General features: G+C 60.3%; 48 protein-coding genes and 1 tRNA gene (2 of these 49 cut by a window edge). 23 read left to right on the top strand and 26 right to left on the bottom strand.

The features are described 5' to 3' along the window. On the top strand, positions 1-227 hold the end of the coding sequence (locus QP909_RS06655; RefSeq protein ID WP_005325435.1) for an ABC transporter ATP-binding protein. Its footprint begins 427 nt before the window's first position; only the last 227 of its 654 coding nucleotides appear in the window; its start codon lies off the left edge, out of view; the stop codon is at positions 225-227. Here QP909_RS06655 and QP909_RS06660 read toward each other — a convergent pair. Further along, on the bottom strand, positions 208-975 hold the full coding sequence (locus tag QP909_RS06660; protein ID WP_284766634.1) for a class I SAM-dependent methyltransferase: 768 nt from the start codon (positions 973-975) through the stop codon (positions 208-210). The two genes, QP909_RS06655 and QP909_RS06660, sit on opposite strands and share 20 nt — an antisense overlap. 24 nt (positions 976-999) lie before the next feature. On the opposite strand from QP909_RS06660, the gene QP909_RS06665 reads away from it, so the two are divergent. Next, a complete protein-coding gene (locus QP909_RS06665) occupies positions 1000-2109 on the top strand; it encodes a glycosyltransferase family 4 protein (RefSeq protein WP_284766635.1) in 1110 nt (369 codons plus the stop codon). On the opposite strand, the gene QP909_RS06670 is transcribed toward QP909_RS06665, so the two are convergent. Both QP909_RS06670 and QP909_RS06675 read right to left on the bottom strand, forming a co-directional pair. Further along, entirely contained in the window at positions 2024-3442 is a 1419-nt protein-coding gene (locus tag QP909_RS06670; protein WP_284766636.1) for an MmpA family trehalose lipid delivery protein, read from the bottom strand. The two genes, QP909_RS06665 and QP909_RS06670, sit on opposite strands and share 86 nt — an antisense overlap. Then, positions 3432-4586 carry a PorA family protein gene (locus QP909_RS06675; protein WP_284766637.1) on the bottom strand — a complete coding sequence of 385 codons (1155 nt, stop codon included), beginning with the start codon at positions 4584-4586 and terminating at the stop codon, positions 3432-3434. The genes QP909_RS06670 and QP909_RS06675 overlap by 11 nt, the downstream gene beginning before the upstream one ends. 9 nt (positions 4587-4595) lie before the next feature. Between QP909_RS06675 and QP909_RS06680 the strand changes: the two genes are divergently transcribed. Continuing rightward, positions 4596-5756, top strand: coding sequence for an acyltransferase family protein (locus tag QP909_RS06680; RefSeq protein ID WP_284766638.1), 1161 nt, complete (start codon positions 4596-4598; stop codon positions 5754-5756). On the opposite strand, the gene QP909_RS06685 is transcribed toward QP909_RS06680, so the two are convergent. From QP909_RS06685 to QP909_RS06695, 3 genes are read right to left on the bottom strand one after another with little or no spacing between them, the layout of a single operon-like run. Beyond that, positions 5677-8745 (bottom strand): alpha-(1->3)-arabinofuranosyltransferase domain-containing protein, encoded by a 3069-nt coding sequence (locus tag QP909_RS06685; protein ID WP_284766639.1) that lies wholly within the window; start codon positions 8743-8745, stop codon positions 5677-5679. The genes QP909_RS06680 and QP909_RS06685 overlap by 80 nt on opposite strands. Before the next feature lie 2 nt (positions 8746-8747). Further along, the gene (locus QP909_RS06690) at positions 8748-8945 is read right to left on the bottom strand and encodes a DUF2613 domain-containing protein (protein WP_005325448.1); all 198 of its coding nucleotides are present in this window, start codon (positions 8943-8945) and stop codon (positions 8748-8750) included. Between the two features lie 22 nt (positions 8946-8967). After that, complete coding sequence (locus tag QP909_RS06695; protein ID WP_005329423.1) at positions 8968-9474, bottom strand: universal stress protein; 507 nt, start codon at positions 9472-9474, stop codon at positions 8968-8970. A 58-nt stretch (positions 9475-9532) separates the two neighbouring features. Between QP909_RS06695 and QP909_RS06700 the strand changes: the two genes are divergently transcribed. From QP909_RS06700 to QP909_RS06730, 7 genes are all read left to right on the top strand, one after another. Continuing rightward, positions 9533-10693 carry a glycoside hydrolase family 3 N-terminal domain-containing protein gene (locus QP909_RS06700; protein ID WP_284766640.1) on the top strand — a complete coding sequence of 387 codons (1161 nt, stop codon included), beginning with the start codon at positions 9533-9535 and terminating at the stop codon, positions 10691-10693. Positions 10694-10727: 34 nt separating this feature from the next. Beyond that, a complete protein-coding gene (locus QP909_RS06705) occupies positions 10728-12413 on the top strand; it encodes a VanW family protein (RefSeq protein WP_179387074.1) in 1686 nt (561 codons plus the stop codon). A gap of 3 nt (positions 12414-12416) precedes the next feature. Beyond that, positions 12417-14198: an ABC transporter ATP-binding protein gene (locus QP909_RS06710; protein WP_284766641.1), complete on the top strand. Its 1782-nt coding sequence runs from the start codon at positions 12417-12419 to the stop codon at positions 14196-14198. Between the two features lie 645 nt (positions 14199-14843). Beyond that, the gene (locus tag QP909_RS06715; protein ID WP_284766642.1) at positions 14844-16328 is read left to right on the top strand and encodes a SpaH/EbpB family LPXTG-anchored major pilin; all 1485 of its coding nucleotides are present in this window, start codon (positions 14844-14846) and stop codon (positions 16326-16328) included. Between the two features lie 193 nt (positions 16329-16521). Further along, positions 16522-17430, top strand: a complete 909-nt coding sequence (locus QP909_RS06720) for a class C sortase (protein WP_049378962.1) — start codon at positions 16522-16524, stop codon at positions 17428-17430. 4 nt (positions 17431-17434) lie between these two features. Continuing rightward, complete coding sequence (locus QP909_RS06725) at positions 17435-18286, top strand: SpaA isopeptide-forming pilin-related protein (protein WP_083312490.1); 852 nt, start codon at positions 17435-17437, stop codon at positions 18284-18286. Positions 18287-18321: 35 nt separating this feature from the next. After that, the gene (locus QP909_RS06730) at positions 18322-21795 is read left to right on the top strand and encodes a DUF6923 family protein (RefSeq protein ID WP_284766643.1); all 3474 of its coding nucleotides are present in this window, start codon (positions 18322-18324) and stop codon (positions 21793-21795) included. Between the two features lie 63 nt (positions 21796-21858). Here the strand turns inward: QP909_RS06730 and QP909_RS06735 are convergent, their stop codons facing one another. The 3 genes from QP909_RS06735 to QP909_RS06745 all read right to left on the bottom strand — a co-directional run bounded on the left by QP909_RS06735 (position 21859) and on the right by QP909_RS06745 (position 23226). Then, entirely contained in the window at positions 21859-22809 is a 951-nt protein-coding gene (locus tag QP909_RS06735; protein WP_284766644.1) for a class C sortase, read from the bottom strand. 107 nt (positions 22810-22916) lie between these two features. Then, positions 22917-23105 (bottom strand): hypothetical protein, encoded by a 189-nt coding sequence (locus QP909_RS06740; RefSeq protein ID WP_005325457.1) that lies wholly within the window; start codon positions 23103-23105, stop codon positions 22917-22919. Positions 23106-23152: 47 nt separating this feature from the next. Continuing rightward, positions 23153-23226: transfer RNA gene (locus QP909_RS06745), tRNA-Gly, on the bottom strand. A 65-nt stretch (positions 23227-23291) separates the two neighbouring features. On the opposite strand from QP909_RS06745, the gene dcd reads away from it, so the two are divergent. Together dcd and QP909_RS06755 are read left to right on the top strand one after the other, a co-directional pair. Further along, positions 23292-23855 (top strand): dCTP deaminase, encoded by a 564-nt coding sequence (gene dcd / locus QP909_RS06750; RefSeq protein ID WP_239282919.1) that lies wholly within the window; start codon positions 23292-23294, stop codon positions 23853-23855. A gap of 42 nt (positions 23856-23897) precedes the next feature. Beyond that, positions 23898-25220, top strand: a complete 1323-nt coding sequence (locus QP909_RS06755; protein WP_284766645.1) for a UDP-glucose dehydrogenase family protein — start codon at positions 23898-23900, stop codon at positions 25218-25220. Positions 25221-25291: 71 nt separating this feature from the next. Here the strand turns inward: QP909_RS06755 and QP909_RS06760 are convergent, their stop codons facing one another. The 5 genes from QP909_RS06760 to QP909_RS06780 form a co-directional block, all read right to left on the bottom strand. Further along, the gene (locus QP909_RS06760; RefSeq protein WP_284766646.1) at positions 25292-26455 is read right to left on the bottom strand and encodes a YibE/F family protein; all 1164 of its coding nucleotides are present in this window, start codon (positions 26453-26455) and stop codon (positions 25292-25294) included. 144 nt (positions 26456-26599) lie between these two features. Further along, on the bottom strand, positions 26600-27829 hold the full coding sequence (locus tag QP909_RS06765) for a pyridoxal phosphate-dependent aminotransferase (RefSeq protein WP_179387070.1): 1230 nt from the start codon (positions 27827-27829) through the stop codon (positions 26600-26602). 54 nt (positions 27830-27883) lie between these two features. Further along, a complete protein-coding gene (locus QP909_RS06770; protein WP_239278568.1) occupies positions 27884-28525 on the bottom strand; it encodes a DUF1707 SHOCT-like domain-containing protein in 642 nt (213 codons plus the stop codon). A 57-nt stretch (positions 28526-28582) separates the two neighbouring features. Next, complete coding sequence (locus QP909_RS06775; RefSeq protein ID WP_284766647.1) at positions 28583-29860, bottom strand: cation:proton antiporter; 1278 nt, start codon at positions 29858-29860, stop codon at positions 28583-28585. A gap of 34 nt (positions 29861-29894) precedes the next feature. Next, a complete protein-coding gene (locus tag QP909_RS06780) occupies positions 29895-32399 on the bottom strand; it encodes a (Fe-S)-binding protein (protein WP_284766648.1) in 2505 nt (834 codons plus the stop codon). A 244-nt stretch (positions 32400-32643) separates the two neighbouring features. Between QP909_RS06780 and QP909_RS06785 the strand changes: the two genes are divergently transcribed. From QP909_RS06785 to QP909_RS06795, 3 genes are read left to right on the top strand one after another with little or no spacing between them, the layout of a single operon-like run. Continuing rightward, complete coding sequence (locus QP909_RS06785; RefSeq protein WP_005325466.1) at positions 32644-33222, top strand: DUF6230 family protein; 579 nt, start codon at positions 32644-32646, stop codon at positions 33220-33222. Continuing rightward, the gene (locus QP909_RS06790) at positions 33212-33679 is read left to right on the top strand and encodes a DUF6114 domain-containing protein (protein WP_239278565.1); all 468 of its coding nucleotides are present in this window, start codon (positions 33212-33214) and stop codon (positions 33677-33679) included. The genes QP909_RS06785 and QP909_RS06790 overlap by 11 nt, the downstream gene beginning before the upstream one ends. Continuing rightward, positions 33676-34269: a hypothetical protein gene (locus QP909_RS06795; RefSeq protein WP_239278564.1), complete on the top strand. Its 594-nt coding sequence runs from the start codon at positions 33676-33678 to the stop codon at positions 34267-34269. The genes QP909_RS06790 and QP909_RS06795 overlap by 4 nt, the downstream gene beginning before the upstream one ends. Positions 34270-34287: 18 nt before the next feature. Here the strand turns inward: QP909_RS06795 and QP909_RS06800 are convergent, their stop codons facing one another. The 4 genes from QP909_RS06800 to QP909_RS06815 form a co-directional block, all read right to left on the bottom strand. Beyond that, the gene (locus QP909_RS06800; RefSeq protein ID WP_284766649.1) at positions 34288-36225 is read right to left on the bottom strand and encodes an ABC transporter ATP-binding protein; all 1938 of its coding nucleotides are present in this window, start codon (positions 36223-36225) and stop codon (positions 34288-34290) included. Further along, on the bottom strand, positions 36225-37967 hold the full coding sequence (locus QP909_RS06805) for an ABC transporter ATP-binding protein (protein ID WP_284766650.1): 1743 nt from the start codon (positions 37965-37967) through the stop codon (positions 36225-36227). The genes QP909_RS06800 and QP909_RS06805 overlap by 1 nt, the downstream gene beginning before the upstream one ends. A gap of 85 nt (positions 37968-38052) precedes the next feature. After that, complete coding sequence (locus QP909_RS06810; protein ID WP_284766651.1) at positions 38053-38256, bottom strand: hypothetical protein; 204 nt, start codon at positions 38254-38256, stop codon at positions 38053-38055. Further along, positions 38222-38473, bottom strand: a complete 252-nt coding sequence (locus QP909_RS06815; RefSeq protein ID WP_284766652.1) for a hypothetical protein — start codon at positions 38471-38473, stop codon at positions 38222-38224. The genes QP909_RS06810 and QP909_RS06815 overlap by 35 nt, the downstream gene beginning before the upstream one ends. Positions 38474-38645: 172 nt before the next feature. Here QP909_RS06815 and QP909_RS06820 point away from each other — a divergent pair, with 172 nt between their 5' ends. The 3 genes from QP909_RS06820 to QP909_RS06830 are packed head-to-tail and all read left to right on the top strand — an operon-like array spanning position 38646 to position 41613. Then, positions 38646-39431 (top strand): phosphoadenylyl-sulfate reductase, encoded by a 786-nt coding sequence (locus QP909_RS06820; RefSeq protein ID WP_284766653.1) that lies wholly within the window; start codon positions 38646-38648, stop codon positions 39429-39431. Continuing rightward, positions 39431-40330 (top strand): sulfate adenylyltransferase subunit CysD, encoded by a 900-nt coding sequence (cysD, locus tag QP909_RS06825; protein WP_005329380.1) that lies wholly within the window; start codon positions 39431-39433, stop codon positions 40328-40330. Before QP909_RS06820 ends, cysD begins: the two co-directional genes overlap by 1 nt. Further along, entirely contained in the window at positions 40330-41613 is a 1284-nt protein-coding gene (locus tag QP909_RS06830) for a sulfate adenylyltransferase subunit 1 (protein WP_284766655.1), read from the top strand. Before cysD ends, QP909_RS06830 begins: the two co-directional genes overlap by 1 nt. Here QP909_RS06830 and QP909_RS06835 read toward each other — a convergent pair. The 3 genes from QP909_RS06835 to QP909_RS06845 all read right to left on the bottom strand — a co-directional run bounded on the left by QP909_RS06835 (position 41610) and on the right by QP909_RS06845 (position 43725). Next, on the bottom strand, positions 41610-41798 hold the full coding sequence (locus QP909_RS06835) for a hypothetical protein (protein WP_284766656.1): 189 nt from the start codon (positions 41796-41798) through the stop codon (positions 41610-41612). The two genes, QP909_RS06830 and QP909_RS06835, sit on opposite strands and share 4 nt — an antisense overlap. A gap of 198 nt (positions 41799-41996) precedes the next feature. After that, the gene (locus QP909_RS06840; RefSeq protein WP_284766657.1) at positions 41997-42542 is read right to left on the bottom strand and encodes an LppP/LprE family lipoprotein; all 546 of its coding nucleotides are present in this window, start codon (positions 42540-42542) and stop codon (positions 41997-41999) included. A gap of 268 nt (positions 42543-42810) precedes the next feature. Further along, positions 42811-43725, bottom strand: a complete 915-nt coding sequence (locus QP909_RS06845) for a hypothetical protein (RefSeq protein WP_284766658.1) — start codon at positions 43723-43725, stop codon at positions 42811-42813. A gap of 434 nt (positions 43726-44159) precedes the next feature. Between QP909_RS06845 and QP909_RS06850 the strand changes: the two genes are divergently transcribed. Together QP909_RS06850 and QP909_RS06855 are read left to right on the top strand one after the other, a co-directional pair. Beyond that, positions 44160-45143: a hypothetical protein gene (locus QP909_RS06850; RefSeq protein ID WP_284766659.1), complete on the top strand. Its 984-nt coding sequence runs from the start codon at positions 44160-44162 to the stop codon at positions 45141-45143. 23 nt (positions 45144-45166) lie between these two features. Further along, on the top strand, positions 45167-45757 hold the full coding sequence (locus QP909_RS06855) for a nucleosidase (protein WP_284766660.1): 591 nt from the start codon (positions 45167-45169) through the stop codon (positions 45755-45757). A gap of 53 nt (positions 45758-45810) precedes the next feature. On the opposite strand, the gene QP909_RS06860 is transcribed toward QP909_RS06855, so the two are convergent. The 5 genes from QP909_RS06860 to QP909_RS06880 form a co-directional block, all read right to left on the bottom strand. After that, the gene (locus tag QP909_RS06860; protein WP_284766661.1) at positions 45811-47184 is read right to left on the bottom strand and encodes an AI-2E family transporter; all 1374 of its coding nucleotides are present in this window, start codon (positions 47182-47184) and stop codon (positions 45811-45813) included. Between the two features lie 107 nt (positions 47185-47291). Continuing rightward, positions 47292-50735: a bifunctional proline dehydrogenase/L-glutamate gamma-semialdehyde dehydrogenase gene (locus tag QP909_RS06865; protein ID WP_284766662.1), complete on the bottom strand. Its 3444-nt coding sequence runs from the start codon at positions 50733-50735 to the stop codon at positions 47292-47294. Positions 50736-51317: 582 nt separating this feature from the next. Beyond that, positions 51318-52022 (bottom strand): response regulator, encoded by a 705-nt coding sequence (locus QP909_RS06870; protein WP_284766663.1) that lies wholly within the window; start codon positions 52020-52022, stop codon positions 51318-51320. A 215-nt stretch (positions 52023-52237) separates the two neighbouring features. Continuing rightward, complete coding sequence (locus QP909_RS06875; protein WP_284766664.1) at positions 52238-53428, bottom strand: sensor histidine kinase; 1191 nt, start codon at positions 53426-53428, stop codon at positions 52238-52240. 183 nt (positions 53429-53611) lie between these two features. Continuing rightward, entirely contained in the window at positions 53612-53788 is a 177-nt protein-coding gene (locus tag QP909_RS06880; RefSeq protein WP_204610859.1) for a hypothetical protein, read from the bottom strand. Positions 53789-54224: 436 nt separating this feature from the next. On the opposite strand from QP909_RS06880, the gene dnaK reads away from it, so the two are divergent. The 3 genes from dnaK to dnaJ all read left to right on the top strand — a co-directional run. Beyond that, positions 54225-56075, top strand: coding sequence for a molecular chaperone DnaK (gene dnaK, locus QP909_RS06885; RefSeq protein ID WP_005325523.1), 1851 nt, complete (start codon positions 54225-54227; stop codon positions 56073-56075). Continuing rightward, on the top strand, positions 56075-56782 hold the full coding sequence (gene grpE, locus QP909_RS06890; RefSeq protein WP_284766666.1) for a nucleotide exchange factor GrpE: 708 nt from the start codon (positions 56075-56077) through the stop codon (positions 56780-56782). The genes dnaK and grpE overlap by 1 nt, the downstream gene beginning before the upstream one ends. Before the next feature lie 97 nt (positions 56783-56879). Beyond that, on the top strand, positions 56880-57671 hold the 5' portion of the coding sequence (gene dnaJ, locus QP909_RS06895; protein WP_284766667.1) for a molecular chaperone DnaJ. 414 nt of this gene lie beyond the right edge of the window; only the first 792 of its 1206 coding nucleotides appear in the window; the start codon lies at positions 56880-56882; the stop codon falls past the right edge of the window.

The following is a 57671-nucleotide window of genomic DNA, read 5'->3' on the forward strand; positions in this document are numbered from 1 at the left end:
GTGGCGAACAGCAGCGAGCTTCTTTTGCCCGTATCTTGGTACGCACCCCGAGCCTCATCTTGGCGGATGAGCCAACTGCGGCTCTCGACAGTAAGAACAGCGACCGCGTGCTGTCCCTACTGCAGGAGCAAGCCGCTGCTGGTGCTGCTGTCATCGTGGTTACCCACGATGATCGAGTCCGGGATCAATGTAGCGAGGTATTCGAGCTCAGCGCGTATTGCCATTGAAACTTTTAGGTTGCAATACCAACGTCAGGTTAGACACCGCAAACTCCCGCACCCCTGGTACGCGGGTGAGCCACCAAGCCCAGCTGGGGTGGTAGCGGGGGAAGGCGAGTTTGAGCGCGCCGGTGCGCTGTGCCCAGGCAAGGCCGGCGGAGCAGGGGACGTCGAAAAGCGAAGTGCCAAAGACGTTCTTAGGTGGATGTCCGTGGCGGCGGGTATAGCGATCGCGGGCAAACTCGCCGCCAATGTAGTGCTCCCACAGGCCGGTCTCGTGGCCGCCAAAGGGGCCGAGCCACACCGTGTAGCTCAGGATGGTGAGGCCACCGGGGCGGGTCACGCGCAGCATCTCCTCGCCCATATCCCAGGGATTGGGGATGTGCTCGGCCACGTTGGAGGAATAGACCACGTCAAAGGAATTATCGGCAAAGGGCAGGTTGGTGCCATCGCCGCGCACGGAATTACTCAAGTGGATGCCGGCCGCAGACATCTCGCCGGCATCCGGCTCCAATCCCACGTAGCGGGCGCCGCGCCGGGCAAAGGCATCCGCAAAATAGCCCGGGCCACCGCCGACATCGAGCACCCGTGCCCCAGGAAGCTGCACGTCCAGGTCGCGGCCGAGGTTATCCACCAGCGCGGCTGTATCCTCCGCGAGCCCGCCGTAAAAAATCTCCGGGCGCGTCTGCTCAAAGCGGAAGGAACGCAGCAGCTGAATGGAGCGGCGGAGCGTGGCCATCTCACGGGTATGTCTCATAACCCACTAGGCTAATACCTCACGATGAAGATTCTTTTACTATGCTGGCGCGATTCCACCCACCCGCAAGGTGGTGGCTCGGAGCGCTACTTGGAGCGCGTGGGCGAGTACCTGGCGTCCCAGGGCCACGAGGTGGTCTTTCGCACCTCCAAGCACATGAATGCCGCGCGCCGGGAGGTGCGCGACGGCGTGCGCTATAGCCGCGGCGGCGCCAAATTTGGCGTGTATCCGCGTGCCTGGGCGGCGATGCTGGCCGGCCGCCTGGGGCTGGGAGATCTGCGCGGCGTGGATGCGGTGATTGATACACAAAATGGCATCCCCTTCTTCGCTCGGCTGGTGTCCGGAGTGCCGACGGTGCTGCTTACTCACCATTGCCACCGTGAACAGTGGCCGGTGGCGGGTCCCCTCTTGGGCCGGCTCGGTTGGTTCCTTGAGTCCCGGGTGGCCCCGCGCGTGTATTGCGGCGCTCCCTATGTCACTGTGTCTGAGGCCTCCCGCGAGGATTTGGAGGCGCTGGGTATTAAGGGCGCGCACATCATCGCCAATGGCCTGGACCCGGTTCCGGATCACGTTCCTTCCTTGGAACGAGAGGCCGAGGTGCATCTAGTCACGCTCTCGCGCCTAGTGCCACATAAGCAGATCGAGCATGCCATGGATACGGTGGCGCAGACCCCGGGCGCGGTCCTGGACGTCATCGGTTCCGGTTGGTGGGAGGCTAACCTGCGCGCCTATGCCGAGGAGCATGGGGTAAGCGATCGCGTGCGCTTCCGCGGCCAGGTGACCGAGGACTATAAGCACGCCCTGCTGGCCCGCGCCGATGCCTTGCTTATGCCCTCGCGCAAAGAGGGGTGGGGTTTGGCAGTAATGGAGGCGGCCCAACATGGGGTGCCGGCCGTAGGATATACGTTTGGCCTGCGTGACAGCGTTATTAACGGCAAGACCGGCATCCTGGTAGAGCGCGAAGAGGACTTCGTGGCGGCCACCAAGCAGCTGCTTGCCGACGCCCCTCTTCGCCGCACCCTCGGCTCCAACGCGCGGGATTTTGCCGCTAGCTTCTCGTGGGAGAAGACCGGCGAGCAGTTCGCGGAATTGCTGCAAGGGCTAGTAGCGGACACGCCATCCACAAAGCGGTAAGCGCCCACGGAACCTGCGGCCGCGGCGCATTAGTCTCCGCGGCTATGGCACCGTCCACCACGACTACACCGACGCCGATCTCGGCCAACCGGTCCATATCGTGCTCTTCCCACGCGCGCAGTGCCGCCCGGTACTGCGGCGAGGCTTGGTCCACCACGGTCCCGTCTACGCTTAATTCCCCCGATTCCACCATGGCCACCGCCTTGGAGTAGGGGTCGACGGCCACGCCGCCGGGAACCTCCACGAGGTTGGCGCGTTCTGGGAAGAAGGCCACGCGGCCGTCAATCGCGCGCACCAATTGCTCATCTATCCCCGTATCCCGCGGCGCGAGTACCGCGAGGCGTCCCGGAACGGGCAGCAGCTGCACGGTCGCAGCCACGGTGGCCAGTGCCGCTGGCAGATTCGGCAGCGCCCCCAGCGAGGCCACATAGAGCGGCAACGCCAACATGGTCAGTTTCCCGCTATCGCGCAGCAGCGCCGCCCCCGGTACGTGATCGATGGACCACACCAGAGCGCCGGGAACCAGCCAGAAGAACATCGCCCCGCCGAGCCCTATCGCCGCGAGGACGCTTAACCGCGCGGGAACCCGCCACGCCCCGAGCAAGGCGATGACTGCCATGATGACACCGCACACAGCGAACCCGATGGCCGCTTCCGCATTCCAGATGCCGCCGAGCCGCAGCAGTGCGCCCGCGGTGCCGACGTAGTCTTCTGCCCGCGGGCCAAACGCGGCCACCGCCGCCGCGGTATCGCCGGGCGCGGCGGGGTTGAACATGCCCGGAATGGCCCACGGCAAGCACAGAATCACGCCGCCGAGCGCTACCCGCTTGCGGCAGGTCGCCGCCGCGGTCACCACGGCAAAGAGACCACCCGTAGGGGTAAGCGATGCTCCCCACATGGCTAGCCACGCCACCCAGCTGTGCTTTCTTCCTGCCCACGCGATGACCGGCAACAGCCACGCAGCCACCGCAAGCGACCACTGGCCCTGCAAGAGACGCTCGATGACGAAGGGATTGGCCACCGCCACCGCCATCGCGCTCACCGCGGCGACCGTAGAGCGCGCCCAGCGCGCCGCGGTGAGCGCGGAGGACGCGGCGGCGGCAACAATGAGCACCCGTGCCGCCCACGCGCCGCCTACGAGAGCAAGGAAACCGTCTTGCGGTGCGTTGCGGGCAGGCAGACTGCCGCCGCCAAAGGCAGAAGGGGAAAGCGCCGGATGGTCAAGCAATGCCATATCGCGCCACAAGAACTCGCCGGGCAAAGCAAAGGGCCAGCACACCGCGGCCACGAGGAGGGTGCCCCAGATAAGGAGTAAAAGCCGCCTAGCCTTCACGATGGTGGCGCATGTACATATAGGCGGCACAGAGCAATAGGCCAACGCCGATGGCCTTGCCGGCCCAGCCGACCACCATCAAGGCGCGAATAGTACGAATGACGGGGCGCACCTCATCAAGGCGCTCCGCGCGGGTGTCATCGGACCAGCGCAAATCGGCGGCAAAGATGGAACGGTCCTCTGTATCATCATTCGCCACCATGGTGCCGGCCTGCTTTTCGTCCGCGGCGAAGAAGATTTTGATGTTCTCCCGCAGGTCCACCATGGTGCCGGTGGTGGGCTCGACGGAGATATCGCGGCCGATAGTGTAGAAGGGCTCCACCGTGACGCGGTCAGTGGCATCTAAGCCGAGGAGTTCGCGCGACTCGGCGTCGTAGAACCGCTTCGCTGGCCCGGAGATGCGGAAATCCTTGGCCGCTAGTTGCTTATCGCCGGTGCCGGTATCGACCTCAGTGGTAATGCTTTTGCGCATATCAGCCAAGGAAATGGGCTGGATATCGTGGTGGAAAGAATAGGTAGGGATACCGTCGAGCTTTTCCGTCGTGGTGAAGTCCACCGCTGTGGAGGATTGCGTCGCTAGATCGAAAAACGGATAGGAGCGCTGCTCGGTACCGGAGGGAAAGAAGTAGTTGATTCCATCGCGCTCGAAGTCGGTACGGGCCATGCCGATATCCAGCGCCGGTAGGACAAAGTCCCATTTATCCTTTGGCGCAGCGACTGGGTAGGTGGACTCGCGGTTCAACACGGAATGCTCCGTGATTTGGGCAAGGGGAGTATTGCCGGCGAGCAGGCGAGAGAGCGAATCGGAATTAGCGAGCGCATCATCTTCTGCCACCTCAGAGGTGGTGGTATTGCGCTCGATAGTGAGCAGATCGTGGTGCAGATAGCACCACATGGGTGCCTGCTTTTCTTGGCACTGCGGGTCCTTGCTATCGCTAGAGGCTTTGGCCCCGGCGATGAACTCGGGCGCTTCCATCCACACCCCGGCCGACGGCGCGGTGACGGTGTTGATGTTTTGGTCGAAGGCCAGCGGCCGAGTCTGATTGTTATACAGCGGCGGCACCACGGTGCCCAGCACCAAGAAAATGACGGCGGCAATGACAACCCACGCCAGTGGCGAGCGTGGCCAAAGGTAGCGTTTCATTGCAGTAATATGTCCAATCAGTTTCAGGTCGATCCGGGGTTAGGAGCAAGCGTGCAGCCGCAGGCATCTGTGAAAAGCGTACCCCAGCATCTGCCGGAGCTAGACGGTCTACGCGCGGTCGCTTCCCTTGGAATCATTGTCACCCACGTGTCTTTTCAGACCGGAACCGGGTGGGGCTTTGCGGGGCGCTTCGACTTTTTTGTCGCCGTTTTCTTTGCCCTCAGTGCCTTCCTGCTGTGGCGCCGCCGCGGCTTGCACACCTTATCCGGCTATGCGCGCTCGCGCGTGGCCCGCCTGTTACCGGCATATTATGCCTGCGTGGTGGCGGTGATGCTCCTGCTTCCCGACGCTCACTCGCTCACCCTCACCCAACTGCTGAGCAACCTCACCTCTACCCAGATCTATGTGGTGGACGGGCTAGCACCGGGGCTTACCCACCTGTGGTCGCTATGCGTGGAGTTCTTCTTCTACCTTGCCCTGCCTGTGTTGGTGTGGCTTCTTGGAACGCTGCCGCGGCGCTGGCGGGTAGCGGCCATCGCGCTGGGCGCTGTGATTAGTTGGACTTGGGGCTTCGTTCCCTTTGTGGCCGATTACGCCAAGGACCAGGTCAATTCGCAGATTTGGCCACCGGCGTATGCTTCGTGGTTTGCCGTGGGAATGCTGGCCGCGGAATGCGAAGAGGCCGGTGTTAGCCGGCGCGTGCAACGCGTGCTGCGGCCGCGCTGGGCATGGTGGCTCGTGGCAGCGGTGGTGCTGTGGATTTCCAGCCGTGAGTGGTTCGGGCCGCAGGGGCTTATCCATCCAGAACCCGCGGAATTTTCCCGCCGGATCATTGCGGGAGCGGCCTTTGCCGCAGTCGTGGTGATCCCGGTAGCGCTCGCCCCACGGGATAAGTCCTGGCTGACCAGCCCGCTCATGCAGGCACTGGGCGCGTGGTCCTATTCCATCTTCTTATGGCATGTGGCCATTCTGGGACTGGCGTTTCCGCTTACCGGGGTGCCGCTGTTTAGCGGGAAGCCCCTGGACTTTTGGGTGATTTTGGCTGTAACGGTGGTGGCCACCGTGGTGGTCTCGGCCGCGAGCTATACGCTCATCGAGCGTCCCGGCCGGGATCTTCTCCTCGGTCGGAGGCGAAAAGACAGGCCACGCCCGCGGCACACAAGCAGCTAAGCAGGAGCGAATCGCCCGCATAGGATCCTGATGTCCACGGCGCGCGGGCGAGGATCGCCCCGGCCGCCGCCACGACACCGGGCGCGAGGTAGGCGCGCGGGATGGTGGTCCAGCGCAGCACCAACCAAGCGGCAACGGCCGCGACCGCGGCCGGCCAGCCGGTGAGGGCCAGCGCGCCGAGCGCGACCACGGCCGAGGCAGCGCCGCCTTGCGGCGCGCGCCAAGTGGGCTGGGACGGGCGCCGCATGGCCGCCAGGATGCTTAGGCCGAGGGCAAGTAACCCCAGCGCACCGCCGAAGAGGAGGGTGGCGCGGTAAACCGGTTGGGCGCTAAAGGTGATGCGGAAGTCACCGGAGCGGCCGGCCGGAATGACAAAAGCTTGGGTGGCCGCATCGATCTCGCGCGGGGTGAGCTCTTCCTCGCCTAGGTAGCCGCGCAGGCCCTTATTGAAGGCGCGACCAGTGACCAAGAGGCGATCCTCATCAGCGGCTGCAATCGAGTACCCGGTGGGCTCGGAAGAGCCTGCTGGTTGCCAGCCCTCCTCGCGCAGGCTCACCCACGGCCCCGTGGTGCGCACGCGGTGCGTGCCAGGGCTGAGGGTGAGGGAATCGCCGGGGGAGTAGCGGTGGGCGTCGATAAGCACGGGCTTGGTGGAATCCACCGTCACGCGCATGGGGCGCGGCGCCGTGAAATCGCGGATGAGCACGCCGGTATCCTGCAGCATGCGCTGGAAGAAGAATTGGTGCACATTGGGGGAGGTATCCGGGACGGTCACCACGCGCTCGACCGGCTGGCCTTCCACCCCTAACTCCGCGATGCCGGTGCGGTGGGATAACTCCACGCGGATGGACTCGGTATCGCCGCCGGGAACGCGGACTTCCTGCGAGCGGAAGGGCTGTAAGTCCACGTCTACGGCCGCGCTGCCAGAGCGCACGGTTACCGTGGTGGCGCTGGTGGCCATGAGATTGAGGCGCGGCTGGGTGAAAGATCCGCGCAGCTCAATCCACCCGGAGTCATCGCCCGGCGCGGGCCACCAGGCGGTGGAGTTCTCCCCGTCCACGGCGGCCGTGGCGGACTTTTTCGGTTGGGCCCCGCCAAAGGCCGTGGCATCGGCGGCCGAGGAAGAGACTGCTACCGAACCGCCGTGGGTTTCCACCTGGGTAAGCGGCCCAGCGGAGGGATAATCGCGCAGGCGGTTATTCACGTGGCTGGGGTCGTCCGCGGCCATGGGCGCGGAGATGGGGCCATCGAGGGTGCCGTAGTTGCGGTCCGTGAGCGTCGGGGTATCGGTGACGATATCGGCGTCGTGATCGACGAGCTGGCGGGTGGTGGGGGTGGAGTGGGCGTCGAGAAGCGCCAAGGCTTCCCCGCCGCCGGCCACGCGGACTGGCTCTGTCGGCCCTAAGGACATGCCGGCGTGGTTGAGTAGGACGACGTCGACGTCGCCGAAGCGATGGACCTCGCCGCCAAACTTGCTGGCCAGGGCCTCGTCCTCGCCGGTGAAGAGATCATGGCGCACCATGACCGCGCCGATGCCCAGGCGCTGCAGGGAGCGAACGCCCGTGGCTGGGTCCTCCTTGAGCGCGGCCATGACGCCGTCGAGCCCGCGGATGGCTTCTGGCGGCACGAGCGGAATGGCATCGCGCACGGCCCAGGGGACATCGAGCAGCGGCTGGGCCGGCTCGTCGCGCGTCCACCCCCAGGTTTGCCGGGCAAAGGACGCCTCAGGGTAGATAAGCGTGCGGGTATCGGCGGCATGGGTATTGATAAAGTCCGTGGCCTCGTGCCAATAGGAGGGCACCTCTTTATAGGCACCCAGCGGCAGCAAGCGCTGTGACCATGCCGGGGAGACCACCGCGATGCACAACAGCAGCGTCAGTGCACCCACCGTCTGCCTCTTGGTGGGGCGCAAACTCCTCGGTAGTGGAAGATGGGCGCAGGCGCGCGCCACGCCTAACAGCAGCGGGATGCGCACCAGCGGATCGAATTTATGCAGGTTGCGCAGCGCGGCCAGCGGTCCATCGAGCGCATCGAGGTACCACGCCATCTGGCAGCCCAGCACCGCGATGCCCACCACCAGCATGACGGACCACACGCGCGGCAGCTTGCTAAGACCGTAGATGCCCACGGCCGCGATGCCCATGGTGACCAGCACAAAGAAGGACTCGGTGGCTAGCTCATAGCCGGCTACGCGCTCGGTATCGACAAACGGCGTCCAGCTCGTGGTGCCGCGCAGAATCTCTGGCAAGTTGAGCCAGCGCGTGGTCACGCGCGCGGATTCGATGAACTCCGTAAACGGCGGGGCATAGCGGCCAAGCACGACGAGCGGGCCGATCCACCACGCCGATACCGCCAGGCAGCCTAAGAGCCAGGCCGCGCCGGGCGTGAAGGCGCGGCGGTAGAGCAGGATTACAGCGGCCGGGATACACGCCGCGATGGTCGCGGTGGCATTGACCGCACCCATCAGCGCCACCGGGATGGTGGCCGCGGCGGCATCGCGCCAGGTGAGCTTGGCGTTGAGGAAGGGCAGGATAACCCAGGGAGCGAGCATGACCGGCCAGGTCTCAGAAGAAATGGCGGTCAGGGTAGAAAGCGCGCGAGGAGAGAGCGCGTAGAGCATTGCTGCCACCCAGACCCACCAGCCACGCAGGCCCACCTTGCAAGCGAGCTTATGGAAGCCGATGAAGCCGACGCTCAAGACCAGCAACCACCACAGGCGCTGGGCCACCCAATCGGGCAGTGGCTGGGTTAAAACGAAGAATGGGCCCTGGGGAAAGAGGTAGCCATAGGCCTGATTCTGCAGCTGCCCCAGGGTAAAGGTATCCGTATAGGCGCTGAGCGCCCCGCGGAGAAAGTGCAGCGGATCGGCCGCCAGATCATGCTTGGTATCGGCCGCCGTCAACCCCCACGGCTGCACGAGAAGGATGAGCGCTAGGGCAAAAATCCCGAGCGGGTAGGGGCGGGCAAGCCGCCCGCGGAGGGTACGCACACCTAGTTGCGGGATCCGTACTCAGGGCCGCCCAAAACCGCATCGGAAGCAGAAACCGCATTGCCTTCTGGCACGGTATCGGTGCCGGAGAATTGTGCGATGCCGATGATGGTGATGACGCCGAGCGCGATGCCCACAACAGCGCTACCGATGGCAGGGCCAAGGGTGCGCTTGTTCAAAGAATCGGTTTCCAGAGCCATGGCTAAAGATATTAGCAGCTATTTAGAAGTATTCTGCCTCATCATCGTCCGCGTCATCCTCGTTTTCCTGCGGCACGATGAAGACGGGAAGGCCGGCATTGCGCACAATCTGGTCGGCGGTGGAGTTGGTCCACCACGCGCGGAACCCGGTCAGGGCGCGGGTACCGGTCACGATGACGTCCACGTCCAGCTCATGCGCGGCATCAATGATGGCGGAGGAGATGGTGGTGGCGGATTCCACCAAGTGGGCGCGGCCGGCTAGGCCCAGGCTTTCGGCCAGCTCGATGCCCTGGCGGCAAATCTTTAGTGCCTCTTCATAGGCCGGATCCTCCTCGACGCCATCCGGGGAGACGGTGGACTGGTGTATTCCGGTGCGGCTGACGGCGCGGGCGGTTTGCCGGGCTACCGGCTCCCAGGCGGTGAGGATTTCTACCGTGGTGGGCCGCAGCAGCTGGGCCGCGTACTCGAGGGCGCGGCCGGCTCGTTCGGTGCCATCGTAGGCAATTAGCATTGTCTCGCCGTTACTCATGTCACTAGTCTACCCACCGCTTGCGACAGAACGCGAGGAATATTGCACACTAGAAGGCATGAAAACTCCGCGCATCCTTGCCAGCCTCGCCCTCGTGACGGCCCTGGGAGCCTGCTCTACCTCCACCCCGGAGGATAACGAGAGCCAGGACTCCACCACTCCGGCTGCGTCGAGCTCACCTGCTGCAACGAATGAAACGCACGAAGAGACCTCGCAGGAAGAGGCCCCGCAGCAGGACATCCGCGCCATGGCTGCCTCTGTGCTGATGCCGCCGGTCACCAACTACGACGACGCTAAGGCCAAGCTGGAGGCCGGTGTGGGCGGAATCTTTATCCCTAGCTGGGCGGATCCAAACCTGCTGCAGGAAGAGGGTCGCGATATTAATGCCCTGCGCCAGGATGTGGGCCGCGACTTTGAGGTCTCTATCGATTTTGAGGGCGGGCGCGTGCAACGTTTCTCGGAGATCCTGGGCGAGTATCCCGCGCCGCAGCAGATGGCGGCCGAGCGTTCCCCACAAGAGGTGGAGCAGCTCGCGCACGAGATTGGTATGAGCCTTAAGGCACATGGCATCAATGTGGACTTTGCACCGGTGCTCGACGTCGATGGCAACGGCCTAGAAGTTGTGGGCGATCGATCATTTTCCACCGATCCGGTCCAAGCAGGCGAGTATGGCGCGGCCTTTGCCCGCGGGCTGGATTCCGCCGGGGTCAAGGCCGTGTTCAAGCATTTCCCGGGCCACGGCCGTGCTTCTGGCGATACCCACCTGGCCGAGGCCGTTACCCCGCCGCTGGAAGAACTAGAAGGCCATGAGTTCATTCCTTTTAAAACCGCTCTTCCCCAAGCGCCCAATGCCGCGCTCATGATGGGCCACCTCGCCGTGCCCGGCCTGGGTGATGGTCAGACGCCTGCTTCCATCCTGCCGGAAGCCTATGGCCTAGCCCGCGAGACCCTGCAGTACGACGGGCCCATCTATACCGATGATATCGGCGGCATGAAGGCGATTGCGGATTCGCTCCCGCTTGCCGACGCCGTCGTGGCCTCCCTCAATGCCGGTGCCGACATGCCCCTGTGGTCCACCGAAAGTGACATTAATGCGGTGATCGACGCCGTTGTTGGCGCCGTCGACCAAGGCCGCCTGCCACTCGAACGACTTGCGGACGCCGCCCGCCATGTCAGCGCTCCCCCGGCCGGCGCTGCACCCGAGCCCGCACAGGACTAGGAAAAATGCCACTAAAACCGTTAACCTTTAAGGCGTGAAAAAGGCAGAAGGAAAAAACGGTGCTAAAGGCTGGCTCATCGCGCTCGGCGTATTGGTCGGCCTTGTCCTAATCGCGGGCATTGCTTATGCCTGGGATGTCGCAGCAAACCAGGACAAGATTCCGCGCGCCGTTTCCGTCAACGGCGTGGATATCTCCGCCATGGATCGCACCGCCGCCGTGGAGAAGCTCGAAGATGAGCTTGCGGGCGTAGAAACCGAGCCCGTGAGTGTTACCTCGGGCGACCTGCACACCGATTTCGTTCCCTCCGAGTCGGGCCTCGCCCTGGATAATCAGCGCGCCGTGGACAATATTGAGGAGCCTTCCCTCAATCCTTTTACCCGCCTGTATAGCTTCTTCCGCTCCACCCGGGATATTCCGGTGGAGACCAACGTGGATGAGGCACAGCTACAACCGGCTCTGGACCGCGTGAAGAAAGATCTCTCTACCGATCCAGTCGATGGCATGCTGGAGCTCAACAATGGTGAGCTCAAGGTCACCGACCCCAAGCTTGGCCAAACCGTGGATGCCGGCGCCCTGCACAATGCGGTTACGGATAATTGGCTCGATTCCGAGGGCGTAGACGTGGACCCACAAGAGGTAGAACCAGCCATCAATGATGAAGCCATCGAGGCCATGCGCACCGGCGATGCCGCCAAGGCGCTGGATAATCCCATTACCTTGAAGGCCAAGAATAATGTCAGCGCTACCCTGAATAAGCCGGAAATCTCCCAGTTCACCAGCATTGAAAAGAAGGACGGCAAGCTTAAGCTCGCCGTGGATACCAACCGCGCGCAGGAGCTGCTGGCCGAGCGCTCCGAGGGCGCCGATGTCCCCGGCGTAAATGCCAAGATTTCCTTCAACGGCAACGACAAGCAGATCACCCCGTCCGAAGATGGCGAGATCATCGATTGGGAGCCGACCATGAAGGACTTTGACAAGCGCGTGACCGGCGACGACCGCGAGTGGGATGCTACCTACAAGCCGGACCCAGCAGAGTTCACCACCGACGATGCTAAGAAGGCGACCTTCAACGACACCGTGGGCGAGTTCACCACCGAGGGCTACTCCGCTGCCTCTGGCAAGAATATCGAGCTGGTGGCCCAACAGGTCAACGGCGCCGTGGTCAACCCGGGCGAGACCTTCTCCCTCAACGGCCACACCGGCCCGCGCGGCACGGCGCAAGGCTACGTTGAGTCCGGCATCATTATTGATGGCCACTCCGGCTCCGCCGTGGGCGGCGGCATTTCCCAGTTCGCCACCACCTTGTACAACGCTGCCTACTTTGCAGGCATGGAAGATACTGCCCACACCCCGCACTCGTACTACATTTCCCGCTACCCCGCCGGCCGCGAGGCCACCGTGTACGAGGGCGCCATCGACCTGCAGTTCACTAATACCTTCAATACCCCGGTCCGCATCGAGACCGACTTTGGTGGCGGCAAGATTACCGTGCGCCTAAAGGGCACGAAGACGGTCGACGTTGAGTCTGTGAACAACGGCCGCTGGGCCAAGACGGAGCCGCAGCGCAAGTCGGTGAGCGAGGATTGCTCGCCGTCGTCTGGCGCGCCGGGCTTCACCACCTCGGATACCCGCGTGATCAAGGACCTCTCCGGCAAGGAGATCTCCCGGGAGACCACCACCACGGTCTACGACCCGCAGCCCATCGTTACCTGCGGTTAAGCCATGACCCGGCCGATGCACACCGCGGTGAAGGACCCGGCGGACATCGATCAGCTGGCCCAGCACCCGGTTGCCTTCCGCCGCGTCGCCGGCCTGTTTCGCCCGCACCGCGGCACGCTGTTGCTGGTGGTGGCACTCATCATCGCCACCTCCGGGCTGACGGTGGTGCAGCCTTTCCTGGTGCGCCGCACCGTGGATGAGGCCATTCCTGAACACGACACCGCGCTGCTGCTGTGGCTCGTCGGCGGCATGCTGGCCATCACCGTGGTCTCCCAGGCCATCGGCGTTATCCAGTCCTTTCTGTCGGCGCGGGTGGGGCACACCATCATGCACGAGCTGCGCACGCAGGTCTTTGCCAACCTGCAGCGCCAGTCGCTGCAGTTCTTTACCAATAACCGCGGCGGTGAGATTCAGTCGCGCCTGACCAATGACATCGCGGCGATGCGCGGCATGGTGACCACAACCGCGACATCCGTGGCCAGCAACCTCACCATGACTGTGGCTACGTTGATGGCGATGGTGGCGCTTTCGCCTACCCTCTCGCTTTTGTCCCTGGTGGTACTGCCGCCTGCAGTGTGGCTGACCCGCCGCGCCGCCGTTCTGCGCCGCAGCCTCATGGAGAAAAACAGCCGCGCGCAGGCGACGCTGCAGCAGACCATTTCGGAGAACCTGTCCGTGTCCGGCATGCGCCTGGCGGCCACGCTGGGTGCGCAGGAGCGCGTCTATGACGGCTTTGAGAAAACCTCCCGCTCCCTCATCCGTTTGGAGCTGGAATCGCAGTTGGCCGGGCGCTGGCGCATGGCGCTGACGCAAATCATCTTCGGCGTGATGCCGGCCCTGATTTACCTGGCGGCCGGCTTGCGCCCGGGCATTACGATTGGCACGCTCATCGCCTTTTCCACCCTGCAGACCCAGATCTTCCGTCCCATTACCGGCCTGCTCAACGTGGGCGCGCAGTGGGTGGCGTCGATGGCGCTGTTTAGCCGCATCTTCGAGTACCTGGACCTGGAGCCCGAACTCACCGAGGCCACCCAGCCCGCCCAGCTTGCCGACGCCTCCCTCACCCTCCAGCACGTCTCCTACCGCTACCCCGGCACCGACACCGACGCGCTTTCCGACGTCTCCCTTTCCATCCCCGCCCACACCACCACCGCGCTAGTGGGGCATACCGGGTCCGGCAAGTCCACGGTGGCCGCACTTTTTGCGCGCCTTACCGATCCGACCGAAGGCACCGTGCACCTGGGCGGGGTCGACCTGCGCGATATTCCACCTGAGCAGCGCGCGGAGGTCATTGGCGTGGTCTCCCAGGAGACCTACCTGATTCACGGCACGGTGCGGGAGAACCTCCTCTTCGCGCAGCCGAATGCGAGTGAGGAACAGATGTGGGCGGCGCTTAACGCCGCGCGCGTGGACGAGGTCATCGCCGCGCTGCCGGAAGGTCTGGACACAGTGGTGGGCTCGCGCGGCTACCGCTTCTCCGGCGGTGAGCAGCAGCGCCTTTCGCTTGCCCGCACGTTGCTGCGCCAACCACGGGTGCTCATCTTGGATGAGGCCACCTCCGCCCTCGACAACGAGACGGAGCGCGCCATCCAGGAGGCAGTGCTTGGCGCGGATGCTACCCGCTTGGTCATCGCCCACCGCCTGTCCACTATCCGCGATGCCGACCAGATCATCGTCCTCGACGCTGGCCGCGTGGTCGAGCGCGGCACCCACGCCGAGCTGCTTGCGTGCGGCGGTGCCTATGCGGCGCTTCTTCGTGCTGTCGACGAGGCTCAGAGTACGTAGAGAGCTCTTGTCAGGAATCTTAACGCTATTAACTCTTTGGTACGTGGGCTGTTGAAGGCTGAGAATCTAAATGAGTTCAGGGTACCTTGAGCGCTCTTGGTGACGCTTCCTTTTATGGGTCATCAAAGGGGATGTTCTACCTGGTGGTATTGGCAGCATATATGGTTCGTTTCGTCGTCGTTGGAAGGTGCTCTCTGGGAAGCTACTCTCCTGCGTGAAGCTTGCATTCTATGTAACGGGTGTAAAATCGAGCAGGCTTACCCCCTTAAAGGGGCAATGTGTTCAGTTTCACACAAAACTAGATGACGTCTCGAAAGCATTAGTTGAACTGCAGAAGGAGTCTTCACGTTTGGGTGGACCGTGCGGATTCTTGAGAAGTTTAGCCGGTTTTGCGGGGGAGGAGCTTTAGTCGGGGACTTTGCCCAACACGCTGGGGTAGAATCTAGTTATGTAATCCACAGGCTATCGTTAGTTAAGGTTGGGGCCTGCGTAGACGTTTCCACCTGAAAACTACTCCTACTCTCGGCAGGCGAAAGATTCTTAGCAACGAGTCAGGTCATGGTGCGTGAACCGTGGGGAATGGATTGCACACAGCCAATGAGGCGCGGTGCCTCATTTCAGAACTCGTGTAAAGGACCAGTTTCCGTGAACAAGATCTCTCGTACCGCTCGTTCGGTTACTTTCGCTGCCGTCGTTGGCCTCTCTATGGGTATCTCCGCTCCGGGGGCCCTGGCGCAAGACGGTGCTGTCGATGCACAGCCTGCTGCTGAGCAGGGCGCCGTGAACAAGGCAAACATCAATTTCAACAAAAAGGGCTCTATCACCCTCTTCAAGAAGAAGGGTGCTGAGTCTGGTACTGCAGCTACCGGTCAAAAGATGGAAGGCGTTCCGGGCGAACCGCTCGCTGGCGTCACCTACAAGATCACCAAGCTGAATTACGACCTGCAGAATGGTGACTGGTCCAAGTTCCCGAAGGCTGCTGCAGATGTCAAGGACGGAGATAAGACCGATACCACCTTCGAGAAAACCACCGCCGGCGAGGGTGAGGCGAAGTTCTCTGATCTGCCATTGGGCATCTACTTGGTAGAGGAAACTAACGCTCCGGCCGGCATCGTTGCTGGTGCTCCGTTCATCGTGTCGGTCCCGATGGTCAACGAGGCATCGGATGCGTGGAACTACGATGTGGTGGCCTACCCGAAGAACACCGAGACCAAGACCGAGAAGACCGTCAAGGACGCGGATAAGAACATCCAGGATGCATACTCCTACACCATCAACGCGGATGCTCCGACCTGGGGTGCGGGTAAGAGCCTGACCGCCTTCCGCTTCGAGGATCAGCTGGACCAGCGTTTGGACTTCCAGAAGGTCACCGAGGTCAAGGCTGGAGAGACCGCTCTGGGTGCCGGTGACTACGAGGTCAACAATCCGGCTGAGAACGGAAACAAGCTCGTCGTTAAGCTGACCGACCAGGGCCTTGCCAAGGTTAAGTCCGGTGACAAGATGTCTCTGACCTTCGAGGTCAAGCGCAAGGAAGTGGGCGACACCACTGAGCTGAAGAACCAGGCTGACGTCATCTTCAACAACCCGAACACCGGCAACGAGGTCAAGAACAAGACCAATGAGGTCGTGACCTACCACGGCAAGCTGAAGGTTGTGAAGAAGGACGGCAAGGAGGACGGTAAGGTCCTGGAAGGTGCTGAGTTCGAGCTATACCAGTGCACCGCGGCAAATAAGCTGGGCGGTAAGTTGACCGTCAAGGAGCAGGACAAGTGGACCACCGGTGCTGACGGCACCATCACCATCGACGGACTGCACGTCACCGACTTCGCAGATAACGCACAGGTCACCGACATCAAGAAGTTCTGTCTGAAGGAAACCAAGGCTCCAGCGGGCTACGCACTGCCGGAAAACCCTGTTACCGAAATTGAGTTCACCCGCGAGAACATCGCGAAGACTGGTGAGCTCGAGGGTGACGACGCCGTCACCCTTGTTTCTGAAATTGAAAACATCAAGCGCGACACCCCGAACCTGCCGATGACCGGTGGTGCCGGTGTGGGCATCCTGGCTGCTATTGGCGCAGCAATTGTTGCTGCTGGTGCTTGGTTCGCTCGTCGTACCGCGCGCAACTAATAGCCGGGCGTAGTTCCGGTGGCGCAGACTGTCCATGATGGTCTGCGCTGCGGGTCGGGTAATCAAAATATGGTGCTCGACCCAGTGAGGGGACTGGGCTAGGTATAGACTTCAGTCCCCTTCATTCTCTTTCGTTGTAATCCCGGTCGCGCTGCGCTAGCGCGTGGGGCATTGTTTTGGGTGGTGCGGGTCGTTGACTACGGTGGTAGGCCAAAATGCAGGCCGACGGCACAGGCGCCGTGGAGGCCTAGTCCTTCCGGCGGTAATCGTTGTCGTTGGGTTGTTGGTGATGCTGTACCCAGTGGTCTCGACCGCATGGAACAATTGGAACGCCTCAAGAGTGGCGCAGGAATATGCGCGACTGGATAAAGAGACACCGGCGCAGGTGCAGGATTCGGTGTGGGATGCTGCACATGCATACAACGAAGAACATACGTCGGGTCCGATCTTGGATCCGTGGCTGAACCGTATCGGGGTAGACAATCCCGACTATGAGGCTTATTTGAAGCAGTTGGGTGAGACCGAAGCGATGGCCCGCCTCGTGTTCCCAGCAGTAGACGTTGATCTTCCGGTGTTTCATGGCACCGCAGATAAGACACTGCAGCGTGGTTTGGGGCATTTGTATGGTTCTGACCTGCCGGTCGGTGGATCAGGAACCCATTCCGTCATTACGGGGCATACGGGTCTGGCAAATTCGACGATGTTTGATCACCTCGACTCTGCCACCGAGGGAGATGTGTTCTATATCCAGGTTGCTGGCCACAAATTGAAGTACGTCGTAGACGACATTCAAGTTGTGCTGCCGAGCGAGGTAGATGGCCTACGGCCAGTCGCTGATCAGGATTACGTCACACTGATTACGTGCACCCCGTACGGGATCAACACGCATCGCTTGCTGGTGCGTGGCCATCAGGTTCCTATGGAGCCTGGGGAGGAGTCGGTGTTTGAAAACTCCCATGGTCCGGGCTGGCAATGGTGGATGTACGCGCTGTTGGCTGCGGTGATTGTCATTGGGTGTTGGCTGGTGTGGTGGCTGCGTCGCCAGAAGGCGGCTACCGGGGTGCAAGAAGTTATTAATAAGGAAAGTAGCGTGCGGGAGTAAGGCGATGAAGAGGTTGACAAATGCATGGTCGGCCCGAGTGGTTGCCGTCGGAGTAGCGTGTGCGGTTGCGTTCGCAGGGCCGGGCGTCGTTGCTGCAGAAGCGGTGCAGGTTGCCGGGCAGCAGTCCACTGGTGCGGAACGCACTTCGGCTACGGATACAGTGACAATCCGGCTGACACAAGGCAATCCCAACGACGATGGCCAGCCGCCCTCGGGAAAAATCCAAGGTGTCACAATTCATCTGGACCGGCTTGCCGGCTTGGACCCGACCAACGCTGACGACGCAGCCCGCGTACGGAACGCGAATCTCGACGAGGTTCGTGATTGGCGCACCGATGTGCACGTGGATCTGGTCACCAATGCCAATGGCGAGGTGACGTTTGATGGTCTAGCTCATGGCTTCTATGTGGTGACGTCTACAGCGCCGGATGATTCCTACCGAGAGATAAACCCGTTTGTGGTGGCGGTTCCATTCCACACGGTGGTAGATAACCCGAAACCAGTACCAGGAGTAATCGTGGCTAAGACCCACAAACCGGGTGAAACGCCGACGCCACCCACGTCGTCATCTGCTCCGAGCGCTCCGCCGTCACGCCCGGATACCCCGCAAACACCTCCGAACTATCCACCGACTAAACCAGGGAAGCCACCTCACCAACCCGAGACAACGCCGCCGGGTACTCCAAGTGCCGGTAAGACCTCAACCCCAGTAACGTCGTCGGGCAATGGTGGCTCATTGGCGATGACCGGTGCACAGGTAATCGGTGTAGTAGCCGCAGCGTTGGCATTGATTGCCACTGGTTTCGTGATGATTGCCTTTAGCCGTAGGAAGAATTCAGAAAGCGAGGGACGCTAATGTCCTGGACAGATTCTCATCCGGTCGAGCCGGTTGTGTACCGCTGGCGTGCTCTTGCGGCGTTCATTGCTGCACTGGCTCTCGTTGTTGGTGTTGCTGCACCGGCTGCTCTGCCCGGAATCGTTGGTGCCGTAGCCGAAGCACAAACCACAACCCTGCGCACCAAGCTCGATTCCGCAGACCAACTGAGCCTGACTGTTGGCGACTCCGCAACATTTGAAGGCCACTTTGTTGACGCCGGAACCGTGGAGGAGTTGGAATTCACTGTTGAGACTGCAGGACTGGAGTTCGACGGCTCGGCCTACACACTGACTATCGACGGCGAAGCGATCCCCGTCCGCGAAGGAGACAACCTCGTTGTAAAATCGACCAGCTCTTCAGTGACTTTCCGAATCACTGGCCTTTCTACTGACGTGTCAGCGGGAGCAGCTTTCGCATTGAAGATCCCAGCGGTCGCAGAGGAATCCGAACTGAGCGGGATGTCCGTCGACGTGCGTGGAGTAGCCGAGGAGACTACCAGCACGTCATCACCTGAATCCAGCGAAGCCTTAGAAGCCCCTTCGGAGGTGACTGAGCCGCTTGATATTGCTGACGTTGACGCGGCCCCAGCCCGTCTGATGGCGGCACCGAACATTACCCCGTACGCTGCAGGCGACCGCACCATCACGATGGTAAACGATGGATACGTGCTCAAGGGAAGCCGCTATATCCCGAACTTTAAGATTCCGGCCGGTGAGCTTTTTGGCGGCCAGCTGTCCATTCCGCAAGGCACGGTGGTTACCCTCAAATCCAGCGTTAACAGTTATTTATCGACTAACCCTGATGACCTGACGATCTATTACACCGGTGCCAACGGAGGTTGGTATGAGGCGAAGGTGACCTACAAAAGGATTAGCGCCAAGGAATACCAAGTCATCCTGCCGCAGATTACTATTGGTGGCACCGCACAGATTCAGTTTAAGGGTGTTCACCGCGGGCCAGCCGATACAGTGTTTACAGCTTCCTTCACCGTTCCTGCGAAAGAGGAGTGCCAAGATCCGGTTACAAGCAGACAGCCAAAGCGCGATCTCACCCCAGCTGAATTTGCCGACGGTAGCCCTGTCTACGTTGTAACCAGTGAACCTAAGGATCTTCGCCGAGACACTTCCATTCTGAGCCGTCAAGTCAACCAAGGCCGAGACTTTCGCCAGGTGGGAGAGTCCACTCCCTGGGTGTACAATGCTCTAGCCTTTGATTCGAGTGATAACTGGCTCTATGCGGTGAGCCAGAGTCGCGGCCGAAATGGTGATCCTTGCTACCCGGCAGGAAATCTCCTTCAGATCAATCCGGCAACCGGTGAAGTATATAATCTTGGGCCTATTTTAAAGGCCGGAAGTACCGGTACCCCGTTTGAAACGAGCGGCGACCGGGATGTCCTCAACGCTGGCGTGTACACCAGCGAGGGATTCTTTGTGGCCAACACGTCCACTTCTGGTAGCCGTCACCTTTATAAGGTCGACGTCGACAAAGTCACGGCTCAACGCGTGCTAGGAAGCCAGAAGTCCTACTCGGAGGACTGGGCGGTGCTCCCGCAAGCCCAGAAGTATATGTGGGGTTTCCAGAGTAAGGCTCAGGCAGGCGACAAGCTTATCCTTGAACGCATTGACACACAGACCGGCGACATCAGGACCTGGGATCTCACCGGCATCAAGACCTTGGATGGGCGCACGATCTCGAACCCCTCTGCTTCTTGGGGCAAGGCGTGGACCTACTCCAATGGAAACCTGGGTTTTGGCTCGGGTAGTGCGAATGCGAATCAGCTGGGCTTTGAGCTAAAGATCACCAACCCAGATGATGATAGCCCGAAGTTCGAGCTGGTCAACATAATGAACAACCTGCCTGCTTCATTTAACACGGACGCGGCCTCCGACCTAGTTCCGCCACCGCCAGGGCTGCAATCAAACATTGCGGTGAAGAAGCAACGCTCGGAGACCAAGGTGGTAAACGGCGAGGTGCGTACTTTCTGGACCATCTCCGTGGAAAACACCACGGATAACACCAGTTCGGGCGGCACATTCTGGGAATACCTACCAACGGATACTCACTATGGTGTGAACGCTACCGACCCCACGGCAAAGTTTGAGGGCTTTGGTCCGGGATCTACCGTGGTCAACGGCCGTGGTCCGGGGCCCAATGAGATCAAACCTGAGAGCGGCATTTACGCCGGGATGGACGTGCCGTCAGCCACAAGTGGTGAGGTGGGGTACATGAAGGGTTACGTGGGTACCCTTCCCGGACACGCGAAGGTAGAGTATGTCGTCTCTGCGCCGGTGCGAACAGATGAATACGGGAACCTCAAGACGGTATGTAGTCCGAACAAGGTTGCTTTCCAGGCTACGGACGGGGAGTCTAGCCCGGCTGAAGATGACAACGTCGCTACTGAAGCCTGTTTCAATAAGGTTGCCGTCGACAGCACACCGCAACCTGTTCCTGGTGCAGCGAATGAATATACCGCGAAGTACAACGTCGTAGTTGAGGCACCGGACGCACCTGGCTTCGACACCAACGACGTGATCTACGGCAAGCTCACGGACACCCCGAGGTTTGTTGGTGCTGCCACGGTTACTGGGGCCACTGTGATCTTCAAGGACGAGTTCAACAAGACCAGCCAGCCGCGTGCGTACCAAGGTGCCGGCCCCTTTGAGCTCAACAAGAATGACACTCCGAAGATCATTAAACCTAAATCCAAGGGTGTTGGCGGAAGTACAGGGCAGCATGTCTACGAGGTGACGGTGCGTTTCAAGCTGGATCGTTCAAAGCTGGACAGCACCTCTGTACCCGCCGGGTACCCGAGCCAACCTGCAGGAAACACCCGCTGCTACACCAAGGATGGCCTGCACGAGCCCAACTTTGGACTCATGAACGAGGCAGAAATAGGCGGCTGGAAGGATACTGACTGTATCCCGCTGGAGACCAAGGAAACTATGGACGTCCTGCTCGAAAAGGCGAGCTATAATCCGGACAACCCGGACGAGATCCAAACCGACGGGTTGCTTGGCGGCGCGCAGTTCACCGTCCACCGCGGTGATGCTAACGGCAACCTGAAGCTAAACGCGGATGGCAGCGTCAACGCTGATGCTAACCCCGTGGTGAAGCAGTCCACGACCACCACCACAGGCCGCGTCAAGCTCGAAGGCTTGGACGCCCCTGGCGTTTATTACCTCATCGAGACCAAGGCACCGAACGGCTATAATCTGCTGCCCGCGCCGATCAAGTTCTCGACGGAGTGGGATCAGAATGGCAATGCAGTCATCAAGGTGCTCTCCGGGGGGACCGCGATCACCAGTAATAGGTGCGCTGAATCTGACACCTCTGCCAACTGTGTGAAGAAAATCGGCGTCCTTCAGGTCGCTGACATCACCAAGGGTGCACTGCCCAAGACCGGTGGTGAGGGCGTAGGCCTGTGGGCGCTCGCTGGTGGCGCGATTGTCGCGGCAGGGTGCCTCGCTTTGCGACGCCGCTGGGCATAGAACCACCGCTTGCGGCAACTTTAGAAAAGGCCCGCTTTTCCAATAACCAGGGAAGGGCGGGCCTTATTGCATGCGCATTGTCGGGTAGGAGTCCTGCGGGTCGTCGTCAAGCGCGGCGCCCTTGCCGTTGCCCACATATTTGCGCCACCAGTAGATGAGAAGAAGCACGATGATGGCAGCGGCAGCCAGAATGGCCCACATCCACCACTGCCAGTGAATACCAGAGCTGTTGAATGCGGCCTCGTCTTCCGGATCCATTGGCACTCGGTGGCCGGTGACGAGCAAGCGGTGGGTATTTACACCGTAGGGGGTGCAGGTAATGAGCGTAACGAGGTCCTGGCCTGGCTCACGGTGGAGCGAGCTGGTGTCCGCAGGCTCGACGACCCGAATATCGTGCACCTCGTACTTGAGCTTCTCGCCGCCGGCGGCGATGTAGAAAGCATCGCCCTTCTTGACCTTGGTGAGGTTGTCCCACAGCGTGGCATTTTGTAGGCCAGTGTGAGCGGAAAGTGCTGCGTGCCGGCCCTCTCCACCACCGACGCCGCCGACAGGTAGGTCCGTGCCGTAGAGGTGGCCAGCGCCGCGGGAGAGTGCTTTTTCTGAGGTGCCATGATAAATGGGCAGATCGGAATCGATGGAGGGGATAACAATGCGGCCCATGGCATCGGTCTCCGACAGCACAGACAGGTATTGGCGGTAGCGCTGGTACTTGGGGGAGTCTTCGTCATCGGTGGTGGTCCAAGCGTCTTCCACACTGATTTGGCCCAGCTGCGCGTTGTAAGACTGCGCCTCGTCCCACGCGGTGTGCAGTACCTCAGGCGGGGCTTGCTTTTCCAGCTTGGCGTATTCCTCCGCGGCGCGGGATTGGGTGTGGTTGTTCCACTGCGTGGCCACGACGGGGTAGAGCAGGACGCCAAGGCCGACGAGGATCAGAATTAACGCAATGATGGCGTTGGGGTTGACGCGCTTCTTCTTGGGTGCGTCGATGATTTCCGCTGGTTCGTGCTTGCCCATTGTGTCCTGCCTGTGGGGTTTGTGACCGCACGCCCTGGTACTGACGTGGGGGTAGTTTTTGAATCTCAGGCTAGGGACGATGTAGCTCTGAGAGAAAACGTGTCTGTCTAGTCGCCGATAACAAAGCACAGGGCTTCATACCGATTCAGAGTTGCCTCGTCGATGACCAAGATTTGATCAACCGCGCGCTGTTCGTGGAGCTCATCGATTGTGCGGGGCGCAAGATCTTGAAGTACATGCTCACGCTCAGCGCGAAGATCCGCTGTGGTTTTAGGCGTGAAGATAGGGGCTGTCATGGTCCATCCTGTAGGTATGAAATTAGTCCATGAAATGGGAAAACAAGTGGAGCCGACGACGGGAATCGAACCCGCGCCAGCAGCTTGGGAAGCTGCAGTTCTACCATTAAACTACGTCGGCACTGCGCGCTTGCACGCTCCGGCCTACTATACACCGCGGCCTTCGGCATGAGTAGAATTGGGGCCGTGCTTCTTTCAGATCGTGATATCCGTGCCGCCATTGACGCCGAAGAATTGGGCATCGAACCCTTCGACGGCGAGCTCATCCAGCCCTCGTCCGTAGATGTGCGCCTAGATAAGTATTTCCGGGTCTTCAATAACTCGCGGTACACGCATATTGACCCCAAAGAGGAAATGCCGGATCTCACCACCTTGGTGGAGGTAGAAGAAGATCAGTCCTTCATCCTGCACCCAGGCGAGTTCGTGCTCGGCGCCACGCTGGAAAAATTCACACTGCCGGCAGACTTGGCCGGTCGATTGGAGGGCAAGTCTTCCCTTGGCCGCCTGGGATTGTTGACCCACTCCACCGCGGGCTTTATTGACCCAGGCTTTTCCGGCCACATCACGCTCGAGCTTTCTAATACCGCCAACCTGCCTATTGCCCTGTGGCCGGGCATGAAGGTGGGGCAGCTGGCTATCTTCAAGATGACTTCACCAGCGGAAAGCCCATATGGCACCGGCTCGCTGGGCTCGAAGTACCAGGGGCAGCGCGGCCCGACGCCATCGAAGTCTTACCTGAATTTTCGATAGGCTTAAACCGGCATTCACATAGAGCCTCTAATATGGGGCTTTATGCGTATGACTGTAATCGGCACCGGATACTTGGGTGCAACCCATGCTGCCTGCATGGCCGAGCTCGGCCATGAAGTACTAGGCGTGGACGTAGATGACAATAAAATTTCCGCTCTTAGATCGGGCAAGGTTCCGTTCTATGAACCGGGCCTGCCGGAGGTTCTCGAGCGCAATATCGAGGCCGGCCGCCTCGACTTCAGCACGGACTATGAAGAAGCAGCCGCGTTCGGCAACCTGCACTTTTTGGGCGTAGGTACCCCGCAGCGCCGCGGTTCCTATGCGGCCGATATGACCTACGTGAAGGCCGTGATCACGGATCTGGTGCCCAAGCTCAAGGGCGATCACATCATCTTTGGTAAGTCCACCGTTCCGGTAGGAACCGCGGCGGAGCTCCAAGAGCTAGCCAATGAGCTTGCCCCAGAAGGCACCACCGTGGAAATCGCATGGAACCCGGAGTTCCTGCGTGAGGGGTATGCCGTCAAGGACACCATCACCCCAGACCGCATCGTTCTCGGTGTGCGCGAGGGCGAAAGCCGTGCCGAAGAGGTAGCGCGCGAGGTTTATGCTCAGCCGCTATCGCAGGACACCCCATTCATCGTGACGGATTGGCAGACCGCCGAGCTGGTCAAGGTCTCCGCTAATGCGTTCCTGGCCACCAAGATTTCCTTTATCAACGCCGTTTCTGAGATCTGCGAGATTGCAGGCGCGGACGTTACCGCTCTTGCCGACGCCATTGGGCTCGACGAACGCATCGGCCGCAAGTTCCTGGGCGCTGGCCTCGGCTTTGGTGGCGGTTGCCTGCCCAAGGACATCCGCGCCTTCATGGCCCGTGCTGGCGAGCTTGGCGCCGACCAGGCGCTGACCTTCCTGCGTGAGGTGGATGCTATCAATATGCGCCGCCGTGACCGCGTGGTGGACCTTGCCAAGGAAGCCTTCAATGGCTCCCTGCTTGGCCACCGCGTGACCGTATTGGGCTGTGCGTTTAAGCCGAATTCCGATGACGTGCGCGATTCGCCTGCCCTTGCCGTTGCCGGTTCCCTGTCGCTGGCTGGCGCGGCAGTAACCGTCTATGACCCAGAAGGCATGGACAACGCGAAGAAGGTATTCCCCACCTTGGATTACGCCGCGGACACTGACGATGCCCTGCGCGAGGCTGAGCTAGTTATTCTGGCAACCGAGTGGAAGCAGTTCAAGGAATTGGATCCGCAGCAAGCGGGCCAGCTCGTGGACAATAAGCACATTATCGATGGCCGCAATGTGCTGCCTGTTGCAGACTGGCAACAGGCGGGCTGGAAGGTCGATGCCTTGGGGCGCACCCTCTAGGTCCTCTACTTCTGAGATACAAAGGCTGAGCAGCGTGATTATTGCGCTGCTCAGCCTTCTACATAAGGGCCCTAAGATTGTGCGCGCTGTGGCACTGTGAAAGCTGCAATGGCTGTAGTGATGGGAACCGCGAGGGTCAATGCCATCGCACCTACTCCGGAACGCAGCAGCTCCGTTGCGACGAGATCGCTGCTTAAAATCTGGCCTGCGGGGCGCTCCGCTGCGGTGATCAACATGAGCAGTGGCAAGGTCGCACCGGTATAGGTCAGAATTAGCGTATAAACCATTGAGGCAATATGGTCGCGGCCCACCTTCATTGCGGAGAGGAAAAGCTGTGAAGGGCGAGCATCAGGGTCCGCTCCGTGGAGTTCGGTAATGGTGGATGCTTGGGCCACGGCGGCGTCGGCAAGGCTGCCCAAGGCACCGACCACAAAACCGCATAAGAGCACGCCCACGATGGACACGTTGGGCATATAAAGAAGTAGCTTCAGGTTGTCCTCGGAACTATAGCCTTGTAGCTGCGAACTATCGATAGCGGCCCACGCTAACGCTGCTGCAAGAATGAGAGCGATAAGGGAGCCGCCCACCGCCGATGCCGATTTCCAATTCAGTCCATGGACGAGAGGAACGGCGAACAGAATGATGGCGGAACAGGCAACAAGGGCGGACCAGAGGGGGTTATGGGCGTCGATAAGAGCGGGGACGAGGAACGCAAAGATCACGCCTAGGCTGAGCGTCAAGCCGATAAGGGCGCGCACGCCATGCCAGGCCGCAAAAGCGATAATGACGACGGCCACGATAACTGCCCACAGAGCTAGGCTTCTGGTGCGCTGATAATCAGCAAAAGCATAGGACGCAGCGCCGGAAGGGTCATCTGCTTTGGAAAGAACAATTTTGTCGCCCGGTTTAAGCTGCGGATCGCCGGCATTGCCGTAGGTGACCAATTGGGTCATGCGACCTTCGTCCTCGCCGGAGGTGATATTGACCAGGGCACGGTCGCACTGCACTTCCTCAGTCCCAGGAATAAGTGGCGGCGTATCGAAGGCCTGCCCAGTAAGTTCCGATTGGCAAGCCGAGTGGTCTGTCGTATCGACCGTGCCCTCCACCTGTGGGTGGTTGAGGGCATAGGTTTGCTGAAACTCAGTGGAGGTGTGCTCGGAAGCTGGACTCTGAGGCCACAGCACTGCCATGCCCGCAATGGTGGCAATAAGCGCTGTGACGAGCACACCGAGCAAAGTTAATCGCCATGGATGCTGAGTTATCGAAGCAGAGAGCCGACGCCATGAACTAGGGGTCGGCTGAGGTTTAGGTCCCGCAGAATGTCTTCCCATGCACCATATTGTTATGGATTATCACTATCGTTAGCAACTGGTGGGAAACTACTGCTTGTAGCTCACTAGGAAGTTACCTAGGCGCTCAATGGCGTTTTCGATTTGGGATGCCCACGGCAGCGTCACCACGCGGAAGTGATCCGGGTTCGGCCAGTTAAAGCCGGTGCCTTGCACCATGAGGATCTTTTCTGCCTTCAAAATATCCAGCATGAGCTTGGCATCATCATGAATCTCATACACGTTCGGATCCAAGCGCGGGAAGAGGTAGAGCGAGCCCATGGGCTTTACCGCAGAAACGCCCGGAATCTCGTTGAGCTTTTCGTAGGCAATATTGCGCTGGCGCAAAAGGCGCCCGCCGGTACCGGTGAGCTCGTAGATGGACTGCCGGCCACCTAGCGCCACCTGGATAGCGTGCTGCGCCGGCACATTCGGGCACAGGCGCGTTCCGGCGAGAAGCTCCAATCCCTCGATGAAGCCACGGGCGTGGTGTTTAGGGCCGGTGAGCACCATCCAACCAGCGCGGTAGCCACACACGCGGTAGGCCTTGGACAAGCCATTAAATGTGATGGTGAGCAGGTCTGGGGCCAGCGAAGCGATGGAGATGTGCTGCGCGCCGTCATAAAGAATGCGGTCATAGATCTCATCAGCCAAGATGAGCAGGTTATGCTCGCGGGCGATGTTGACAATCTTCTGCAAAACTTCGCGCGAGTAGACCGCACCCGTTGGGTTATTCGGGTTAATGACCACGATGGCCTTGGTCTTATCCGTGATCTTAGACTCGATGTCCTCGATCGATGGGTTCCAGTCGTCCTCCTCATCGCACAGGTAGTGCACTGGGGTACCGCCTGCCAGGGACGTAGCTGCGGTCCACAGCGGATAATCCGGCGCCGGAATGAGAACCTCATCGCCATTATTAAGCAGCGCCTGGGTGGTCATGCTGATGAGCTCGGAGACGCCATTGCCCAAGAAGACATCGTTGATATCAAAGGGCGGAAAATCTTCAAGCTCGTAGCGGGTAACAATGGACCGACGAGCAGAAATGATTCCCTTGGAGGTGGAATAGCCCTGGGAAGTAGGCAGGGCAGCGATCATATCGCGCATGATGACATCGGGAGCCTCGAAGCCAAAGACGGCTGGGTTACCGGTGTTGAGTTTCAAGATGGTGTGCCCATCGAGCTCCATGCGTTCCGCTTCCGCAGAGACCTCGCCGCGAATGTCATACGCGACGCCCTTGAGCTTGTCGGACTGGTCAAAGATGCGGTGTTTCGGAGAAGTCATGGGAATATTGTGCCACGATCACAGCCACACAAAACGCTTTAACAGCGGCAATGACTATTTTTTATTCCACTCGTTGAACTTGCGCTTGGCCAGATCCATAGCCTGTCCGGTAATTTCGCCGGCTTGCATGCGTCGATCGGCCCACATCTTTTCTTCGATCATCTTTTGCTGTGCGCGCTCATGCGCCGTGAGCGCGCGAATCTCGCGCAATTGTTCTTTCTCAATCTGGCGTACAGATGGGGCGTGCCACGAGGATGGGCCCACCTTGGCAACGTAGAGCAGAATCCACAGGATAGGGATGAGCGCGGCTGCTGCCGCGCCTCCTAGCAAAAGCCATGGGTTGCTCAAGGTAGCGCTCATCACGATAAGCGTTGGGCTGGCAACGGCAAGCAGCACCGAACCGGAAAGTGCGGTCGCAAACTTTGGTTTCTTGCCTGCATTATGGGCGCGTGTGACCTCACCGCGGGAATAGACCTTGACCTCGTGAGAACCACGCGCCGGAATGTCTTGAAAGATGGGCACGAGGTCTTGGTGGGTGTGGGCGCGCATGACGTCGTCCGAGCGGTCCTCGAACTCCTCCATGGTTAACCGGCCTTCACCCACGGCGCGGGCGAGGTCATTGATGGCATCGTTGCGCTCGGAATCGGACAGGCGCATGGTCCGATTGATAGGGGAAGAACCAAAGTTATTACTCACGCCTCCCAGTTTAGGAAATTTCCTCCCTGCTAGGGGCGTGCTCTTAGCGAACGCTGCCTATAGGTCCTTTGTCTCAGCGGTGGAGTTCGCCTCGTCCTTCTTTTCCGGCTTCTTCTTTCCGCCTACCAGGCTAGCCAGGAATGGGAAGAGGGCGACGGTAAGCGCACCGCCAGAGACGAAGATGGAGGCATTTTCGGGTTCCATAATCTTCGAGTTCACCGCCAAGGTGGTCACCGCCACGATGATCGGAAGACCAGTGGCGGAATACAATCCCACTTGGAGGCGCTCGCGGATGGTTTCAATATCGGATCCGGTATGCGCCACATTTTCGCGCAGAAAGACCGGCAGACCACGCGTAACCAGAATAAGGGCTGGAATGCCCAGCACCTTCCACGGATTATTGGCGATGGTATCCCAGCTAATGCTCATGCCAGAGACCACGAAGAAAACTGGGATGAGCATGGAATAAAACACCACATCAAGGCGGTGCTCTAGGCGGCGGTGGAACTCATCCGGGATGATGCGATTCAGGATAATGCCAGCGGCAAAGGCACCGAGCACGATATCGAGTTCAAAGACTGCCGTAACCGCCATGAGGATGGCCAGAATCAGGATGATAAGACGCAGAATCGTCTGGTTGGTGGAGCCCGCACCGGAGATAAAGGCGGTTTTCACCCAGGGGATCGCCGAAGCGATAGCTGCTGGCATGATGGCAACGGCTACAGCGATGATGATGAAGAACAATAAGATGATCATCGTCGTCAGCGTGGAACGAGTACCCAGCAACAGCGCCATAGCGGTAATGGGGGCGACCTCACCAATGGCACCATGAATCATCACCGAATTGCCCACCTTGGTGCCTAGAATGCGGTCCTGTTTTAGCATCGGTGTGAGCGTGCCCAGCGCCGTTGATGTAAGCGCCAAGGCGACGACGATGGCACCTGGCACGTTATCTACCAGGAAGTAGGCGCCTACCCCACAGGCGAGGGCACAGATTGCCCAGGTGGATAGCGCCGTTCCGGCTTCTTTGGTTTTGAGGGTGGAGATTTGAATTTCAAAGCCCGCGAGGAGAAATAACGCTCCCACGCCGAGCTCCTTGAGCATTTCGATGCCTTCATCCTCGGCCGCGAGGTCGAGGACGGAAGGGCCAATAATCATGCCGAAAATCAGCAAAAGGGCCACCGACGGCAGGCGGTAGCCCAACATATAAGAGACCAGCGGCGCGAGTAGAGCCGCGGCCATAATCCAGGCGAAAGAGACGAGGGAATTTGTATTTTCGGTCGCGCCTGCCGCCAGCAGCAGGGCATCGGTGGGGAGTCCCGCATTAAAATGCATGGACTACAGCGTACGCACCAATGCCCCTGCGCGCCTACTCAGATTCAGGTGGATTGGGCACGCTTTCCGACGCCGGCGGTGCCGGAGCTGCCGGTGGTGCTGGCGGCGCAGCCTGCGGGGGCTTCGGAGCAGCTGGCGCCTGTGGTGGTTTCGGCGCCGCTGGAGGCGTCGGTGCTGCGGGCGCTGCGGGTGCGTTTGGTGGTGTTGGAGCGGCTGGTGCTGCATGCGGAGTCGGCGTCGACGGAGCAGGTGGTGCACTTGGCGCGGGCGCAGCCGGTGCTACGGGTGCTGCGGGAGCGCTTGGTGGTGTTGGAGCGGCTGGTGCTTTTGGTGCGGGTGCAGCCGATACTGCGGGTGTGCTTGGAGCTGCTGGTGCCGAGGCGGACGGGGCGGGGGCGCTAGGAGCGACGGAAGTGGGGGCGTCGGCAAGCGGGGCGTCAGTGGTGCCCTCGGACTTTTGGTGGCGCACAGGGGTGGCCAGGAACGCCTTGGGGTGGGGCTCCGGCAGGGTGCCGGACTCGTCGAGCGCGATGGAATTGCGCAGCATAACCGCCACGTCATTGACCTTGGTGGTGGGGGTGGAATCCTGCGCCAAGGACTTCACGCCGCCGGTCATCATGACATTGCAGAAGGGGCAGCCGGTGGCGATTTCTTCCGCGCCGGTCTCTAGGGCCTGCTCGGTGCGGAAGTCATTGATGCGGGTGCCGAGCTTTTCCTCCATGAACATGCGGGCACCGCCGGCGCCACAGCAGAAGGCCTCGTCGCGGTTCTTGTCCATCTCGCGCAGCTCCACGCCGGTGGCCTCGAGCAGCTCGCGCGGAGGATCGAAGACCTTATTGTGGCGGCCGAGGAAGCACGGATCGTGGTAGGTAATGGGCTTGCGGTTCTCCGGCGTGCGTGGCACCGGCTTGAGCAAGCCTTCGCGGACCAGCCGGTTGAGCAGCTGGGTGTGGTGGAAGACGTCGAAGTGCCCGTCAAAGTCCGGGTACTCATTGCGGATGGTGTTAAAGCAGTGCGGGCAGGTGGTGATGATCTTGCGCTGGCCCTCCGGTACGCCGTCGAAGGCGTTGTTGAGGGTCTCTACGTTTTGCTGCGCCATCATCTGGAAAAGAAACTCGTTGCCGGCGCGGCGGGCAGGGTCACCCGTACAGGTCTCACCCGTGGAGAGCACGCCAAACTTCACGCCTGCGGTATGCAGCAGGTCTACTACGGCACGGGTGGTGCGGCGGCCATCGTCATCATAAGCACCGGCGCAGCCCACCCAGAGCAGGTATTCCATATCGGAGAAATCGGCCTCGTCTTCACCAATGATGGGGACGTCGATGCCATCGGCGCGGGCCTCATCGATCCAGGCGCGGCGCTCAGAGTTATTCCGGCCCCATGGATTGCCCTTGTTTTCCATATTCTTGAACAAGCCGGTGAGCTCGGAAGGGAAGTCCGATTCCGCAAGCACCTTGAAGCGGCGCAGGTCCGCAATGTGGTCGATGTGCTCAATATCGGTTGGGCACTGATCCACGCAGGCACCGCAGTTGGTACAAGACCAGAGCACGTCATCATCGATAACGCCGGCCATGGACAGCACATCCAGGCCCTCGTGCGGATTGTAGTTATCCAGTGCGCCCTGGCGCAGGTCCATCATGAACTTTTTGGGGCTCAGCGGCTTTTCGGTATTCCACGCCGGGCATAGCTCTTGGCAGCGGCCGCACTCGGTACACGAGGTGGAATCCAGCAGCATCTTCCAGCTACCCGGGGTGATGTCTTCCTCCAAGTCCGGGGTGGGCAGGGATTGCAGCGCCTTTTCACCGGTGGCGTTGCGCTGGAAGAAGATATTGAAGAAGCTGGTGAAGCGGTGCCACATCACGCCCCACTGGAAATTGCGGGAAATGAAGACGATAAACAGCATGCCGGATAGCAGCTTGAACAGGGCGAAGAAGCTCACCAATGCTGGGGATGCAGGGAAGAGCTTGGCAAGGTGGACGCTCAAGAAATCCGCCCAGGCGGAGCCGCCCCCGTAGGTGGCGATCTTGGTGGACTTCACCAGGATCATGCCGAGTCCTTCAGAAAAGACAATGAACTCTACCCAGCGCGCTGAGGCGGTCTGGGAATTGAAGAAGCGGCTGCCGCGCTCGGTATCGCCGAGTTTGAGGCGCACGCCGATAAGGAAGCCAATACCGAGGACCGTCGCGATGCCTAAGACTTCCTCGACGAAGTGGTAGACCGGCCAGTGGCTGAGCCACGGCCAGCCCTTATCCGGCGCAAAGGTTTGGATATAGGCCTCAAACCACACCAAAATGCCAAAGAGGAAGCCCACCATTACCAGCCAGTGGGCGGCATTGACCAGCGGTTTACCCTTGAAGTGGGAGTGGCCAAAGACCTCCGCAATTACGCGCCATAAACGCTTACCCGGACTATCGGTGCGCTTGAGCTGGGTGGGTCCGCCCGAGCGGATGAACTTAAAGAGGGCCCATACGCGGGTGAAAAAGTACAGCCACACCGGAATCGATGCGGCTATAGCTATCCAACCGAACACGGTGGTCATGCGTGCTCCTTTATTACTGATGCTCCACGTTGTTATCTACCTTAAAGCCTAGGGGTGGAAATCAGAGAGTCTGCATTCAGTGCGGTATCACGGCAGGGTGGGCTGTACACTGTCAAGATGAGAAACTCGGCCGCCATATTCTGCTAAACGTGCTGTGCACGGCGGCGGAATAATACAGTGTCGGCGTCCGTAATGTGGCCGGGCAAGAAGAAGACCGAGACTGCCGCAGAAAGGGTAAACCGCCATGGGCAAAACCAATATCACCAAGGCCGCGGTGGCCTTGACCGCAGGCCTTGCTGCCTTTGGTGTTACTGGATTCGCCGTGGCGCAGGGCGGCTTGACCGCGAACCTGGCCCTTTCCGGTAGCTTCTTTAAAATCACCATGGGGCACTTGGATGGAGAGGGCTTTTCGCTTTTTGTTGATGATGATCAAAAGGCCGAAGAGCACCTTCCCGTCGCGCGTATCAAACTGGAGCATGCGAAGGTCTCTGATCTCTGCCTTTCCGTGACGGTTCCCAAGGTGCCCGGCGTTGGTGGGGAGGCCACCCTAGCGCTGAAGGCTGAGGGCGAGGGCAGTGTGGAATCCGATAGCCTGCTGGTCGGTGCGACCGACGTGGATGGTTCCTTGGTGATGCAGGATGTCAACGTGGGCATCGATGCGAATCAGCTCAGCGATACCGCCGATCCCGGCGCCTGGGGTCTCTATTCCAAGCAAGTTTCCCTCAAAGCGGATGATGTGAAGGCCACCTCCGTGGGCGCGCAGCGCCTTTCTGCCAAGAATGTGGGAGTGACGGTGAGGAGGGGGTCCGATAATGGCTGCTGAGTCCAGCACGGAAGAAACACAGACCCTCCCGGCGGCGGAGGCAACGGGCGAGGAGGAATCTAAGCCCAGCCTGTGGCAGCGCTTCCGCCACTGGCGCAGTGGTCGGCCCTTCCTTCCCGGGCTATTGCTTATTTTGTCCGGCATCATCATTGCCGCGCCGGCCTATATCACCATTCGGATCTCTGACCTTTTGGTGATGATTTCCACCATCTCTGGCGTCTCTACGCTGCTTATCGGCGTCTTGTTGGCCATGTTCGGCCTTGGTGCGTGGTTCCAGCCGGCAACCTCGACTTATGTCGGTGTGCTAGGCATCATCGTGGCCATTATCGCCTTGCCGACGTCCAATTTGGGCGGCTTCGTCATCGGCTCCCTGCTCGGCATCATTGGCGGGGCCTTTACCTTTGCGTGGCAGCCGGGGGAGCAAAAGCGCCGCCCTAAGGAAGCAGCAGAGCAATGACGAGGGCGATGCCGCGGGCGGCGCGTAGCTGCTTGGCCGTACTCACCTGTGCCCTGGTGGTGGGTGGTGTGAGTGGTTCCGAACGGGTTAATGCGCAAGATGCCCCGGCGGTTCCGTACTTCAGTACCGTCTTCGCGGATAAGGTGACGCTGACGAAAAATGTCACCGTTTCTTTGGGTACTTTCCCCACCGCCAGCGGTGATGTGCGGGTTCTAGAGCTGAAGGGCGAGAACCTCGACATCGACAACCTTGGCATCACGCTGCCTGGCCGCTACGGCGTTGGCATGCTGACCACGGGAGGGGATACCACCGAGGTACGCGGCGGACCGGTGACCATTATGGCTACCGAGCTCACAGCCACCCCGGCGGTGGGTAAGGTTTCTGCACCCCGGGCGAATATCGATTTAAGCCGCGACGATATCAATGCCGTGTTGGACAAACTTGGTGTTCCAGAGCCGCATCCCGTCCCCGATGCGGAAGTGCCCGATGTAATCATGGAGCATTTCGAGCTGCGCGATGTCACCCTTGAGCTGGTAAACCTCAAGGGTGCTCACTTTAACGCGCCGACCGTGACGGTAGGGCTGGAGTAGCTCACCGCCGGGGAAGACCTACCCTTGAGCGAACTGGGATTGATGCAGGCGCCAGTATGCGCCTTGGGCCGCAAGGAGATCGTCGTGCGAGCCTTGTTCCACGATGGTGCCGTTTTCCATGACGAGGATGAGGTCAGCATCGCGAATGGTGGACAAGCGGTGGGCAATGACGAAGGAGGTGCGGTCCGCGCGCAATGCGTTCATCGCCTCTTGGACGAGGACCTCGGTACGGGTATCGACCGAAGAGGTGGCCTCATCGAGGATGAGCAGCGCGGGCTGGGCCAAGAACGCGCGGGCGATGGTGATGAGCTGGCGCTCGCCGGCGGAGATTGCGCCGCCGTCTTGGTCGATGATGGTGTCGTAGCCATCGGGCAGCGCGTGAACGAAGCGGTCCACATAGGTTGCCTTTGCCGCCGCAATGACTTCTTCGTCCGTCGCATCCAAGCGGCCGTAGCGGATATTTTCCATGATCGAGCCCTTAAAGAGCACGGCGTCCTGGAGCACCATGCCCACCTGGGAACGCAGGGTATGGCGAGGCATGCGGGCGATGTCGTGCCCATCAATGAGAATCTGACCACCATCTAGCTCATAGAAGCGCATGAGCAGGTTGACCAGGGTGGTTTTGCCGGCACCGGTGGGGCCGACAATGGCCGCGGTCTGGCCGGGCTCCACGCGCAGGTTGAGGCCGGTGATGAGCTCCTTCTCCTCTGCGTAGGAGAAGTCAACGTCCTGGAACTCCACGAGCCCCTGGGCACGGCCGGGAAGGTCCTCGTCGGTGGTGTCGGGGGCTTGCTCTTCGGCGTCGAGAAGCTCAAAGACGCGCTCGGCCGAGGCCACACCGGACTGCACCTGCTGCATCATGCCGCCGAGCTGGCCGAGCGGCTGGTTGAACTCGCGGGAGTACTGGATAAATGCGGTGGCAGCGCCCAAAGTCATGTGTCCATTGGCCACGCGCAGACCGCCCAGGACCGCAATGGCCACATAAGACAGGTAGGACAGGAACTGCATGATGGGCATCATGATGCCGGACAGGAACTGAGCCTTAGCTGCGGAGTGGTAGAGCTCTTCGTTGCGCTTGTCGAATTCCTCCCTCATGGCCTCGGTACGGCCGAAGACGATGGCTAGGTCGTGGCCGGAGAAGGATTCTTCTACCTGGCCGTTGAGCTGACCGGTGGAGCGCCACTGCGTTTTGAACTGGCGCTGCGAGCGGCTGCCGATGACACCAATGACTAAGCCGGTAAGCGGCAGGGACAGTAGAGCCACCAGAGCGAGCTGCCACGAAACGCTGAACATCATGATGGTGATGCCAATGACCAGCAGCGCGTCATAAAAAAGCTGCGATAGCGCCTGCTGCAGGGCCTGCTGCACGTTGTCGATGTCATTGGTGGTACGCGAGAGGATATCGCCGCGCTGCTGGGAATCAAAGTAGTTGAGAGGCAGCGCATTAATCTTCGCCTCCACGCGCTCGCGCAGGTCAAACACGATATCCATGCTTAACTTGTTGAGGATGGCTCCCTGCCACCACTGGAAGCCAGAGGAGACGATGTACATCGCGATCACGGTGATGATGAGCGTGCCCAGGCGGTTAAAATCGATGCCTTCACCGGGGACGAAGTCCATCGCGGAAGCCATATCCGCAAAGCGGTCCTGGCCCTCAGCGCGCATGCCCGCAATGGCTTGCTCGGCGGAAATATTAGAGGGCAGGTTGCGCGAAATGACGCCGGCAAAGATGACGTCCATGGCCTTGCCCATGATCTTCGGGGCTACCACGGCCAAGAAGATGCAGATGATGTTCATTGCCGCGACGGCCCACAGGTGGCGCTTGAAGGGAGCAAGCAGGGAGAAAAGGCGTTTGGTGGAGGGCCAGAAATTCTTGGCCTGGCGGGGTGCGGAGCCGCTCATCGGATCAAAACCGGCATCCGTGGACTCGGCGGTAGAGGTGGTGTTTTCAGCCATTAGTTTTCGCCTCCTGCAACACCGGCGGTTTCTTGGGAATGAACGATTTCTTGGTAGACCGCGCAGCGGCCAAGGAGCTCCTTGTGGGTGCCGCGGTCAACAATGCGGCCGGCGTCCAGCACCAGGATCTGGTCTGCATCGCGGATTGACGCCACGCGCTGGGCGACGATAATGCTGGTCACCGGCTGCTCGCGCTCGGCAAAGGAGGCGCGCATTGCGGCGCGCACCTTGGCATCGGTAGCCACGTCCAGGGCGGAGAAGGAATCATCAAAGAGATAGATCAGCGGGCGGGCAACAAGCATGCGCGCGATGGACAGGCGCTGGCGCTGGCCACCGGAGACGTTGGTGCCGCCCTGTGCGATGGGCATGTCTAGGTCTTCTACGAAGTCCGCCTGGGCCACGCGCAGCGCCTCCCAGAGCTCGTCATCGGTGGCTTCGGGGCGGCCCAAGCGCAGGTTGGAGGCCACAGTGCCGCTAAATAGGTAAGCCTTCTGCGGGACGAGGGAGACGCGCTGGACGATGTCCTGGCGGGCCAGGGAGGTGGTAGGGGTGGCGTCGATAAGCACCTGGCCCTCAGTGGGCACGTACAGGCGTGGGATGAGGGAAACCAAGGTGGTCTTGCCCGAGCCCGTCGAGCCGATGATGGCGGTAGTGGTGCCGGGCTGGGCGGTAAAGGAGATGTCTTCTAGCACCGGCGCATCCGCACCGGCATAGGAAAAGCTCACGTTGCGAAATTCCACCGTGCCCGCGCAGGCCTCCGGAGAGGTGGTGGAGCTGGGTGGGGTAATGGAGGGCTCGTGCTGGAGCACCTCGGTGATGCGGCGGGCACAGATAATGGCGCGCGGCAGCATCATCGCCATGAAGGTACCCATCATCACCGCCGCCAGAATCTGCAGCAGGTACTGCAGGAATGCGGTGAGCGAGCCGACGTTGACTAAACCTTCATCCACGCGGTGTCCGCCGAACCACAGGACCGCGCCCGTGGCCACGTTGAGGATCACCGTAATGAGCGGGAACATCACCACGAAAAGCCGGCCGATGTTCAAGGACAGGCGGGTGATGTTCTTATTTTCTTCGGTGAAACGCTCGGACTCATAGGCCTCGCGCACGAAGGCGCGCACCACGCGGATGCCGGTGATCTGCTCGCGCAAGGTGCCATTGATGGAATCCAGCTTGTCCTGCATGGAACGGAAGAGCGGCATGAGGCGGGAAATGATAACGGAGATGGTGCCGAGCAACACCGCCACGGACACCCACACCAGCCAGGACATTCCGGCGTCTTCGCGCACGGCCATGATGATGCCGCCGATGGACATGATGGGTGCGGTCACCATGAAATTCAGCATCATCATGTAGACCATCTGCACCTGCTGGACATCATTGGTGCCGCGGGTAATGAGCGTAGGCGTGCCAAAGCGGCTTATGTCCTCAGTGGACAGGGAATTAACGTGTCGAAAAACCTCGCCGCGCAGATCCCGGCCGACACCCATGGCGGTGCGGCTGCCGCACCATACCGCGCCGATGGCGGTGATGACTTGGGCAAACGCGACGGCCAGCATGATGCCGCCGGTGCGCCAGATGAAGTCCACATCGCCCTGAGATACACCTTCATCGATGATCTTGGCATTAAGGGATGGAAGGTACAGCGTGGCGGCCGTAGATAAGGCCTGCAGGACAAGCACCGCGATGAAATACGGCGTATATGGCGCCGACCGTGTAATGAGAATGCGAACCAGATCCATGGACTCGCGCCCCTTTCCTTGCCGTGGCTGGGTAGCCGTGCAAGTTTATACCGGTGGTGGGTGGGGCGCTAGTTGATAACTGCTGCTAAATCCCCACGTGAGCCAGCTGTGCGCGGGTGATGACGCTGCGCCAGTCTTCAAAATCCTGTAGTGGGGCGCATAGGCCTTCCCACGTGGTGACGGCCACGCCGCGGGCCTTGAGTTCCAAGACGAGTAGCTCGCGGTTGCCAGAGACGGCTAGCCGGTGGATTTCGTTATGCGTGATATCGCCGTCGGGCCCTACCCGCACGTTGCCGATAAGGCGCAAGCGGGGGAGTGGTGCCGGGGCCGCAGTGGGAGCCCGTGACGGCGTCGCCCAGCACGCCCGCCAAGCCCGCAAAGCGGCGAAGTAGACCGAATGGTGCGGTGCACTGGGTAATGAGGTCCGCACACATGCCAGCGCTGATAAGCTTCTCGGCGGTGGATAGGGCTGCCGGGCCCTCCCCGATGATGGCTATACGCTGCATGAAAGTGCCTCCTTGTGCGGGGCGCGGACGCCCGCAATAGACTGTCTTGTCTGTAAATCTAGTCCGCTTGGTACGGATTGGAAACTTTTTATTCGCACCTCCCGCCAAGCTCAGCGGCTTTTCGCCCAGAATCCGCTGCGCCGCCTTGGGGTTTTGCCTAATGTGTGACGGCATGAACCCAACGACGAACCTGCTGGACGGTGGCAAGAACTACCGCGACCCCAGCATCTCCCCGGAAGGCACGCGCGATACCGCGCCGCTGGACGCCGAGGTAGCCGCGCGCAACCAGCAATTGGTGGACCAGTGGGCGGATAAGCTTTACGACGCCTCAGCGGAAACCATTACCGAATGGGCCGCCGAGCACGCACCCGGCCGCCTGGCCGTGACCATGTCCATGGAGAACACGGTCTTGGCCGAGCTCGCTCACCGCGCCGGGCTCGATGCAGACCTGCTTTTCATCGATACTGGCTGGCACTTCCCGGAAACCCTGCAGGTAGCCGACGAGGTAGAAAAGCGCTACCCGGACCTTCCGCTCGTACGCGTGCTGCCTTTGCTTAGCCCCGAGGAACAAGACGAGGTATACGGCCCGCGCCTCTACGCCCGCGATACCGCGGCCTATAACCGCATGCGCAAGGTCGAGCCGCTGAACATGGCCATGGACCCTTATGCCGGCTGGGTCACCGGCCTGCGCCGCGCCGATTCCGAGCACCGCGCCACCGCCCCGGCGCTGAGCCTCGACCGCACTGGCCGGTTGAAGATCTCGCCCATCATCACCTGGGATCTAGATGATACGGACCGCTACATCGAGGACAACGACCTCATCATCCACCCACTCACCCTGCAGGGATACCGCTCCATCGGCTGCGCCCCGCTGACCTTCCCGGTTGGTGAAGGCGACGATGCCCGATCCGGGCGCGTATTTGCAGACGGCAAGACAGAATGCGGGTTACACGAATAATGAGCACACTTTCTCCACACTTAAAAGACCTAGAAAACGAGTCCATCCACATCCTGCGCGAGGTGGCCGGGCAGTTTGACAAGGTAGGCATCCTCTTTTCCGGCGGCAAGGACTCCGTCGTTGTCTTCGAGCTAGCCCGCCGCGCCTTCGCCCCAGCCACGGTGCCGTTTGAGCTGCTCCACGTCGATACCGGCCACAACTTCCCTGAGGTTATCGATTTCCGTGACCGCCTCGTGGAAGAATCCGGCGCTCGCCTCCACGTCGCCCGCGTCCAGGACTGGATCGACCGCGGCGACCTGCAAGAACGCCCCGATGGCACCCGCAACCCGCTGCAGTCCGTGCCGCTGGTAGAGACCATCGCCGAGCGCGAGTATGACGCCGTATGCGGTGGCGCCCGCCGCGATGAGGAGCGCGCCCGCGCTAAGGAGCGCATCTTCTCCATCCGCGATTCCTTCGGCGGGTGGGATCCCCGCCGCCAGCGCCCCGAGCTGTGGGACCTCTACAACGGCGGCAAGATGGCCGGCGAAAACGTCCGCGTCTTCCCCATCTCCAACTGGACCGAGTCCGATATTTGGGAATACATCGGCGCCCGTAAACTGGAGCTGCCCTCCATCTACTACTCCCACGAGCGCGAGGTATTTAAGCGCAATGGCATGTGGCTAGCGCCTGGTGAATGGGGCGGACCGGCCGAAGGCGAGGAGCTGGAAACCCGCACCGTGCGCTACCGCACCGTGGGCGATATGTCCTGCACCGGCGCCGTAGAGTCTACCGCGTCGACCCCGGACGAGGTGCTCGCGGAGATCTCCATTTCCACCCTTTCCGAGCGCGGCGCCACCCGCGCCGATGACAAACTTTCCGAGTCCGCCATGGAGGACCGCAAGAAGGAAGGCTACTTCTGATGACCACGACCCTCACGCCGAATGTCGGCGCCCTCAAGCAGCGCGATACCCTGCGCCTGTGCACCGCCGGCTCCGTTGATGACGGCAAGTCCACCTTCGTCGGCCGCCTGCTCTATGACACCAAGTCCGTGCTCGCGGACCAGGTCGAGTCCATGGAGCGCACCTCCACCGACCGTGGCTTCGACGGCATGGACCTTTCCTTGCTTGTTGACGGCCTGCGTGCCGAGCGCGAGCAGGGCATTACCATCGACGTGGCCTACCGCTATTTCGCCACGGATAAGCGCACCTTCATCCTCGCCGATACCCCCGGCCACGTGCAGTACACGCGCAACACAGTCACCGGCATGTCCACCTCCCAGGTGGTGGTGCTTCTTATCGACGCCCGCCATGGCGTTGTCGAGCAAACCCGCCGCCACCTCAACGTGGCCGCCCTCCTCGGCGTGCGCCACGTGGTCCTCGCGGTGAACAAGATCGACCTGGTGGACTACGACGAGCAGGTCTTCCGCGATATCGAGTCCGAGTTCAACCAGATCGCCACCCGCCTGGGGATTACCGATACCACCGTGGTACCGATTTCCGCGCTCAAGGGCGATAACGTGGTCGAGCGCTCCACCACTATGCCGTGGTACACCGGCCCGACCGTCCTCGAGGTTCTCGAGACCGTCCCCGTGGCCACCGGCCGCGCCGATGAGCTGGACTTCCGTTTCCCCATCCAGTACGTCATCCGCGAGCACGCTTCCGATTACCGCGGCTACGCCGGTCGCGTGAAGGCGGGCTCCATCTCCGTGGGCGACGAGGTTCGCCTCCCTGAAGGCCGCACCAGCACCATCACCCAGATCGACACTGCTGACGGCCCAGCCGACTCCGCCGCCACCGGCGACTCCGTGACGCTCCTGCTTGCCGACGACGTCGATCTCGCCCGCGGCGATCTCCTCGCCGGCTCCCAGCGCCCCGCGGCCACCCGCGAATTCGACGCCACCGTTGTGGGCCTGACCGAAAAGGACATTAAGCCCGGCCAGATGCTCAAGCTGCGCTACGGCTCTTCCCTGGTCAAGGCCCGCGTCGCCGCCGTCACCCGTACCCTGGATCTTGATGGCGTTTCCGACGTGGAGGACCCCGAGTCCGTCGCCATGAACGACATCGCCCACATCACCATCCAGACCCAGGCCGAGCTCCCCGTCGAGGACTATGCCGCCCGCGGCGCGGTGGGCAACTTCCTGCTCATCGATCAATCCTCCGGCAACACCCTTGCCGCCGGCTTCGTAGGCCACCGCCTGCGCTAGTCACCCTTTGTGCCGCTGCTGCTTCTCTCACCGCGCATCATTATGATGCCCGTGATACCGAGCAGCAGCGGCGTGGAGATACCGAATACCGTAGGCCCTACTACGGTCAAGTTCACGATCAGCGGGACAAGCGCCGCCACCAGCGCGAAAGCCCCGAACTTCTGCTGAAACGTCATCTCGCTCATTCTTATCTCTCCTTCGGCTACGTTACGGCCACGATAACCGCCCCTAGCTCCCCGCGAAAGCCTAGAACGTGGCCATTTCTTGGCTTCCGCACGCCCTTGATGCCCCACCGCCACTTGGCGTCACGCAGCGCACAAAACAAGCACGTTTCGCCGCCTAACTGGTGACATTTTAGCGAAACGTGCTTGTTTTACATTGAACTATTGCATAGGTGGTACGTCGCCGGACATGATGACCTTCTGCTGGCCTTCATCCCACCGGAAACCGGCATTGGTCGTACCCGAGCGGTTGGCATTGCCTTCACCTTCGCGCGGCCAGTGGTAGGTTACCGCGATCTCGGAATCACTCACGCGTTCAATAGTGGGGGCGAATCCATAGGGCTTTGCCGTTGCGGTGCCTAAGTATTCGCCGTGATTAAACAGCATGATGTGGAAAGGCGAAGAACTAGTTCCTCCCTCAATCATTAGGGTTTCCCACGATAGGGATGCGCAGGGGTCATAACCGGAGGAATCGAAAAGTTCCCATCCGATGGTGCCCCACGGAGCGACTTGGGATACTCCCTCGGAGAATGCCGTTTGGGCATCAGCTGCGCCACACGACGAAGTGGTGTCAGCTTCCAAGCCCGGCTGTTCGTCATCCATCACGACGTTCGGGGGCACCGGCCGAGTAGGTTCTTCTTCCGTCGCAGCTGAGTCAGTGGGCGATTCTTTCGGCTTGGCATCGCTGTTTTCTTCTGTAGCGGACATCGTCGCCGACTCCACTGAAAACTTTTGTGCGGTTGTATCCGACGTTTCGTCAGCGCAGGAAGCCAACGAGAAACTAATGAGGGCGACACTTGTTGCAATGCCTATGCGGCTTATTTGTCCTAGGTGGGCAGATGATTTAGGCATAAGATATTGCTTTCACATTGAGGCGGTAGATGAAAGGTCAAAGGGGAACACGCTGCGCTGTAGCGGGGTTAGGGAGTCAACGCAGCAGAAGGGGAGTGACAGGGAATTGAGCGCGGAATCTGGGTTAGCAGGGGTCAGAGAAATCCGCGTCATTATTGAGGGAACGGGCATTGCCGCCGTACTTGGCCTTGAGCTCGCAGACTTTGTCCACGCTGTGGCCGGCTTCGTAGATGATGGCATAGATAGAGCCGCCTTCAGTGCGGCTGCGCAGGGAACTACATGTGCCGCCCTTGATGATCTTGGAGCCGGGGTACTTCTTGTGTACTCGGTAGGGCTCAGAAATCGGATCAGTTGCCGACGGGATGATGACCGATTCCACGATGAGCACGTAGCTACCATCGCATTCGCCATACCAATAATCTTCGGGCGGAAATTCCTCCTCGGCGGTAATAGGCTTGTCGCGGACCTTTGGAGTTTGCGTTTGCTGTGCATCGCAGAGTTGGAGCTGGTTGGTCAGCTCCTTCGGGGCGCCAGCCGTGTCCAACTTGCCCTTGTCGTAGCACTGATTGACGGAGTCTCCAGTCGTATCGTCATACCGGTACACCTTCCACTCATTATCGGTCCAGTAGAACAGTGCATAATTTGAGGATTGCTTTTGGGCCATGTAAAGCCAGGTGCCATCGCAAAACAGCTGAAGCGTGCCAATTGGAACGTCCATTAGGTTATTGGCTAGCGTTCCACACTTCTCCTCTGTGGAAGGTCCAGCGCTAGCGCCCTTAGCTTGTGTAGTCTCAGCTTTCTTCTCAGCCGTGGACTCTTTCGCAGAAGTCGCCTCTTCGGTGGTTTCCGCGCTGCTGTTTTCTTGAGAATGAAAATTCGGTTCAGCGCTGCTCGAATCATCAGAATCTTTGTTTCCCGTTAGTGCCCAGGCACCACCGCCAATAAGCGCAATGATGGCGAGGGCGGCAACGACAATAATGGCGGTGCGCGTGCCTTTGCCTGAAGATCCTGCGTTGGTTCCGGTACCGGAGTCCTGCATAGGGGATTCAGGTCCGTTCGAATTTGAATATGGGGTTGAGTCTGATGAACCCCAAGAATTCTTGTCGTTCAAAGGTGAGGCTCCTTTGTGCGCTGTCCAGAAAGAGAAATGCGAAAGAGAGGGAATGATTAAAAATCATTCCGCGTCATACTATAGGCATAAGAATTGCAAAAATTCTCTCGAATGGGACTATGAAAGGGGTATTTGCAACGCGTTACTTTGCTTCGATGTAACTCGTAGGGATTAAGTACGCCATTAGCTGCGTGACCGAGAACCAACAGCGACGAAGCTGAGGAGTCCCAAAATCTCCTAGAAAGGCTGCCTTCTTCCCAAGACAAGACCCCAATGAAGGGCACCGGGTAAGACCAATGTCCGGCTTAATCCCAAGCATGACCAAGAATTAAATCCCCGATGAGGGGGAGGAAGGAGCCCTCGTGGGCCTGGACCGTAATCTCAACGCCGCGGAATTGCACGCGACCCGCAACCGGGTGAGCGTGTCCCCGGATCTCATCCGCCGCTTGGGCGGTGCCCTGGGGTATGACGCAATTGAGGCTTTTGGCCCAGAGGCGCAGACGGAATTGAGCAAGGTCTTTGATCTGGGAGACATCATCGATTTGATGCTGCTGAGCCAGCTGCCGGAGATGGAAGTCGCGCCGGGTGTGGAACAGCAGGTAGAGGGGGACGTCGCTAAGCAGCTGCTGCGGCGCATAAGCGCCGGTGATTACCTGACGCGCCAGCAGGTGCACGACCGCCTACCGCGGGCGACGGTGATGTTGTACCGCATGGGGCATCCGCGCCTGTGGGCCTTTGCCGCGCGCCAGCGCCTGCCCCAGGACGCGGAAAGAGCTGTGCCGGATTCCTTCCACCGTGATATCACCGGGCCATACACCACTCCGGAGGAAGCGTGGCTGGGCATGTACGTGGCCGATGCCACGCGGCTAGGGGAGCTAAACACCCAGGTAGAAGATGCCGGGCTGGATGAGGACAGGCAGCAGCGCCTGCGTCTGGGCATGAGCCTGGCCGATACCTACCGTCAGGTGTGGAGTTCCGCGCGCGGCCATTGGCGCGTGAGCCCCCAGACGCGCTATATCGTGCCTTCGCGCTTTGGCTATTGCCCCTTTGTCTTCCGCGTGGCCGAGGGCGGGTGGCGCCGCGATTCCTTCGAGGGAAGCCACGATCGCTTCATGGCCACGGAAGGCTATTGGATCGACGTGGAGCGCGAACGGCTCATTCACCTCGGCGCGCCAGACCCGCACGATGCTTGGCTGCCTACGGCGCGGGTCGCGGCCGAACCGCCGACGGAGGAAGACCTGGCCGTCGCGCGGGTGCTCAGTGGGAAAATCATCGCCCTTGGCGCCGGCCAGAAAAACATTACGATTCGCCTGCGCCAGAAGAACCGCACATTGAACTTTGACTAGGGCGGGCAGGTATTCTCGCAGGCATGGAGAATCTCAACGGACGCACCCTTTTCGTCGCCGCCGTGGATGCGGAAGCCGCCCACATTCCGGAAGGCGAACCCCTGCTCATTACCGGAATCGGTACGGTTCCGGCGGCCATTGCGCTGACGGAAGCTCTTGCCGACGCCCGCGCTAACGGCGCCCTTCCCGATCGCGTGGTCAACATTGGCACGGCCGGCGCGCTTGTCGACGGCATGGCTGGCGTCTTCGAAGTCAATAAGGTCACCAAGCATGACTTCAAGCTAGAAGTGCTTACCGATATCAACCGCTACCTGCTGCCAGAGGTCATCGAGCTCGAGACCTCTGGCCGCCTGCCGGTGCGCGGACTGGCCACGGGCGACATGTTTGTCTCCGATACCGCCTTGCGTACCGAGCTGGCCAAGAAGTCGCAGCTGTGCGACATGGAAGGCTACTCCATCGCCGCGGTATGCCAGCGCTTCAATGTGCCCTGCACCCTGCTTAAGCAGGTGTCCGATTCCGCCAACGAGGAATCCAAAGGCACCTGGGCCAACGTCCTGGACCGCGGTGCGCGCCAGCTCGCCTCGGCCGCTACGGACCTAGGCTTTCTGCACTAGAAACTAAAAGCGCGCCGGGGGAGGGCCGGCGCGCTGCTAGTGGTGGCTGAGTCTTAGCTCAGCGGGCTCATGTACTGGTAGAGCTGCTCTACCTTGTCGCGTGGGGTCTCGGAGTGCTCGTAAGTGACGTCGCTGAAGTCTTCAGGGTCGTCCTTGGAGCCGGTGATGATGTCTATATCTGAAGGGTCGACTTCCCCGGAGCGCAGTGCGGCCATCTCGGCGTGGTAGCGCACGACAACAGCGATGGTTGCGGCCACGGGGACGGCGAGGAAGGCGCCGACGATGCCTGCCAGCGTGGAGCCGATGGTTACGGAAAGTAAGACGACGGCGGCGTGCAGGCCCATTGCCTTGGACTGCAGCATGGGCTGGAGGACGTTGCCTTCTACCTGCTGGACGATGATGATAAGTGCAAGCGCCAGCAGCGCGTTGGTCAGGCCATTGGAGACCAGCGCAACGATGACGGCGAGGGCACCGGCGGTGACCGCACCGATGATCGGGATGAAGCTGGCGAAGAACGTCACTACGGCAATGACGAGCGCAAGCGGAACTTGCAGAACCCACAGGCCAAGACCGATGAGGATAGCGTCCACCATGGCCACGGCGGCCTGCGCTTGGATGAAGCCCGACAAGGTCTTCCAGATGCGCGCGCCGAGCTCGGTAACGTGCCAGCCGGTGGAGTTGCCGGTGTACTTGCGCAGCCAGGGCAGGAATTTGTCGCCGTCTTTAATGATGAAGAAGGTAACAAAGAGCATGATCAGCGCGGCCACGACGATGGAGCTGGCCATCGAGAAACCAGAGATAACGCCGGTGGCGATGGTAGAGGCTTGGCCCTTGGCAAACTTAACCGCATCTTGCAGTACGGATTGCAGCTGGTCACTTTGGATGTCGATGGGGGACTTTTCCACCATCTCCGTCAGCTGGTTAATGCCATCCTCGGCTTGGTCAATGAGCGTTTGGCTCTGGCTAGTGACTACGGGGGCCATGGCGGCAAAGACGCCGCAGAAGATGATGATGAGGCCGAGCAAGGTGCTCACCGCCGCGAGCGAGCGCGGGAATCCCTTGCTCCGCAGCCATGCGCTTACTGGATAGAGCACTGTGGAGACGAGCACGGCGAGCAAGACCGGCAGCAGGCCTACCCAAATGAACTTGAGCAGGTAGCCGGCCAGCGCCAGGCCGGCGACGATGAGGATGAAGACTACCGAGACCTTGGCCATGGTGCGGAAGTCCTTAGCCAGGACGGCGGATTTATCGTCGCGCTCGGCAGGGTGCTCGCTGGCAGCCTCTGCACCAAGGTGCGCGTCGTCATAAGCGACGAGGGTATGAGAATCTTCCTCGCCTGGCTTTTGGATCTGGGTTGCGTTGCCTTTTTCCGGCGCAGACGGGCGCTTGGCCTCGTCGCGGGAAGACGAATTATGTGACGTAGACATTGTCTACCACTATGCCACATAAAACTCGCAGCGCATATACGAAAAAGGAGGTAGCGGCCCAGGGGCCGGGCGCTACCTCCGTGCAGTTCCTTCAACGCGTCCGGGAATTACTCGTCGCGCAGGTTACCTACGTTGCGGATAATGCCGAAGCGGTGCATGGTCACGGAGACTGCCTGCTCAAGCAGGTAAGGCATGAGCTCACGGCGGCCGTCGGCAAGCACGGGCTGGTCCAGCACCACGGAGTTGGAGCGCACCGCGGCCTCGTAGATGGAATCCGGCACGGTGCCAAGGGCGCGCACGCGGGAGGAGGCGTCATTGGCCACGTCGGTGGCAAAAGCCTCGTCGGTGATGGCCTTGACATCGAAACCAAGCTCCTGCAGCTGGGCGGCAACCTCCGGGGTAGCGGAGATTTCCGTGGCGGTACCGGTAATCGCAGCGGCTAGCACCTGGCGAGCGACCTCGCGCAGCTCGTAGCCCTCGCCCACGCGCACACGCAGCTTGGTCAGAAGTGGTCGGTAGCGGAAGATATTGGCCTCAGAAACCAAACCGGTGCGGTCGTGGTTGCGGCCAAACTCTTCCTGCCACGCCACCTGGTCCAGTTCAGCGGCGCGCCACAGCCAGGTGATGTCCTCCTCGGTGAGTTTGCCAGAGAGGTTATCGCGCAGGCGGTGCAGCGCGGCGAGGCTTGCTGGGGCAATGTCCACATTGCGCGGCTTGAGCTCGCCATCGGCCCACTCGCCCATCTGCGCCACGTAGTTCGGGCCGCCAGCCTTGGCGCCCGGTCCCATGACTGACTTCTTCCAACCGCCGAAGGACTGGCGCTGGACAATCGCGCCGGTGATGCCGCGGTTGACGTAGGCATTGCCCACCTCAACATTGTCGATCCAGTACTCAATTTCGGCGTCGTCAAGCGAGTGAATGCCGCCGGTCAGGCCATAGCCGGTGTCGTTCTGCCAGGCAATGGCCTCTTCCAAAGTATCGGCGTACATGATGCCCAGGATGGGGCCGAAGCACTCGTTCTTGTGGTACCAAGAGCCCGGCTGCACATTATCGCGGATGCCCGGGGACCACAGGGTGCCCTCCTGGTTGAGCTTTTCCGGCTTGAGCAGCCACTTCTCGCCCGGCTCGAGCTGGGTCAAACCGCGCAGGAGCTTCTCGCTCGGCTCTTCCGCCAGGCCGTTCATGGTGGTGGTGATATCGAAGCCCGGGCCCGGCTTAAGGGTCTTGACAGCATCCAGCAGCTGGGTGCGCAGGCGCTCGGACTTGCCGGCCGCGCCGACGAAGATAACCAGGGAGGCCGCCGAGCACTTCTGGCCGGAGTGGCCAAAGGCGGAGTTGTAGAGATCATCGATGGCCAGATCCGGGTCCGCGGCTGGGGTGATGATGAGCGCATTCTTGCCGGAAGTCTCCGCCATAATGTTCATCTTCGGCTTCCAAGAACGGAAGAGCGCACCGGTATCGGACGCGCCGGTGAGGATGACATTGTCCACGTCATCGTGGGAGAGCAGAGCCTTGCCGGCTTCGCCTTCATCAGTAAGCACGAGCTGGACCAGGTCCGGGTCTAGTCCCTGCGCCTCGAGGGCGGTGCGGAAGGCCTCCACCACGAGCTTGCCGCAGTGAACCACCTGCGGTGCTGGCTTGACGATGACCGCCGAGCCCGCCGCCAAGGAGGCAGCAATGCCGCCAGTGGGGATGGCAATGGGGAAGTTCCAGGGCGGGGTCACCACGGTGACGGTGTGCGGGGTGAACTCGGAGTAGGACTCTTCCAGCAGGCGCGCGGACTGGCCGTAGTAGGTGCAGAAGTCAATCGCCTCAGAGACCTCAGGGTCGGTTTGGGTGACGGTCTTATTGGCCTCATACGCAGCCACGGAGATGAACTTGCCGCGCTGGGACGCAATCTGATCTGCCACGGCCTCCAGTGCGGCGGCGCGCTCGGCGGCAGGGCGCTTGCCCCACTCGGTGCCCAGCTCCTTGGCGCGAGCGATGTGACCTTCGACCGCGGCAGGATCGGTGACCTCCGCGATGCCGTGCTCGCCCGGATTGCGCTTGAGCGCTTCCAGCGCCCACTGGCGGTTCGGCGCGAGCGCCGGGTCAGTATCTGCCTCGTTGGTAAAGCGGCCGGTACGCGGTGCTTGGCGGCCGTCTTCCTCGAGGCGATTCTGGGTGCGACGGGCACCAGCGAAGGTGTCCCAGCGCTTGGCGACGGCCCGACGGAACGTCTCTTCCTGGTCCGCCAATGGCTCCTCGCCCGGGGCGAAGAGGGCGTAGAGGAAGTTTTGCGGCGCGGAGTTCTCCTCTAGGCGGCGCACCAGGTAGGACACGGCGACGTCGAAGTCTTCTGCGTGGACAACCGGGGTGTAGAGGATTTGGCGGCCGTCAAAGACCTTGCGCACCGCTGCCTGCTGGGCTGGGGACATGCCCTGCAGCATCTCCGAGTCCATCATGTGCAGCACGCCGCGCTTCTTGCCCAGTTCATAGGCCATTGCCGCGGTGTAGAGGTTGTGGGTTGCTACACCGATGCGGACGCTATCGGCGTACTCGTCGCGCAGGATGAAATCCAATAGGCGGTAGTAGTTGGCGTCCACGTCGAGCTTGTTGGTGTAGGTAGCCAGCGGCCAATCGTGGACCTCGCCCTGCACGGTTTCCATGGATAGGTTCGCGCCCTTTACAATGCGCACCTTGACCTTGCCGCCGCCCCTAGCCACGCGCTCCTTGGCAAAGTCGGCGACATCCTTGAGCGCATCGAAGGTATCTGGCAGGTAAGCCTGCAGCACGATGCCGGCATCCAGGGTGAGGAATTCCGGCTCACTGAGCAGCTCCTTGAACAGGCGGATGGTCAGGTGGAGATCGTGGTACTCCTCCATGTCCATGTTGATAAAGACCTTGTCGGTGCGGTCAGCCGCAGCCTGGTACAGCGGGCGCAAGCGCTCCTTGAGGCGCTCTACCGAGCCATCGATATCCCAGTGGTTGAGCTGGGCCACCATGGAGGAAGCCTTAACCGATACGTAGGTCACGCGGGGGTTTTTGATGAGCTTGAGGGTGCGCTCCGCGCGGGACTTCGCCTCTTCCTCACCGAGTACGGCCTCACCCAGCAGGTTGAGGTTAAGCTGCTCACCGGATTCGGCGGCCTTGTCCAGGATCTTGTTGAGGGCATCAGACTCGGCGTCCAGAACCAGGTGGCCTACCATCTTGCGCATGTACAGGCGGGCCACCGGCATGACCAGGTTCGGCAGGATGGGGCCGAAGAAACCGCCGGCGCCAACGAGTGCACCATTGATGCTGCCCAGGAACGACGGGTCATAGTGGGAAGAAATATCCTTCAGCGCGTGCGCGGCAACCTTGTCATCTTCTGGTCGCATGACGCGGTCGACGAAGTCCATGGTGAACTTCACGCCGTCCTCATCGCGCAGCAGGTCCGCGAGCTGTTCGGTGGCCTTATCTTCTTCGTCCGCAGTGGACTTCAACCAGTCGTGTGCGCGGCTAATCGCTGCGGGCAGGACTGCTTCCACATCATCCGAGATGGGCAAGCGGGTATTGGCAGGAGAAGTCATATGGGTTCTACCTCTTTTTCAAACGGGTCACATCCCCGGAGCCGCTAGCAGTATTCGTGCCGGACAGTGGGCTGCCGGGCGATACGGGCGGCTGGGACGTAAGCGGTGAGCTATGTGGTGCTGCAGAGGGCAGCCGGGTGAGGAGCGAACACGCGGGTGCGCGCGACGCAAAGTGAGGGTCGCAGGGATTCGGAGTGAAGTGCGATGTTCAGCGGGCCACTATGCGGGCCGAATGCGGACGGGAGGCCTATCGCTGCTGCGACGAACGCGCGCCAAGTTGGTGTTCAACTCTCACCTGCTTTCTATGACGTGGCTATGGGTGGGCAGAGGAAGAAACGCGAGCGGCTTAGCGCTCTGACGTGCGGCAACCCTGCAGGTTCAGGTTCCAATTGTTGCCTGGGAAATACTATGAACTTTTGTGTTGCCGTAATTATAGGGAAGCGCCAAACGTGATGCTAGTCTCCTTCGGTAAATGGTAGACGGGGGTAGAAAAACAAAAAATAAACCCCAGCATGTGGGGTTTAGAGGGGGTATTGACTCATCCGGGGGTATTCCACCCCCGGATTGTCCAGCAATCGGGGTTTAAGAACCGTAGCCAGCCTTGAGTGCCTTCACCGCCAGCTCGAGGCGGGACTTGGCGTGGAATTCACTGAGCAGGGTGGACACATATTTCTTCACCGTGCCCGGTGCATAGTGTGTGCTCTTGGCAATCTCTTCGTTGGACTTTCCTTGGCAGACCAAGTCCAGGACCTGCTCTAGCGCAGGGGAGATGTGGTGATTGTCCTTGATTTTTGCGTTTGCGGCTGCGGCATCGGCGCTGGTTCCCTCAGCGTTCCAATCAGGTAGCTGCTCAAACAAACGGGTAAGCGACTGTGGGGTGACTACCGTGCCGCCGCGCACGGCCTCGCGTACGGTATCCAAAATGTAGACCGGCTTGGAGCTTTTCAGAATATAGGCCGCAGCCTTATTAGACATGACCTCTTTGAGGGTCTCGTCATTGTCCATCGCGGTCATCGCGACAAAGACCGGTGGGTCTTCCAGCTTGTTAACCTCGCGCAAGAGGGTCGTGCCATCCATCTCGGGCATATGGATGTCCGCGACAATGACGTCGAAGTCCTGCTCTTGCAAAAGTGCGAGGGCGACCTTGCCATTTTCTGCGGTGGCGCGCACCTCCATGTCCTCGGCCGAGGCGAAGTAGCGCCCTAGGGCCTCAAGGACAAGTGGGTCGTCATCGACGACCAAGAGGGACGTTTTTACTTCGATTTCGGGCACCATGGTGCGGGGCATCCGAATGCAATATCCACGGCAGACTTGTACTCAGTTGTGGAGGAAAGGTCTCCAGGTGCGAGACCACCCAGGAATGAAGTGGACAGCATTAGTGGTGCGAGAAAAGTAGCGAGTGTGGCCTGCATCTGCGGGCTCCTTCGATAAAAACCAATTTAGTTAGAAACAAGCGATAGCTTAATGGACGAACTCGGTGTTTGCTAGGCAGAGTGCTGGATCTAACGTGCCTTGTGCGTGCTTGGCGGCAGCGACAGCGTGAAAACCCAACTGCCATCTTCTAGGTTGGTGTCGACACGAGCATCTATAGTCGCGGCTATACGATTCATTGAGGATAGTCCAATGCCGGAAGACATATCAGCATTTGTGGTTGTCGGTTTCGCTACGGGGTTGGTAATTGAGACCAGTGTCCACCCCAGATGAGGTCGGACAGAAATCAGAATTTCTGCGCCAGGTGGCGAATACTTGACAGCATTGAGGCAGGCCTCAGTAGTAATTGCTGCGATTGGATCCAGGATTTCTCGGGGGAATTCAGGCGCGAATTCTTCGCCGGAAACCTCTACGACTGGTGCTCGGTTAAGACGTGACAGGCGTTCCTGCTCTTCTGACAGAAGCTGAGCAAAGTTCGAAGGCTTCGTGGTGGTTGCAAAGCTTGTACCGTCGTTAATGCCATCGATGTCGTTGCGCAAAACCTTGGTAAGTGCACGGACTTCAGACATTGAAGAGCGCATGGAATCGCTAAGTTTATCGAGACTCTGGGCTAGCTCTGGCTGGTTAGCGTACTCGAGGCTTAGGGCTTCTAGCTGCATAGTATTTACTGTCAGGTTAGAAACTACCGAATTGTGCAGAGTCTCTGCGAGGTCAGATTGGCGTCGCTTGACATCATTGTTCCATTCCACCATGGCGGACCTATAACGATCAGCAGAATGGGCGAACGTACCACCGATGACTCCGCCAATAGTGATCAGCATGGCCCAAGTGAAGGCTGGTGCTGGGTCGATATTCATGCTGGGCTCTGTGGGGTCAATTAGGCCACCCAGCCAAAGGACCATTCCGATCAGGAAAGTACGCCCGTGGTGTCCATGATATGCAATGACGGCAAGAAAAATCGGCGCTAAGAATACCGAGCTAATAAATGGAGTCTTGGTCAGTAGTGTTGCAGCTACCCAGATGACAACGAAAGCCACTGACATGTTGATAGGCCAGCGGTAAGCACAAGTCGTGACGACGGTGAGTGTGAGGCCGAGTACCGCGGAAGATAGCTGGTCCTCGGTGGGGGAAAAGAATGCGCCGAGGAAGGCGAGTATTACACAGAAGAACGCCGTTAAAGCCGCTGTTCGCTGCAGGGTCATGGCCGCGCGGATGCGTTGGTGAAGGGGCGGCTGTGAAGGTTTCGACACTGTGCGGTCCACGCTTCCTGGATGCTAAGGCTCAATGGGTTTTATCTCCCTAGTGTAAGTACAGCGAACGTGAAACAGCGATTGAAAACAGCGAAACCCCCGCACCTTCGTGCGCGGTTCCTTGTGGTGGGTTCCGAGCGGAGGAAGAAGGTGAGGGGGTTTAGCTGGTCTTCATGAAGGAGTACAGAAGGCTAATTACTTAGCTTCTGCAGCAGCCTCTGCGTCATCCTTGGAGGACAGGCCCTCGAATACGGAGGACAGGCCCTCGGAGTCGGTGTTGGACTCGGAGGAAGCGTCGATGAGGCCCTTGATGCCCTTAACGAGTGCTTCCCAGTCGATGGCGGAGCTGAGGTCTGCGAGGGTATCGAACATATACATTCCTTTCGGATCGGCGGAGTAAAACTACAATCTCTCTCTGGGGTAGCAGCTCTTAACTGCTGTGATTCCTAGTATGCGGTAGCGGGGGCGGGCTGCCAATCCTCTTTTGGATCCTTTCTGAGGTGACTTTTGGATCCTCTTAGGGTTATTTAAGGATCTCCGTTTGGATATGGGGCAGTGTTGGGTGAAGGGGGTGATTGTGCGGAGGGTAGGGGTGGGGCTGAGCTGCACAAAGGCAAGGTTTACAAGAAAAGTTGAGTCGCGGGGAATAACTTTTGTAGGCTACCCGTTGTAAGGATTGAGTGACACAGGCTCAAGGTTGTGTGACCGAGCGTAGAAGTTCTGTTACAGTAGCGCTCGGACGCAACGAGAAGTTGAGTCACTGACAGTCAACTTTATTAATTACCCCAAGATAAAAGGAGAAGAAATCATGGGACGCGCAGTAGGTATTGACCTTGGTACGACGAACTCCGTCGTTTCCGTACTGGAAGGTGGCGAGTCCACCGTTATCGCTAACTCTGAGGGCTCCCGCACCACCCCTTCCGTCGTTGCTTTTGCAAAGAACGGCGAAATCCTGGTCGGCCAGTCCGCTAAGAACCAGGCGGTAACCAATGTTGACCGCACCATTCGCTCCGTCAAGCGCCACATCGGCACCGACTGGAAGATCAACATTGATGATAAGGATTACACCTCCCAGGAGATCTCCGCTCGCACGCTGATGAAGCTGAAGCGCGACGCAGAGGCTTACCTCGGTGAGGACGTTACTGACGCCGTTATTACCGTTCCTGCATACTTTGAGGACGCACAGCGTCAGGCCACCAAGGAAGCTGGCCAGATTGCAGGCCTGAACGTGCTCCGTATCGTTAACGAGCCAACCGCAGCTGCTTTGGCTTATGGCCTGGAAAAGGGCGAGCAGGAGCAGACCATCCTGGTATTCGACCTGGGTGGCGGCACTTTCGACGTCTCCTTGCTGGAAATCGGCGATGGTGTCGTCGAGGTTATGGCCACCGCCGGCGATAACGAGCTGGGTGGCGATGACTGGGATCAGCGCATCGTCGATTGGCTGGTAGACCGCTTCAAGACCTCCCAGGGCGTTGACCTGACCAAGGATAAGCGCGCCGTGCAGCGTCTACGCGAGGCTGCAGAGAAGGCCAAGATTGAGCTGTCCTCCTCCCAGCAGGCCAACATCAACCTGCCGTACATCACCGTTGACTCCGATAAGAACCCGCTGTTCTTGGATGAGACCCTGACCCGCACCGAGTTCCAGAAGATCACCCAGGATCTGCTGGACCGCACCAAGGCTCCGTTCAACCAGGTCATCAAGGACGCTGACCTTTCCGTCGGCGATATCGACCACGTTGTTCTCGTTGGTGGCTCCACCCGTATGCCAGCCGTATCTGACCTGGTTAAGGAGCTGACCGGCAAGGATGCCAACAAGGGTGTTAACCCGGACGAGGTTGTTGCAGTCGGCGCTGCCCTGCAGGCAGGCGTGCTGCGCGGCGAGGTTAAGGACGTGCTGCTTCTCGACGTCACCCCGCTGTCCCTCGGCATTGAGACCAAGGGTGGCGTGATGACCAAGCTCATCGAGCGCAATACCACCATCCCGACCAAGAAGTCCGAGACCTTCACTACCGCGGAAGACAACCAGCCTTCCGTACAGATTCAGGTCTTCCAGGGCGAGCGCGAGATGGCTACTGCTAACAAGCTGCTCGGCTCCTTCGAGCTCGGCGGTATTGCTCCGGCACCGCGCGGTGTTCCCCAGATTGAGGTCACTTTCGATATCGATGCCAACGGCATCGTCCACGTGACCGCAAAGGACAAGGGCACCGGCAAGGAAAACACCATCAAGATTCAGGATGGTTCCGGCCTGTCCCAGGAAGAAATCGACCGCATGGTCAAGGATGCTGAGCAGCACGCTGAAGAGGACAAGAAGCGCCGCGAGGAGCAGGAGCTACGCAATAACGCAGAGTCCACCTCCTACCAGACCCGCAAGTTCTTGGATGACAATGCTGACAAGGTATCCGAGGATGTTAAGACCAAGGTCACCGAGGCTGCTGACGCCGTTGATGAGGCTCTGAAGGGCGATGACCTCGAGGCCATCAAGTCCGCAGTGGAGAAGCTGTCCACCGAATCCCAGGAGATGGGCAAGCAGATCTACGAGGCACAGGCTGCTGAGGCAGGCGCCGAGGGTGCTGCCGATGCTGGTGCTGCGCAGGGTGACCCGAACGTCGTCGACGCTGAGGTCGTTGACGAGGACGAGAACAAGGATGGCAACAAGTAATGACTCAGGACAGCGGAATGCCGCACAACCCAGGCGACCCGGAAAACACGGATCCGGAGGCTACCTCGGCTGACCGCGCTGAGGCTGCTGCCGAGCAGGCCGAGGAGGCCCAGGCTGCGCAGGAAGCACAGGCTGACGCCACCGAAGAAGCCGAGCTGGATCCCACCCTCGATGCTGACCTCGAAGAAGCGCTGGCAGATGTCAACGCTGATGAGGTAGAAGCCGAAGCAGCGGGCGAAGAGCCCGCAGGCACCGGCGCTAGCGATGTGGAAGCACAGTTGGCAGAACGCACAGAAGACCTGCAGCGTCTCAATGCGGAATACACCAACTACCGCCGCCGCACCGAGCGCGACCGCCAGGCCGTAATCGAGACTGCCAAGGCCAAGGTCATCGCAGATATGCTGCCTGTCCTTGATGACCTGGAACTGGCTCGTGAACACGGCGACTTGGAAGGCCCGCTCAAGGCGTTTGCAGATAAGCTCCACGGCACGTTGGAAAAGCACGACCTCGCTGCCTTTGGTGAGGAAGGCGATGCCTTCGACCCTGAGGTCCACGAAGCCGTGCAGGACTTGTCCTCCGGCGATGAGCAGGTGCTTGGCACCGTGCTGCGCAAGGGCTACCGCGTGGGCGACAGGCTCGTACGCAATGCCATGGTCATCATCGCGGACCCCAGCGATGAGTCCGGCAGCTCGGAAGAGTCCGAGTAAATAACATAAAGGGCGCCCTGGGAATTGACTAGTGACTTTCCCGCGGCGCCCTTTTACTTAACTTGTATCGATTCTCTTTGAAAGGAGGAGATGCCCAGTGAGCGCTAAACCCGAATGGGCAGACAAAGATTACTATGCGGATCTGGGGGTCTCCTCGTCCGCAGACCAGAACGAGATTAAGCGTGCCTACCGCAAGCTAGCGCGCGAAAATCACCCCGATACCCACCCGGACGACCCCGCAGCAGCGGAACGGTTCAAGAAGGTTGCGGAAGCCTACGACGTGCTTTCCGACGCCACCGAGCGCAAGGAATATGACCAGTTCAAGGCCATGCTTCGCAATGGAGGCGGCTTTGGACGGATGGGAGGCGCCGGATTTCCCGGCGGGTTTCGATCCACGCGCATGGGTGGACAAGGTGCGCAAGAATTCGACCTCTCGGACCTCTTCGGAGGATCCGCTGGAGGATCGGCTCAAGGCGGCGGTGTTGGGGATATCTTCGGTAGCGTTTTCAACCGCGGCGGTAGTGCTGGCCACTCAGCTAAACCGTCGCGGGGGGCCGACGTCGAAACGGAAATAACCCTCGACTTCCGCGAGGCCGCTAAGGGAACCACCATTCCCCTGGCGCTCAGCGGCAATGCGCCGTGCACCACGTGCCACGGCTCGGGTTCCGCTTCCGGCAAGACCTCTACCTGTGGCACCTGCAGCGGTACCGGTTTTACCTCGGAAAACCGCGGCGCGTTCGGTTTCTCTGCCCCGTGCAAGGACTGCGATGGCACCGGCCGACGCATCACGGATCCGTGCAAGGATTGCCACGGCACCGGCACGGTTCACCGCACCCGCAATATCACCGTGCGCATCCCCGCCGGCGTCATCGATGGACAAAAGGTCCGC

The organism is Corynebacterium sp. MSK195 (assembly GCF_030228885.1).
Classification (GTDB): domain Bacteria; phylum Actinomycetota; class Actinomycetes; order Mycobacteriales; family Mycobacteriaceae; genus Corynebacterium.

Coding starts and splice junctions, on each gene's coding strand:
- QP909_RS06660 (WP_284766634.1), bottom strand. CDS start 975: ATGAGACATACCCGTGAGATGGCCACGCTCCGCCGCTCCATTCAGCTG.
- QP909_RS06665 (WP_284766635.1), top strand. CDS start 1,000: ATGAAGATTCTTTTACTATGCTGGCGCGATTCCACCCACCCGCAAGGT.
- QP909_RS06675 (WP_284766637.1), bottom strand. CDS start 4,586: ATGAAACGCTACCTTTGGCCACGCTCGCCACTGGCGTGGGTTGTCATT.
- QP909_RS06680 (WP_284766638.1), top strand. CDS start 4,596: ATGTCCAATCAGTTTCAGGTCGATCCGGGGTTAGGAGCAAGCGTGCAG.
- QP909_RS06690 (WP_005325448.1), bottom strand. CDS start 8,945: ATGGCTCTGGAAACCGATTCTTTGAACAAGCGCACCCTTGGCCCTGCC.
- QP909_RS06695 (WP_005329423.1), bottom strand. CDS start 9,474: ATGAGTAACGGCGAGACAATGCTAATTGCCTACGATGGCACCGAACGA.
- QP909_RS06700 (WP_284766640.1), top strand. CDS start 9,533: ATGAAAACTCCGCGCATCCTTGCCAGCCTCGCCCTCGTGACGGCCCTG.
- QP909_RS06710 (WP_284766641.1), top strand. CDS start 12,417: ATGACCCGGCCGATGCACACCGCGGTGAAGGACCCGGCGGACATCGAT.
- QP909_RS06725 (WP_083312490.1), top strand. CDS start 17,435: ATGAAGAGGTTGACAAATGCATGGTCGGCCCGAGTGGTTGCCGTCGGA.
- QP909_RS06735 (WP_284766644.1), bottom strand. CDS start 22,809: ATGGGCAAGCACGAACCAGCGGAAATCATCGACGCACCCAAGAAGAAG.
- QP909_RS06740 (WP_005325457.1), bottom strand. CDS start 23,105: ATGACAGCCCCTATCTTCACGCCTAAAACCACAGCGGATCTTCGCGCT.
- QP909_RS06755 (WP_284766645.1), top strand. CDS start 23,898: ATGCGTATGACTGTAATCGGCACCGGATACTTGGGTGCAACCCATGCT.
- QP909_RS06765 (WP_179387070.1), bottom strand. CDS start 27,829: ATGACTTCTCCGAAACACCGCATCTTTGACCAGTCCGACAAGCTCAAG.
- QP909_RS06775 (WP_284766647.1), bottom strand. CDS start 29,860: ATGCATTTTAATGCGGGACTCCCCACCGATGCCCTGCTGCTGGCGGCA.
- QP909_RS06780 (WP_284766648.1), bottom strand. CDS start 32,399: ATGACCACCGTGTTCGGTTGGATAGCTATAGCCGCATCGATTCCGGTG.
- QP909_RS06785 (WP_005325466.1), top strand. CDS start 32,644: ATGGGCAAAACCAATATCACCAAGGCCGCGGTGGCCTTGACCGCAGGC.
- QP909_RS06790 (WP_239278565.1), top strand. CDS start 33,212: ATGGCTGCTGAGTCCAGCACGGAAGAAACACAGACCCTCCCGGCGGCG.
- QP909_RS06795 (WP_239278564.1), top strand. CDS start 33,676: ATGACGAGGGCGATGCCGCGGGCGGCGCGTAGCTGCTTGGCCGTACTC.
- QP909_RS06800 (WP_284766649.1), bottom strand. CDS start 36,225: ATGGCTGAAAACACCACCTCTACCGCCGAGTCCACGGATGCCGGTTTT.
- QP909_RS06805 (WP_284766650.1), bottom strand. CDS start 37,967: ATGGATCTGGTTCGCATTCTCATTACACGGTCGGCGCCATATACGCCG.
- QP909_RS06815 (WP_284766652.1), bottom strand. CDS start 38,473: ATGCAGCGTATAGCCATCATCGGGGAGGGCCCGGCAGCCCTATCCACC.
- QP909_RS06820 (WP_284766653.1), top strand. CDS start 38,646: ATGAACCCAACGACGAACCTGCTGGACGGTGGCAAGAACTACCGCGAC.
- cysD (WP_005329380.1), top strand. CDS start 39,431: ATGAGCACACTTTCTCCACACTTAAAAGACCTAGAAAACGAGTCCATC.
- QP909_RS06830 (WP_284766655.1), top strand. CDS start 40,330: ATGACCACGACCCTCACGCCGAATGTCGGCGCCCTCAAGCAGCGCGAT.
- QP909_RS06835 (WP_284766656.1), bottom strand. CDS start 41,798: ATGAGCGAGATGACGTTTCAGCAGAAGTTCGGGGCTTTCGCGCTGGTG.
- QP909_RS06840 (WP_284766657.1), bottom strand. CDS start 42,542: ATGTCCGCTACAGAAGAAAACAGCGATGCCAAGCCGAAAGAATCGCCC.
- QP909_RS06845 (WP_284766658.1), bottom strand. CDS start 43,725: ATGCAGGACTCCGGTACCGGAACCAACGCAGGATCTTCAGGCAAAGGC.
- QP909_RS06855 (WP_284766660.1), top strand. CDS start 45,167: ATGGAGAATCTCAACGGACGCACCCTTTTCGTCGCCGCCGTGGATGCG.
- QP909_RS06860 (WP_284766661.1), bottom strand. CDS start 47,184: ATGTCTACGTCACATAATTCGTCTTCCCGCGACGAGGCCAAGCGCCCG.
- QP909_RS06865 (WP_284766662.1), bottom strand. CDS start 50,735: ATGACTTCTCCTGCCAATACCCGCTTGCCCATCTCGGATGATGTGGAA.
- QP909_RS06870 (WP_284766663.1), bottom strand. CDS start 52,022: ATGCCCCGCACCATGGTGCCCGAAATCGAAGTAAAAACGTCCCTCTTG.
- QP909_RS06880 (WP_204610859.1), bottom strand. CDS start 53,788: ATGTTCGATACCCTCGCAGACCTCAGCTCCGCCATCGACTGGGAAGCA.
- dnaK (WP_005325523.1), top strand. CDS start 54,225: ATGGGACGCGCAGTAGGTATTGACCTTGGTACGACGAACTCCGTCGTT.
- grpE (WP_284766666.1), top strand. CDS start 56,075: ATGACTCAGGACAGCGGAATGCCGCACAACCCAGGCGACCCGGAAAAC.